Source organism: Gymnodinialimonas sp. JB5-7 (assembly GCF_055693405.1).
The window spans coordinates 729,195-784,663 of record NZ_JBVFUX010000004.1 but is presented as its reverse complement, the minus strand read 5'-3'; the positions used below and the strand labels follow the sequence as shown (position 1 = coordinate 784,663).

The 55,469-nt window shown below is 62.0% G+C and carries 55 protein-coding genes and 6 pseudogenes (2 of these 61 cut by a window edge); 30 read left to right on the top strand and 31 right to left on the bottom strand.

Going from position 1 to position 55,469, the window contains the following annotated elements; translation table 11 throughout:
- The 4 genes and pseudogenes from ACZ1HK_RS04805 to irrA all read right to left on the bottom strand — a co-directional run.
- Nucleotides 1-2,085 carry the 5' portion of a hypothetical protein gene (locus ACZ1HK_RS04805; RefSeq protein ID WP_472627695.1) on the bottom strand. Its footprint begins 213 nt before the window's first position, so only the first 2,085 of its 2,298 coding nucleotides appear in the window; it begins with the start codon at nt 2,083-2,085; its stop codon lies beyond the left edge, outside the window.
- A 178-nt stretch (nt 2,086-2,263) separates the two neighbouring features.
- Nucleotides 2,264-4,081, bottom strand: coding sequence for a translational GTPase TypA (gene typA, locus ACZ1HK_RS04800; RefSeq protein WP_472627694.1), 1,818 nt, complete (start codon nt 4,079-4,081; stop codon nt 2,264-2,266).
- A gap of 116 nt (nt 4,082-4,197) precedes the next feature.
- On the bottom strand, nt 4,198-4,434 hold the full coding sequence (locus tag ACZ1HK_RS04795) for a hypothetical protein (RefSeq protein WP_472627693.1): 237 nt from the start codon (nt 4,432-4,434) through the stop codon (nt 4,198-4,200).
- Nucleotides 4,434-4,854: pseudogene (gene irrA / locus ACZ1HK_RS04790) on the bottom strand (iron response transcriptional regulator IrrA). The gene ACZ1HK_RS04795 and the pseudogene irrA overlap by 1 nt, the downstream one beginning before the upstream one ends.
- 192 nt (nt 4,855-5,046) lie before the next feature.
- On the opposite strand from irrA, the pseudogene fabA reads away from it, so the two are divergent.
- The 10 genes and pseudogenes from fabA (at nt 5,047) to ACZ1HK_RS04740 (ending at nt 11,435) form a co-directional block, all read left to right on the top strand.
- A pseudogene (gene fabA / locus ACZ1HK_RS04785) lies at nt 5,047-5,555 on the top strand (bifunctional 3-hydroxydecanoyl-ACP dehydratase/trans-2-decenoyl-ACP isomerase).
- 87 nt (nt 5,556-5,642) lie between these two features.
- Nucleotides 5,643-5,900, top strand: a complete 258-nt coding sequence (locus ACZ1HK_RS04780; RefSeq protein ID WP_472627692.1) for a hypothetical protein — start codon at nt 5,643-5,645, stop codon at nt 5,898-5,900.
- A gap of 238 nt (nt 5,901-6,138) precedes the next feature.
- Nucleotides 6,139-6,504, top strand: a complete 366-nt coding sequence (locus ACZ1HK_RS04775; RefSeq protein WP_472627691.1) for a M50 family metallopeptidase — start codon at nt 6,139-6,141, stop codon at nt 6,502-6,504.
- Complete coding sequence (locus ACZ1HK_RS04770; RefSeq protein ID WP_472627690.1) at nt 6,492-6,692, top strand: hypothetical protein; 201 nt, start codon at nt 6,492-6,494, stop codon at nt 6,690-6,692. Before ACZ1HK_RS04775 ends, ACZ1HK_RS04770 begins: the two co-directional genes overlap by 13 nt.
- Nucleotides 6,693-6,754: 62 nt before the next feature.
- Nucleotides 6,755-7,984, top strand: coding sequence for a beta-ketoacyl-ACP synthase II (locus ACZ1HK_RS04765; RefSeq protein WP_472627689.1), 1,230 nt, complete (start codon nt 6,755-6,757; stop codon nt 7,982-7,984).
- A gap of 9 nt (nt 7,985-7,993) precedes the next feature.
- Nucleotides 7,994-8,782 carry an enoyl-ACP reductase FabI gene (locus ACZ1HK_RS04760; RefSeq protein WP_472627688.1) on the top strand — a complete coding sequence of 263 codons (789 nt, stop codon included), beginning with the start codon at nt 7,994-7,996 and terminating at the stop codon, nt 8,780-8,782.
- Nucleotides 8,783-8,937: 155 nt separating this feature from the next.
- Nucleotides 8,938-9,628, top strand: a pseudogene (locus ACZ1HK_RS04755) (haloacid dehalogenase type II).
- Complete coding sequence (locus ACZ1HK_RS04750) at nt 9,628-9,903, top strand: alpha/beta fold hydrolase (RefSeq protein ID WP_472627687.1); 276 nt, start codon at nt 9,628-9,630, stop codon at nt 9,901-9,903. Before ACZ1HK_RS04755 ends, ACZ1HK_RS04750 begins: the two are co-directional and overlap by 1 nt.
- Nucleotides 9,855-10,415, top strand: a complete 561-nt coding sequence (locus ACZ1HK_RS04745; RefSeq protein ID WP_472627686.1) for an alpha/beta hydrolase family protein — start codon at nt 9,855-9,857, stop codon at nt 10,413-10,415. The genes ACZ1HK_RS04750 and ACZ1HK_RS04745 overlap by 49 nt, the downstream gene beginning before the upstream one ends.
- Before the next feature lie 45 nt (nt 10,416-10,460).
- Nucleotides 10,461-11,435 (top strand): threonine ammonia-lyase, encoded by a 975-nt coding sequence (locus tag ACZ1HK_RS04740; RefSeq protein ID WP_472627685.1) that lies wholly within the window; start codon nt 10,461-10,463, stop codon nt 11,433-11,435.
- Here the strand turns inward: ACZ1HK_RS04740 and ACZ1HK_RS04735 are convergent.
- The 3 genes from ACZ1HK_RS04735 to pcaD form a co-directional block, all read right to left on the bottom strand.
- Nucleotides 11,432-12,415 carry an MFS transporter gene (locus ACZ1HK_RS04735; protein WP_472627885.1) on the bottom strand — a complete coding sequence of 328 codons (984 nt, stop codon included), beginning with the start codon at nt 12,413-12,415 and terminating at the stop codon, nt 11,432-11,434. The two genes, ACZ1HK_RS04740 and ACZ1HK_RS04735, sit on opposite strands and share 4 nt — an antisense overlap.
- Nucleotides 12,416-12,701: 286 nt before the next feature.
- On the bottom strand, nt 12,702-14,006 hold the full coding sequence (locus ACZ1HK_RS04730) for a lyase family protein (RefSeq protein WP_472627684.1): 1,305 nt from the start codon (nt 14,004-14,006) through the stop codon (nt 12,702-12,704).
- Nucleotides 14,003-14,794, bottom strand: coding sequence for a 3-oxoadipate enol-lactonase (gene pcaD / locus ACZ1HK_RS04725; RefSeq protein WP_472627683.1), 792 nt, complete (start codon nt 14,792-14,794; stop codon nt 14,003-14,005). The genes ACZ1HK_RS04730 and pcaD overlap by 4 nt, the downstream gene beginning before the upstream one ends.
- Nucleotides 14,795-14,939: 145 nt before the next feature.
- On the opposite strand from pcaD, the gene ACZ1HK_RS04720 reads away from it, so the two are divergent.
- Nucleotides 14,940-16,025 (top strand): Zn-dependent alcohol dehydrogenase, encoded by a 1,086-nt coding sequence (locus tag ACZ1HK_RS04720; RefSeq protein WP_472627682.1) that lies wholly within the window; start codon nt 14,940-14,942, stop codon nt 16,023-16,025.
- 85 nt (nt 16,026-16,110) lie between these two features.
- Nucleotides 16,111-17,332, top strand: a pseudogene (locus ACZ1HK_RS04715) (mandelate racemase/muconate lactonizing enzyme family protein).
- A 60-nt stretch (nt 17,333-17,392) separates the two neighbouring features.
- On the opposite strand, the gene ACZ1HK_RS04710 reads toward ACZ1HK_RS04715, so the two are convergent.
- From ACZ1HK_RS04710 to ACZ1HK_RS04695, 4 genes and pseudogenes are all read right to left on the bottom strand, one after another.
- On the bottom strand, nt 17,393-18,160 hold the full coding sequence (locus ACZ1HK_RS04710; protein WP_472627681.1) for a FadR/GntR family transcriptional regulator: 768 nt from the start codon (nt 18,158-18,160) through the stop codon (nt 17,393-17,395).
- Nucleotides 18,161-18,292: 132 nt separating this feature from the next.
- Complete coding sequence (locus ACZ1HK_RS04705; protein WP_472627680.1) at nt 18,293-18,952, bottom strand: YiaD family glycine zipper/OmpA-like lipoprotein; 660 nt, start codon at nt 18,950-18,952, stop codon at nt 18,293-18,295.
- Nucleotides 18,953-19,075: 123 nt separating this feature from the next.
- Nucleotides 19,076-19,938: pseudogene (locus ACZ1HK_RS04700) on the bottom strand (methylated-DNA--[protein]-cysteine S-methyltransferase).
- Nucleotides 19,939-20,115: 177 nt separating this feature from the next.
- Nucleotides 20,116-20,699, bottom strand: a pseudogene (locus ACZ1HK_RS04695) (Hint domain-containing protein).
- 636 nt (nt 20,700-21,335) lie between these two features.
- Between ACZ1HK_RS04695 and nth the strand changes: the two are divergent.
- The 3 genes from nth (at nt 21,336) to ACZ1HK_RS04680 (ending at nt 23,805) form a co-directional block, all read left to right on the top strand.
- Nucleotides 21,336-21,995: an endonuclease III gene (nth, locus tag ACZ1HK_RS04690; RefSeq protein ID WP_472627679.1), complete on the top strand. Its 660-nt coding sequence runs from the start codon at nt 21,336-21,338 to the stop codon at nt 21,993-21,995.
- Nucleotides 21,996-22,088: 93 nt separating this feature from the next.
- Nucleotides 22,089-23,081: an adenosine kinase gene (locus ACZ1HK_RS04685; protein WP_472627678.1), complete on the top strand. Its 993-nt coding sequence runs from the start codon at nt 22,089-22,091 to the stop codon at nt 23,079-23,081.
- Between the two features lie 46 nt (nt 23,082-23,127).
- The gene (locus ACZ1HK_RS04680) at nt 23,128-23,805 is read left to right on the top strand and encodes a cyclic nucleotide-binding domain-containing protein (protein WP_472627677.1); all 678 of its coding nucleotides are present in this window, start codon (nt 23,128-23,130) and stop codon (nt 23,803-23,805) included.
- Here ACZ1HK_RS04680 and ACZ1HK_RS04675 read toward each other — a convergent pair.
- The gene (locus ACZ1HK_RS04675) at nt 23,772-24,482 is read right to left on the bottom strand and encodes a cyclic nucleotide-binding domain-containing protein (protein ID WP_472627676.1); all 711 of its coding nucleotides are present in this window, start codon (nt 24,480-24,482) and stop codon (nt 23,772-23,774) included. The genes ACZ1HK_RS04680 and ACZ1HK_RS04675 overlap by 34 nt on opposite strands.
- A 205-nt stretch (nt 24,483-24,687) precedes the next feature.
- Here ACZ1HK_RS04675 and ACZ1HK_RS04670 point away from each other — a divergent pair, with 205 nt between their 5' ends.
- Both ACZ1HK_RS04670 and ACZ1HK_RS04665 read left to right on the top strand, forming a co-directional pair.
- A complete protein-coding gene (locus ACZ1HK_RS04670; RefSeq protein WP_472627675.1) occupies nt 24,688-25,179 on the top strand; it encodes a CHASE2 domain-containing protein in 492 nt (163 codons plus the stop codon).
- Nucleotides 25,098-26,882 (top strand): CHASE2 domain-containing protein, encoded by a 1,785-nt coding sequence (locus ACZ1HK_RS04665; protein WP_472627884.1) that lies wholly within the window; start codon nt 25,098-25,100, stop codon nt 26,880-26,882. The genes ACZ1HK_RS04670 and ACZ1HK_RS04665 overlap by 82 nt, the downstream gene beginning before the upstream one ends.
- A gap of 10 nt (nt 26,883-26,892) precedes the next feature.
- On the opposite strand, the gene ACZ1HK_RS04660 is transcribed toward ACZ1HK_RS04665, so the two are convergent.
- The 4 genes from ACZ1HK_RS04660 to ACZ1HK_RS04645 all read right to left on the bottom strand — a co-directional run bounded on the left by ACZ1HK_RS04660 (nt 26,893) and on the right by ACZ1HK_RS04645 (nt 29,913).
- Entirely contained in the window at nt 26,893-27,690 is a 798-nt protein-coding gene (locus tag ACZ1HK_RS04660; RefSeq protein ID WP_472627674.1) for a FecR family protein, read from the bottom strand.
- Between the two features lie 3 nt (nt 27,691-27,693).
- Nucleotides 27,694-28,578 (bottom strand): hypothetical protein, encoded by an 885-nt coding sequence (locus ACZ1HK_RS04655; RefSeq protein WP_472627673.1) that lies wholly within the window; start codon nt 28,576-28,578, stop codon nt 27,694-27,696.
- The gene (locus tag ACZ1HK_RS04650; protein WP_472627672.1) at nt 28,541-28,906 is read right to left on the bottom strand and encodes a tetratricopeptide repeat protein; all 366 of its coding nucleotides are present in this window, start codon (nt 28,904-28,906) and stop codon (nt 28,541-28,543) included. The genes ACZ1HK_RS04655 and ACZ1HK_RS04650 overlap by 38 nt, the downstream gene beginning before the upstream one ends.
- Before the next feature lie 188 nt (nt 28,907-29,094).
- On the bottom strand, nt 29,095-29,913 hold the full coding sequence (locus ACZ1HK_RS04645; protein WP_472627671.1) for a sulfotransferase family protein: 819 nt from the start codon (nt 29,911-29,913) through the stop codon (nt 29,095-29,097).
- 140 nt (nt 29,914-30,053) lie between these two features.
- Here ACZ1HK_RS04645 and ACZ1HK_RS04640 point away from each other — a divergent pair, with 140 nt between their 5' ends.
- The 4 genes from ACZ1HK_RS04640 (at nt 30,054) to ACZ1HK_RS04625 (ending at nt 33,113) form a co-directional block, all read left to right on the top strand.
- Nucleotides 30,054-31,631: a DUF5928 domain-containing protein gene (locus tag ACZ1HK_RS04640; protein ID WP_472627670.1), complete on the top strand. Its 1,578-nt coding sequence runs from the start codon at nt 30,054-30,056 to the stop codon at nt 31,629-31,631.
- Between the two features lie 9 nt (nt 31,632-31,640).
- On the top strand, nt 31,641-32,024 hold the full coding sequence (locus ACZ1HK_RS04635; protein ID WP_472627669.1) for a histidine triad nucleotide-binding protein: 384 nt from the start codon (nt 31,641-31,643) through the stop codon (nt 32,022-32,024).
- A 226-nt stretch (nt 32,025-32,250) separates the two neighbouring features.
- On the top strand, nt 32,251-32,433 hold the full coding sequence (locus ACZ1HK_RS04630; RefSeq protein ID WP_472627668.1) for a zinc-finger domain-containing protein: 183 nt from the start codon (nt 32,251-32,253) through the stop codon (nt 32,431-32,433).
- The gene (locus ACZ1HK_RS04625) at nt 32,430-33,113 is read left to right on the top strand and encodes a DUF2459 domain-containing protein (protein ID WP_472627667.1); all 684 of its coding nucleotides are present in this window, start codon (nt 32,430-32,432) and stop codon (nt 33,111-33,113) included. The genes ACZ1HK_RS04630 and ACZ1HK_RS04625 overlap by 4 nt, the downstream gene beginning before the upstream one ends.
- On the opposite strand, the gene ACZ1HK_RS04620 is transcribed toward ACZ1HK_RS04625, so the two are convergent.
- Complete coding sequence (locus ACZ1HK_RS04620) at nt 33,106-33,408, bottom strand: hypothetical protein (protein ID WP_472627666.1); 303 nt, start codon at nt 33,406-33,408, stop codon at nt 33,106-33,108. The two genes, ACZ1HK_RS04625 and ACZ1HK_RS04620, sit on opposite strands and share 8 nt — an antisense overlap.
- Before the next feature lie 177 nt (nt 33,409-33,585).
- Here ACZ1HK_RS04620 and polA point away from each other — a divergent pair, with 177 nt between their 5' ends.
- The 5 genes from polA to ACZ1HK_RS04595 all read left to right on the top strand — a co-directional run bounded on the left by polA (nt 33,586) and on the right by ACZ1HK_RS04595 (nt 38,842).
- Entirely contained in the window at nt 33,586-36,369 is a 2,784-nt protein-coding gene (polA, locus tag ACZ1HK_RS04615) for a DNA polymerase I (protein WP_472627665.1), read from the top strand.
- A gap of 49 nt (nt 36,370-36,418) precedes the next feature.
- Nucleotides 36,419-36,703, top strand: coding sequence for a hypothetical protein (locus ACZ1HK_RS04610; RefSeq protein ID WP_472627664.1), 285 nt, complete (start codon nt 36,419-36,421; stop codon nt 36,701-36,703).
- A gap of 174 nt (nt 36,704-36,877) precedes the next feature.
- Nucleotides 36,878-37,657, top strand: coding sequence for an MmcQ/YjbR family DNA-binding protein (locus ACZ1HK_RS04605; RefSeq protein ID WP_472627663.1), 780 nt, complete (start codon nt 36,878-36,880; stop codon nt 37,655-37,657).
- Nucleotides 37,658-37,742: 85 nt separating this feature from the next.
- Complete coding sequence (locus ACZ1HK_RS04600) at nt 37,743-38,330, top strand: pseudouridine synthase (RefSeq protein ID WP_472627662.1); 588 nt, start codon at nt 37,743-37,745, stop codon at nt 38,328-38,330.
- Nucleotides 38,327-38,842 (top strand): YdeI/OmpD-associated family protein, encoded by a 516-nt coding sequence (locus ACZ1HK_RS04595; RefSeq protein WP_472627661.1) that lies wholly within the window; start codon nt 38,327-38,329, stop codon nt 38,840-38,842. The genes ACZ1HK_RS04600 and ACZ1HK_RS04595 overlap by 4 nt, the downstream gene beginning before the upstream one ends.
- Before the next feature lie 95 nt (nt 38,843-38,937).
- Here ACZ1HK_RS04595 and ACZ1HK_RS04590 read toward each other — a convergent pair whose 3' ends face one another.
- The 5 genes from ACZ1HK_RS04590 to ACZ1HK_RS04570 all read right to left on the bottom strand — a co-directional run bounded on the left by ACZ1HK_RS04590 (nt 38,938) and on the right by ACZ1HK_RS04570 (nt 43,351).
- Complete coding sequence (locus tag ACZ1HK_RS04590; RefSeq protein WP_472627660.1) at nt 38,938-40,245, bottom strand: pyruvate dehydrogenase complex dihydrolipoamide acetyltransferase; 1,308 nt, start codon at nt 40,243-40,245, stop codon at nt 38,938-38,940.
- Nucleotides 40,246-40,271: 26 nt separating this feature from the next.
- Nucleotides 40,272-40,520 (bottom strand): hypothetical protein, encoded by a 249-nt coding sequence (locus ACZ1HK_RS04585; RefSeq protein ID WP_472627659.1) that lies wholly within the window; start codon nt 40,518-40,520, stop codon nt 40,272-40,274.
- Complete coding sequence (locus tag ACZ1HK_RS04580) at nt 40,520-41,881, bottom strand: pyruvate dehydrogenase complex E1 component subunit beta (protein WP_472627658.1); 1,362 nt, start codon at nt 41,879-41,881, stop codon at nt 40,520-40,522. The genes ACZ1HK_RS04585 and ACZ1HK_RS04580 overlap by 1 nt, the downstream gene beginning before the upstream one ends.
- On the bottom strand, nt 41,882-42,910 hold the full coding sequence (gene pdhA, locus ACZ1HK_RS04575) for a pyruvate dehydrogenase (acetyl-transferring) E1 component subunit alpha (RefSeq protein ID WP_472627657.1): 1,029 nt from the start codon (nt 42,908-42,910) through the stop codon (nt 41,882-41,884).
- Nucleotides 42,911-43,057: 147 nt separating this feature from the next.
- Nucleotides 43,058-43,351 (bottom strand): FtsB family cell division protein, encoded by a 294-nt coding sequence (locus tag ACZ1HK_RS04570; protein ID WP_472627656.1) that lies wholly within the window; start codon nt 43,349-43,351, stop codon nt 43,058-43,060.
- Nucleotides 43,352-43,617: 266 nt separating this feature from the next.
- On the opposite strand from ACZ1HK_RS04570, the gene ACZ1HK_RS04565 reads away from it, so the two are divergent.
- Nucleotides 43,618-45,216 (top strand): acyl-CoA dehydrogenase family protein, encoded by a 1,599-nt coding sequence (locus ACZ1HK_RS04565; protein ID WP_472627655.1) that lies wholly within the window; start codon nt 43,618-43,620, stop codon nt 45,214-45,216.
- A 207-nt stretch (nt 45,217-45,423) separates the two neighbouring features.
- On the opposite strand, the gene ACZ1HK_RS04560 is transcribed toward ACZ1HK_RS04565, so the two are convergent.
- The 7 genes from ACZ1HK_RS04560 to ACZ1HK_RS04530 form a co-directional block, all read right to left on the bottom strand.
- Nucleotides 45,424-46,314, bottom strand: a complete 891-nt coding sequence (locus tag ACZ1HK_RS04560) for a fructose bisphosphate aldolase (RefSeq protein WP_472627654.1) — start codon at nt 46,312-46,314, stop codon at nt 45,424-45,426.
- Between the two features lie 92 nt (nt 46,315-46,406).
- Nucleotides 46,407-47,582, bottom strand: a complete 1,176-nt coding sequence (locus tag ACZ1HK_RS04555) for a phosphoglycerate kinase (RefSeq protein ID WP_472627653.1) — start codon at nt 47,580-47,582, stop codon at nt 46,407-46,409.
- A gap of 4 nt (nt 47,583-47,586) precedes the next feature.
- Nucleotides 47,587-48,000, bottom strand: coding sequence for a RidA family protein (locus tag ACZ1HK_RS04550; protein WP_472627652.1), 414 nt, complete (start codon nt 47,998-48,000; stop codon nt 47,587-47,589).
- Nucleotides 48,001-48,008: 8 nt separating this feature from the next.
- Complete coding sequence (gap, locus tag ACZ1HK_RS04545; protein ID WP_472627651.1) at nt 48,009-49,010, bottom strand: type I glyceraldehyde-3-phosphate dehydrogenase; 1,002 nt, start codon at nt 49,008-49,010, stop codon at nt 48,009-48,011.
- 120 nt (nt 49,011-49,130) lie between these two features.
- Nucleotides 49,131-49,721, bottom strand: coding sequence for a hypothetical protein (locus tag ACZ1HK_RS04540; protein WP_472627650.1), 591 nt, complete (start codon nt 49,719-49,721; stop codon nt 49,131-49,133).
- Between the two features lie 34 nt (nt 49,722-49,755).
- Nucleotides 49,756-49,899: a hypothetical protein gene (locus ACZ1HK_RS04535; RefSeq protein WP_472627649.1), complete on the bottom strand. Its 144-nt coding sequence runs from the start codon at nt 49,897-49,899 to the stop codon at nt 49,756-49,758.
- 39 nt (nt 49,900-49,938) lie between these two features.
- Nucleotides 49,939-50,424, bottom strand: a complete 486-nt coding sequence (locus ACZ1HK_RS04530; protein WP_472627648.1) for a cupin domain-containing protein — start codon at nt 50,422-50,424, stop codon at nt 49,939-49,941.
- Nucleotides 50,425-50,571: 147 nt separating this feature from the next.
- On the opposite strand from ACZ1HK_RS04530, the gene ACZ1HK_RS04525 reads away from it, so the two are divergent.
- Together ACZ1HK_RS04525 and ACZ1HK_RS04520 are read left to right on the top strand one after the other, a co-directional pair.
- Nucleotides 50,572-51,351 (top strand): HalD/BesD family halogenase, encoded by a 780-nt coding sequence (locus ACZ1HK_RS04525; RefSeq protein ID WP_472627647.1) that lies wholly within the window; start codon nt 50,572-50,574, stop codon nt 51,349-51,351.
- Nucleotides 51,352-51,429: 78 nt separating this feature from the next.
- The gene (locus ACZ1HK_RS04520) at nt 51,430-51,840 is read left to right on the top strand and encodes a hypothetical protein (RefSeq protein ID WP_472627646.1); all 411 of its coding nucleotides are present in this window, start codon (nt 51,430-51,432) and stop codon (nt 51,838-51,840) included.
- A gap of 6 nt (nt 51,841-51,846) precedes the next feature.
- On the opposite strand, the gene gap (ACZ1HK_RS04515) is transcribed toward ACZ1HK_RS04520, so the two are convergent.
- Nucleotides 51,847-52,851, bottom strand: a complete 1,005-nt coding sequence (gene gap / locus ACZ1HK_RS04515) for a type I glyceraldehyde-3-phosphate dehydrogenase (protein ID WP_472627645.1) — start codon at nt 52,849-52,851, stop codon at nt 51,847-51,849.
- Nucleotides 52,852-53,058: 207 nt separating this feature from the next.
- Between gap (ACZ1HK_RS04515) and ACZ1HK_RS04510 the strand changes: the two genes are divergently transcribed.
- Nucleotides 53,059-54,033: a DUF808 domain-containing protein gene (locus tag ACZ1HK_RS04510; RefSeq protein WP_472627644.1), complete on the top strand. Its 975-nt coding sequence runs from the start codon at nt 53,059-53,061 to the stop codon at nt 54,031-54,033.
- A 313-nt stretch (nt 54,034-54,346) separates the two neighbouring features.
- Here the strand turns inward: ACZ1HK_RS04510 and tkt are convergent, their stop codons facing one another.
- A protein-coding gene (gene tkt, locus ACZ1HK_RS04505; RefSeq protein WP_472627643.1) for a transketolase crosses the window boundary here: on the bottom strand, nt 54,347-55,469 show its 3' portion. Its footprint extends 896 nt past the window's final position; 1,123 of the gene's 2,019 nt are visible here — the last part of the coding sequence; its start codon lies beyond the right edge, outside the window; its stop codon occupies nt 54,347-54,349.

Sequence of the window (55,469 nt, the reverse complement as noted above, 5' to 3'; positions counted from 1 at the left end):
TGTGGTCACAAATGCCTCGTTGAATTCGGCGGTGGACGGGCCAAGCGTTCTGTAGGTGAAGGTTCCGGTCGCTGAATTCTGCCCGACATCCGAGAAGCTCAGCGTGATATTCTCGTTATAGGGATGACCGTAGGTCCCAAAGGCATCCGGCCCCCACGAATTGCCGAAACTGCTGATGAAAGTGTAACCGGCCTGGTTTTGGTATTGATCCCAACCGGTCACGATCGCGCTTGTTTCATCACCAATGACAATCCCTTGGTCGAAGACAATCTCGCGTCCGGTCGCAAGGTCCGCAGGATCAAATTCACCGGGTGGAACATGCACATTGATGGCCGCCCAATTGCCGGTGAAATTCTCCGTCGCCATGTTATGCCAGTAAGTGTTGGATGGATTATGGGCCAATTGAAAGGTCAGGGCAGGCGCGTTCGCGCCGCCATAATCAAGCACGATCAATCGTGCGCAGGCCGGTCCGGTGACCACCCGTTCCCCGAACCGCGCCTCGATCCTGGCTTCTCCATATTCGGGCAAACGGCCCTCCTGGCCTGCGCCGTGCCCAAGCGATGTTTCAGGCGCCGCGATCCTGTTGAGCGCCACGGTCAACGCGTTACAGGGACTTTGCGGGCTTTGCTCGAAGCGCACCGCGAAGCCACGAATGATCAGTTCGTCAGCGGAAACAGCTCGGGTAAGCGGGCTGAAGAAAGCAACGCTGCGCAACACGCGCATTTCTCCCGCAGGAATTGTTACGCTCTCGCCCTCACTCAGAATGGCGTCCCCGGCAATGAGCTGTAGGTGCTGGGACGGATCCAACCCCTCGAAACTGGACGCGAGCGACACCGTTACAGGACCGTTGGTGGCATCAATCTCGTAATCTATGCACGCTGCGCGCATACCATCCAACGCTTGCCGCTGGTCTTCGCGGACCGGACGCGGATGTTCATAAACGATGGCACCGGTTGCATCAGGGGTCAGCGTCACACTATGACGCCCGCAGCCCAAAAGCATCTCCTCACGCGAACCGTCATAGAATGATCCGTCCCGGATCACGTCCCTAAGGAACCTGCGATACGCTTCCGGCAAGGACAGCCCCTGGAAATCGCGCAGCCAATCGTCGATGACATAGCGTGCCCCTTCGTCCGCAGATTCGGCGGCCCTGTACATCTCGTGCACTTCGCCCAAATTGTTGATTTGGGCAATGAACAGGTGTTCCCAGAAAGAGGACGTGTCGTAGACCGCCCGGATATCTGTCGCGAACAGGCCACCATCAAAGGCGGTATAGCGTCGATCTTCGATCGTGCCGCCGGTCAAGCGCGCCTGTCCGGTCAGATCGCCGAAAGTCGCGGACGAGAATGGGATCTCAAAGCCGGTTTGCTCGTAGAGGCGGTCGATCGTATTGGCCAGGGCTTCCGCGACGCCTTCCGTGACCCAGTATTCATCCCATACCGCATCGATGCGGGACTCCAGAAGATAGGCCCATTGGATTGCGTGGACGAGTTCGTGCGACACGGTGTTGAGGCGTTCGGCGTCGGGCCCGGTTTCGCCGGAAAGGGGGCCATTTGCCCCGGGTCTGAACCGCACGGCAAGCGATCCAGGCTCGCTTTCAAGCTGTGATGTGAAGAGGGGGTCATCAGGTCTGGGCGAAAAGAAAACACCCAAGGCCGTTTGATTGGATGGATCTTCCGGAAGGAAGATTTCCGGCACTACGTTCAGGACATAGCCTTCACCTGAACCAAAGCGCATCGGCGTGGCCAACGGTGCCTCTTCGATTGGTAGGGCCGGGGCCGTCAGGCCCCAATCCTCGAAGATGCGCGAGGCATAGCGCGCATAACCCAACGCTTCATCGACATCGGCCTGTCGCACAGAAATCGAGACAAGCGATCCGCCCGCATTGCGATAGGCGTAATTGTCGAACCGGCAGTAAATGCCCGGCTCCGGCGCATAGGTTACGGTCGCTCCGGGCCCATGTCGTTCATCTAACGAACAGACGGCCACCCATTCGGTGGTTGGCCAGGGGTTGATTTGCGCGTGGCCAGAATGGGCAAAGAACAGCGTGACAAAGGCGGAAGTAGCAATGATTTTATCAAACATACCGGTACGTTAGCGGCCTTTCGGGCCGCCTGTCATTAAGCAATATCCTGCATGATGGGCGATTAACCATGAAGGCGGCATTTCTATATTTATAGAATTATAGAAATGCTTCAGGGCCATATTTTATTGGGTTTTCTGCGCAAGCCTCGCCCGTATCACGCGTGATACCGCGTGCACCTCAACCCGCGCGGGCCTGCCGTTTGCGCTCGTGTGGATCAAGATAGCGTTTGCGCAAGCGGACCGCGTTGGGCGTGACCTCGACCAGTTCATCATCATCGATATAGGCAATCGCCTGCTCCAGCGACATCGTCACCGGCGTGGTCAGCTTCACCGCCTCGTCCGTGCCAGACGCGCGCACGTTGGTCAGCTTCTTGCCCTTCAGCGGGTTCACTTCCAGATCATTGTCGCGGCTGTGCTCCCCGATGATCATCCCGGTGTAGACCGGGGCCTGCGCGCCAATAAACATCTTGCCGCGATCCTCAAGGTTCCAAAGGGCAAACGCCACGGACGAGCCGTTTTCCATCGAAATAAGAACGCCCTGACGACGGCCCGGAATGGCACCCTTATGCGGCGCCCATTCGTGGAAAACGCGGTTCAGAACGCCCGTGCCGCGCGTGTCGGTCAGGAATTCTCCGTGATAGCCAATCAGGCCGCGCGACGGGACATGCGCAATGATGCGCGTCTTGCCAGCGCCGGCAGGCTTCATCTCAACCAACTCACCCTTGCGGGAACCCGTCAGCTTTTCGATCACAGCGCCGGAATAGTCGTCGTCCACGTCAATGGTGACTTCTTCAACCGGCTCACACCGTTCGCCGTCGATCTCCCGGAACAGAACCTGCGGGCGGGAGATGGACAGCTCAAAGCCCTCACGCCGCATATTCTCGATCAGAACGCCCATCTGGAGTTCGCCGCGACCGGCGACCTCGAAGGCTTCACCGCCCGGCGTGTCGGAGATCTTGATGGCGACGTTTGATTCCGCCTCTTTCATCAGACGCTCGCGGATCACGCGGCTTTGGACCTTCTTGCCATCGCGGCCCGCCAAAGGGCTGTCGTTGATGCCGAAGGTCACGGTAATCGTCGGTGGATCAATGGGTTGCGCTTCCAGCGGTTCATCGACCGCCAGCGCGCAGATCGTGTCTGCGACCGTGGATTTGGTCATGCCCGCGAGGGACACGATGTCACCGGCCAAAGCCTCTTCAATGTCTTGCTGTCCCAGCCCCCGGAAGGCTTGGATTTTCGTGACGCGGAACTGTTCGACCTTTTCGCCCAAGCGCGAAAGCGTTTGCACAGTCTGCCCGACCTTGAGCCGCCCGGATTCCACACGCCCCGTCAGCAGTCGGCCCACAAACGGGTCCGCGCCGAGGGTCGTGGCGAGCATGCGGAAATCATCGTCCTGCTTGGCGATCTGCTTGGGCGGAGCGACGTGGTTGACGATCAGGTTGAACAGCGCGCTCAGGTCCTTGCGCGGGCCGTCCAGTTCATGATCGGCCCAACCGGAGCGGCCAGAGGCATACATGTGCGGAAAGTCGAGCTGATCTTCGTTGGCATCAAGATTGGCAAACAAATCAAAGACTTCATCAAGCGCGCGGTCAGGCTCTGCATCCGGTTTGTCGACTTTGTTCAAGACCACGATGGGGCGCAGGCCCAAGGCCAGCGCCTTCGACGTCACGAACTTCGTCTGCGGCATGGGCCCTTCAGCCGCATCGACCAAAAGCACAACGCCATCAACCATGCTCAGGATCCGCTCAACCTCACCGCCGAAATCGGCGTGGCCGGGCGTGTCCACGATGTTGATCCGCGTGCCCTTCCATTCGACGGATGTTGGCTTGGCGAAGATGGTGATCCCGCGCTCGCGTTCAAGGTCATTGGAATCCATCGCGCGCTCGGCGACGGCCTGGTTTTCCCGGAACGCGCCGGATTGCTTGAGAAGCTCGTCCACAAGCGTGGTCTTGCCGTGGTCAACGTGCGCGATGATCGCGATATTGCGGAGGTCCATGGGAGGATGGCCTTTGGGTCATGAGAGAAGTTAGCGCGGCGCTTAGGCGGTTTTGGCCGCAATGGCTAGGGTGAAAGGGTAGGGCGCGGCAAAACACTTTAAAGAAGGGCGCATGTTCAGCGCCGGATCGTGTTCACCACCGCTATCGCAAACAGGATCGCAAAGATCACCGCCATCGGGCCCCAGACGAAACCGCTGGTCGTGTAATTGATGCCATCCTCGCTGACCCAACAATTGCCGCGGTCGTTGAAGCAGTCGCGATGTCGCCAGTAGCGGTCGTAGAAGGCGAACGTGAAGATAATCGTGAAAGCGAAGGATATGACCGCCGCAATACCTGCGCCGAGCCGACCCATCAGCCCTTTTTGCGCAACCGGATCACAACGTCGACCTTGGCGATCTCGTAACCGTCCGGGACGGTTGGCAACGCCTTGATTTCAAGCTCAGCCGCTGGCGCATCGGTCAGCGCATTGCTTTCTTCCATGTAGAAGTGCGGGTGGTCATCGACACGCGTGTCGAAATAGCTGCGGTTTCCGTCGACCGTCACTTCCTGCATCAGCCCCGCGTCACAAAACGCGCGCAGTGTGTTGTAGACGGTTGCCAGCGACACCCGGTCGCCCGTTCCCAAAACCGCTTCGTGCAGAGCCTTCCGCCGTGACATGCCGATCCTGCCCGTCGCCGACCAAGAGCGACGCCAATGCAAGGCGCTGCCGCGTCGGGCGCAGTTCAGATTGGCCGAGCCAGGTTTTGGAGCGTTCGAGGGCTTCGGGGGTCATTTTCCCGGGGCTTTCTACTTTGGTCTGGCTATATATATGGCCTTTTGCGACCGCTTTGCAAACACAGCCGTGAATGTTCATGCGACTATGGTGCACGATCCTGTGTCCGGACCGACCCTTGCACCTGAAATGGCACGGGTGCTAGACGGGGTGAGCGCCTGCAAATGGCAGGGACAAACGACCGGGGGGCATATGGCCGACTATCCGACGAGTTTCGACAAGGAAGATCTGCTGCGCTGCGCACGGGGGAGCTGTTTGGCCCCGGAAACGCGCAATTGCCAGAACCACCGATGCTGATGATGGACCGGATCACCGATATTTCCGGCGACGGCGGGGCGCACGGCAAGGGCCATGTGCTCGCCGAATTCGACATCACGCCGGAGCTTTGGTTCTTCGACTGCCACTTCCCCGGCAACCCGATCATGCCTGGCTGTCTGGGTCTCGATGGTTTGTGGCAGCTGACTGGCTTCAACCTGGGCTGGCGCGGCTGGACCGGGCGCGGCTACGCGCTGGGCGTGGGTGAGGTGAAGCTCAAGGGCATGGTGCGCCCCGACCGCAAGATGCTGACCTACAAGATCGATTTCACCAAAGCGATCCAGACGCGGCGCCTGACCATGGGCGTGGCCGATGGCATCGTGGAGGCCGATGGCGAGGTGATCTACGAGGTCAAGGACATGAAGGTCGCGCTGAGCGAGAGTTGATGGTGTGCACAAGCCGTTTCGAACACTTCCTTGGTTGCTTCATGAGTTTGCTCAACCGCCGGCGCGAATGCACAGCAACACCCGAGAGTGAACGTCTTTTTCGGCGCGGACTACATTCTGCATCCGATTGCGATTAAATCCGCGTGCGACGGCGTGATTGATGCTGATCTGTCGCGGCTGCAGACGGTCATGACTGCGTTTCCCGAAGATGCGAATGATGCAGGCATGCAAGAAATGCTCGACGCATTGCTGGCCGTTGACGACATGGCGGATCTTGTCGGGGCTTGGGCTTTCGCCGCAGCAAATCGAAGCGTTGTGCGCGGCGGCTTTGGAGTTAGATCTTGAATGGCTGACCCCGCAAAGTGTTGTTGCAACAGAACCTAACATGTCCGCAGTTCAAGCAGCGGCTTGGGCAAATTTTTGGGAAGTGGTCGGCGCACTTTGAGTAACGCGCTCGAATATCTCCGCGGCCACTGGCAGCTCCTCGCGATCATTGTCATCGTCTTCGCCCTCTGGTCCACGCCCATCGTCCTGCCGCTCAAGTTCCTCGTGGTATATTTTCCACGAGCTTTCCCACGCCCTCATGGCCATCCTGACCGGTGGCTCGGTCGAGAGCCTTTCCGTGAACTTCCAGCAAGGCGGTGAGGTCTGGACGCGGGGCGGGTCGCGGTTTTTGACGCTGACAGCGGGGTATTTGGGCTCGCTTTTGATCGGCGTGGGACTGCTGCTCATCGCGCTCAGGGGCCGGATGGACAAGGTGGTGCTGGCGGGGCTTGGTGTGATTATGCTGATTACGCTGCTGCTCTACGTGCGTGACATCCCGGCGCTTGTGATTTGCGGATTAACGGGTGCGGCCCTGATCGCGGCCTCACGCTATTTCAGCCATCAGATCTGTGATTTGATCCTGCGCGATCATCGGGCTGAGCAGCCTGATCTATGTGCCCTATGACATCTGGGACGATACGATCCGGCGCGCACTACCTGCGCTCGGACGCGCGGATGTTGGCGGAAGAAATCGGCGGCACAACGATGCTTTGGGGCGGGTTGTGGTTCCTCATCAGTCTCGCGGTCATCGGTTGGTGTCTGGTGCGCGGGCTTGGGCGCGAGAGCAATATCCACTTCTCCCGCCGCGGCTAACTGGTTGCGCCGAGGGGGGCGAGGGCCTAGATACCCAACCAAAGGCTCAAGGGGGACCGCGCATGCGTCGTGTCGTTGTGACTGGGTTGGGGATTGTCTCACCCATCGGGAATAATGCCGAAGAAGTTGAAGCGAGCCTCAGGGCCGGACGCTCGGGCATCGAGGCGAGCCCGGAGATGGCCGAACATGGCTTTCGCAGCCAGATCGCGGGCACCCTGAAGATCGACACGTCCGAGCATGTCGACAAACGCGCGCTGCGGTTCATGGGGCCGGGCGCGGCCTATGCCCATATCGCGATGGGGCAGGCCATTGCCGATGCGGGGCTGGATGAGGCTGACGTGGTCAATGAGCGGACGGGCCTTGTTGCAGGCTCCGGCGGCCCGTCGACCAGCGCGATGTTCGCGGCCCATCAGACGGTGCTGAAAACGGGTGCCACAAAGCGGATCGGGCCTTTTGCCGTGCCGAAATGCATGTCGTCCACGATCAGCGCCAATCTTGCGACGGCCTACAAGATCAAAGGCATCAACTACTCCATCACCTCGGCCTGCTCGACCTCGCTGCACTGTATCGGCAATGCGGCCGAGCAGATCATGATGGGCAAGCAGGATGTGATGTTCGCCGGCGGCGCGGAAGAGCTCGACTGGACGCTCTCGTGCCTCTTCGACGCGATGGGGGCGATGTCGTCGAAATATAACGACACGCCGGAACGCGCGTCCCGTGCCTTCGACGCCGATCGTGACGGGTTTGTCATTGGAGGCGGCGGCGCGATCTTGGTGTTGGAAGAACTCGACCGCGCCGTGGCACGCGGCGCGAAGATCTACGCGGAAGTCACTGGTTTTGCAGCAACGTCTGATGGCCACGATATGGTGGCCCCGTCCGGTGAAGGCGGCGAACGCGCGATGCGACTGGCCTTGCAGACCCTGCCCGAAGGACGCTCGGTCAGCTATATCAACGCACACGGAACCTCGACGCCCGTGGGCGATGTGGGTGAGGTTGAGGCCGTGCGCCGGGTGTTCGGCGAAGGCTCCACACCACCGATCTCCTCGACCAAGTCCATGACGGGCCACGCCCAGGGCGCAGCCGGAGCGCTGGAAGCGGCATTCTGCCTGCTGATGCTGGATGGCGATTTCATCACGCCGTCTATCAATGTGGAAACGCTGGACCCGGCGCTGGCTCCGGACGAGATTGCCACGACTTATGTCGAAAACGCAGGCCTCGACAGCGTGATGACGAATTCTTTCGGGTTCGGGGGCACCAACGGCTCCATGATCCTGAGCCGATTTGAGAAGTGAGATTGCAAGATGGCTGATTTGATGAAGGGCAAGCGGGGCCTTGTGATGGGCGTCGCAAATGATCGGTCCATCGCCTGGGGCATCGCCAAGGCGCTGCACGCAGAAGGCGCGGAACTGGCCTTTTCGTATCAGGGCGACGCGTTCGGCAAGCGGGTTGAGCCTTTGGCGGCGTCACTGGGCAGTGACTTCATGGTCGACGTGGATGTGAATGACGACGCCAGCATGGATGCCTGTTTCGGCGCGTTGAAAGACCGTTGGGGAACGCTGGATTTCGTCGTCCACGCGATTGCCTATTCGGACAAGACTGAGCTGACGGGCCGGTTCACCAACACCACGCGGGCGAATTTCCAGAATTCGCTTACGATTTCGTGCTTTTCGTTCATCGACGTGGCCCGGCGCGCAGCGGAGTTGATGCCGGATGGCGGCTCGCTCCTGACGTTGACTTACCAGGGCTCGAACCGCGTGACGCCCTTCTACAATGTGATGGGTGTGGCCAAGGCGGCGCTGGAATCTTCAGTTCGCTACCTGGCGAATGATCTGGGTCCTCAAGGTGTGCGGGTGAATGCAATTTCTCCGGGGCCGATGAAGACGCTGGCCGGTGCCGCGATCGGCGGCGCCCGCAAGACCTTCAAGGCGACGGAGGCCAATGCGCCGCTGCGCTCGAACGCAACGCTTGAAGCGGTGGGGGGGACGGCGGTTTATCTGGCCTCCGACTATGGCGCCTGCACGACCGGCGAGATTGTCGTTGTGGATGGCGGTTTCCACGTGCTGAGCATGCCGCAGCCCGAGAACCTCTGATCAAATTGCGCCGCTTGCGCGGCATTCGATTTTGTAGCGTGTGGGGGCGCTGCCCCCGTCGCGTTCCGCGACTCCCCGAGGTATTTTGAAAACGAGGAAGGGTGGCGTTGCAGGGCCTTTGGGGCCGTGGCAGTGTCGTCTGACAGGGGGATGCGATGTCGGATATCAAGGTCTGTGTGTTTGATGCCTATGGCACGTTGTTTGATGTGTCAGCGGCCGCGCGCGCGCTGTCGGAAGAGCCGGGGCGCGCGGCGTTTTCCAAAGTCTGGCAACAGGTTGCTGCCGATTGGCGGGCCAAGCAGCTGAGCTATTCCTGGCTGCGCGCGGTGGCGCGGGACTATGTGGATTTCTGGCAAGTGACGCAGGACGGGCTCGACTGGGCGCTGGAGCGATCGGGGCTGGCGGAGCCTGAATTGCGCGAGGCGCTGTTGGGGCTCTATTGGCAGTTGGCGGCCTATCCAGAGGTGCCGTCGATGCTGGCCGCACTGAAACGCGGCGGCGTGCAGACGGCGATCTTGTCGAATGGATCACCCGATATGCTGGCCGGTGCGGTCGAGAGTGCCGGCATTGGCGCGTCATCTGGATGCCGTCTTGAGTGTTGCGGATGTGGGCATCTTCAAGCCTGATGCGCGCGTTTACGACATGGTCGGTGCACGATTTGGATGCGCGCCGGACGAGGTCCTGTTTGTCTCGTCCAATGGGTGGGATGCCGCATTCGGCGCGGCCTACGGGTTCGACACATTGTGGGTGAACCGCGCGGGCGAGCCGGTGGATCGCTTGGGCTCCGTGCCGGGCCGCGTGGCCGATGATCTAAGCGGCGTGCCGCAGATTGTAGGGCTGTCGTGATGGATTTTGTTACAGCGGCAGATGGCGTTCGGCTGGCTTATGATGATCAAGGTGAGGGCGTGCCCTTGCTGTGCCTTCCAGGCCTGACGCGCAATATGGATGATTTTGAACCGGTGCTGGACCACTACCGCGACCGCGCGCGGGTGATCCGGATGGATTTCCGCGGGCGGGGGCATCGGATCATGCCGATTATGCCACCTACACGCCGCCGCAGGAGGCGCAGGATGTGGTCGCTCTGCTCGACCATCTCGGGATCGAAAAGGCTTGCATTCTAAGCACGTCGCGGGGCGGATTGGTTGCGTTGATCCTGGCCGCCATGGCGCGCGACCGCCTATCGGGCGTGATTTTCAACGATATCGGGCCGGACATCATGGCCGAGGGCCTTGCCGTGATCATGGACTATATCGGCAAGCCGCCCGCCTTCACTTCCCTCGCAGAAGCGGCCGCGGCCATGCCCGCGCTGTACGAGGGCATCTTTCGCAATGTGCCTGGCCGCCACATGGGTCGATTTCGTGCGCCGCATCTGGCGGGAGGAGGGCGGCGCGCTTGCACTTGCGGTATGACCCCAGGCTGCGCGATGCGGTCGCGCCCGCCTTTGCGCCGGATTTCAAGGCGCCGGATTTGTGGCCGCTTGTTTGAGGCCATGGCAGGTTTGCCCCTAGGGCTGATCCGGGGCGCGCAGTCCAACATCTTGTCGGCTGAGACCGCGTGCCGAGATGCGCAGGCGGCGCCCGGATATGGCGTTTGTCGAGCTTGGGGACCGGGGACATGTGCCATTCCTCGATGAGCCCGGCGCGCGTGCCGTAATTGATACGGTGCTGGAGCGTGTCGCATGATCGGGATCGCAGATATTGAGGCCGCTGCAGACCGGGCAAAGAGCGTCGTCCGGCGCACGCCGCTTTTGTCATCGCCATTTCTGGACGATATCGCCGGGCGGCGGGTCTTCCTGAAGCCCGAGGTCTTGCAGCACACGGGCTCTTTCAAATTTCGGGGCGGCTGGTCGGCCTTGTCGGCGATGGACGCGGACACGCGCGCGCGCGGCGTTGTGGCGTTCTCCTCGGGCAATCACGCGCAGGGCGTGGCGCTTGCAGCCAAGATGCACGGCGTGCCTGCTGTGATCCTGATGCCCGCGGACGCGCCCGTATTGAAGATTGAAAATACACGCGCATTGGGCGCAGAAGTCGTCCTCTATGACCGGGCCGGTGGCGAAAGCCGGGAAGAGATGGGCGAAGCCCTGCGCGTGGAACGCGGCCTGACGCTGGTGAAGCCCTATGATGAGCCGATGGTGATCGCGGGCCAAGGCACGTGCGGGTTAGAGATTGCGGAGCAGGCGGCGGAGCACGGCGTGACCCACGCGACGGTTTTGACCTGTTGCGGTGGTGGCGGGTTGACCGCGGGGATTGCAACCGCGCTGGCCGCACGTGCGCCGGACATGGTTGTCCGGCCCGTTGAGCCGGAGGGGTTCGATGATGTTGCCCGCTCCCTCGCCTCCGGCGGGATCAAGGCCAATAATGGCCCCGAGGTTGGTCTGTGTGATGCGATCCTGACCCGCGCGCCGGGGAAAATCACCTTCCCGATCATGGCCGCTCGATGCGGTCCCGGCCTCGTCGTGACGGAAGAGGAGGCCAAATCTGCCATGCGTCACGCGGCCAACCGCCTCAAGCTGGTGGTCGAGCCCGGCGGCGCTGTTGCGCTAGCGGCGGCCCTGTTCCATGGCGACGCGCTGGTCGATGGCCCGGTAATCGCAACGCTGTCGGGCGGAAATGTCGACCCGGAGCTTTTCGCGCGGATCATGGCAGAGGCTTAAGCGCGCGCGGGCGATCCGCTGCGCCGTGTGGCGGCGAAGATTGCAAAGGCGCCTGCCATCAGAATGGCCGCCAGTAGGAAGGGCGCGCCGGGCAGGAAAGGGTCTGCCCCGTCGCGGGTGAACCAGAAGAACGCTTGCGTCATCATCACAGGGCTCAGGATCATCGACAGCGATGAGATGGAGGAAAGGACCCCCTGTAGTTCACCTTGTTGGTCTGCACCTGCGGCCCGGCTCATCACGCCCTGCATGGCCGGGGCAACCAGCGCGCCGCAGGCTGAGATCGGGATCAGCACCCAGATCATCCAGGGCTGGCCCGCAACACCATAAGCCACAAGGCATGCGGTGTTCAGGATCAGGCCGAAATAGACGGCGCGGGCCTCGCCCAAACGGGCCAGAACGGGCCGGATCAACCCACCTTGAACAACCGCCATCGACACGCCGTAGATGGCGAGCGAAAACCCGACAATCCCGGTGCTCCAGCCAAAGGCGGCTTGCGTGAAATAGGCCCAGATCGCGGGATAAACGAAGTTGGCGGTCTGGTAGGCGAGCATAACGCACAGCAGCGCGAAGATGCCGGGCAGTTTCCCAATGAAGATCAGGCCGCCGATCGGGTTCGCCCGCAAAAGCTGGAACGGGCGGCGCCGTTCTTTCGGCAGGCTCTCGGGCAGGGCGAAATATCCAAAGACGAAGTTGGCAGCGGCCACACAAGCGGCGGCAATGAACGGCGCGCGCGGGTCAAGATCACCCAACAGGCCGCCAATCAGCGGGCCCAGAATGAAGCCAACCCCGAACCCGGCAGAGATCAGACCAAAGTTCTGGGACCGTTTCTCGGGTGGCGAAATATCCGCCATATAGGCCAGCCCCGTGGCGTGGGTGCCCGCCGCGACACCGGCAATGATGCGTCCCAGCAGCAATAGCCAGATGGTAGAGGCGACACTCATCACCACATAGTCGAGGGCGAGAACCGCCATTGATATCAACAAGATAGGCCTGCGCCCGAAACGGTCCGACAGATTGCCGAGCGCCAGGCGCGCACAGGAACTGCATCACGGCATATGTAAAGGAAAGGATCCCGCCCCAGGCCGCGGCCTGTGCAAGACTGCCGCCCCGGACCTCGGATATCAGATCCGGCATGACAGGTAGGATCAAGCCAATGCCCATCGCGTCGATTGTGACGGTGATCAGAATGAAAAGGGTGGGAAGGCGCATTCAGCTCTCGCTTTGGTTGTGTCAACTTAGATTGACACACGCTTTACGGCAAGAGGTCTAGAGCGCGGCGCGGACGGCCTTGGCAAACGCGCGGGCTTCAGTCGGGGCTTGGCCCAGATTGGGCAGGTCCGGCATCTCGATATCGGGATGGGCGTCCGCGACCAGCTTGGACAGGTCTGAACCGGTAGACATGGCCTTTTGCGCAAGCTTCTTCACCAGGGACTGCGCCGCCGGGCGCCCGATTTGCTCGGCCAATGCGAAAGAAAGCGCCTCGGCATGCAAGGTTCCATGCGCAGATGTCAGGCCGGCGACCATGGCGTCCCGGTCGGGTGTCAGCGCGCTCAGGGTTTCGACCATCAAAGCGGCGGATCGCGCCGCCGCCATGACCAGCGCGGGCAGGGTCAGCCACTCCGTGAACCAGCCCGCACCATCGCGTGCCTCGGTATGAGGCTGCATCAGAATGGCGGTCTGCGCCGGTGCAAAGCGCGACAGGGCAACCAGAACCGACGGACCAACCGGGTTTTGCTTTTGCGGCATCGTTGACGATCCGCCGGCGCCGTCCAGACGCAGCTCCGCCACATCAGACCGCGCGCCAATCAGGATGTCCGTGCCAATCTTTCCACTGCATAAACAAAGGCTTTCAAGCCATTGGGAAAGCTCGATGATCCGGCTTCGGTCGCTATGCCAGCTCGCCCCAGGATCAGACAGCGCCAGCGCTTTGGCCAATGCGCCACGCAACGCAACCGGATCATGTCCCAATTGACTTGCCGTGCCCGCGGCCCCGCTAAGCGACACAGCCAAGGCGTGGTCCCGCACGCCATCCAGACGCTCCAGCATCCGCAGGATCGGCCAGCCCCAACTGGCCAGTTGCGCCCCGAAACTCGAGGGCACCGCCGCCTGCCCATAGGTGCGGGCGACTTGACCAGTGTCCGCTTCGTGCTCGGCCATGTCGGCAAGCTGCGACAGGGCGGTCCTTAGACGATCTTCGATCAGCGCCAGAACCTGACGCATCCGCAACATCAGACCTGTGTCCTGAATGTCCTGGCTCGTCGCGCCCCAATGCAGGTACTGCCCGTGCTCCGGTGCGTCGAGCGCTTTGCGAAACGCCTGGACCAGCTCTGGGATAACCACACCATTCGCGCCACCAAGGCCGTCAGGGTCGATCTGAAGTTCCATGGCCGCGCGGTGTAGAAATGCGCCGGATATCTCGGGGATCAGGCCCGCCTCACCCTGGACCTTGGCCAATGTGCCAAGCACAAGCATCAGCGCGCGCACCTCGGCCGTGTCGGTGAAAAGCCGCCCAACCTCCGCATCGCCAAACAGGTGCCGGTGCATGGTGCTATCAAAGGGCGAAACGCTCATACCAAATGCCCGTTATCCTTAAGAAAACCTGCCAGAAGCGCCGCGTAGTCCTGCGGTTTCTCTGCGCACGGCAAGTGTCCAACATTGCGCATCAACTCGAACCGTGCGCCCGGGATCAACTCCGCCAGTTCGCGCACCAGATCGGGCGGCGTGGCGCCATCCCGGTCGCCTGCGATCACCAGGGTGGGCAGGCGCAAGGCGGCCGTAGTGCTGTAGAAATCGCTGCCTGCGATTGCCGCGCAGCAGCCTGCATAGCCCTCTTCTGGGCAGGTTTCGACCATGCGCCGCCACGGATGCACCGCGTTTGAGGTGCGGAAGGCAGGGGCAAACCACCGCTCCATGATCGCGTCAGACATCGCAGCCATCCCGCCTGCGCGCAGGGCCGCGATCCGGTCTTCCCACATCTCGCGCGTGCCAATCTTCGCGCCCGTGTTAGACAGCACAACCGCGCGCACCAGGTCCAAGCGCTTGGCCGCCAGACCTTGGGCAATCATGCCGCCAATCGACAGGCCCACAAAGACCGCATCGCGCACCTCCAACGCATCCATCACGCGTTCCGCATCCCGCACCAAGGCGCCCATGCTGTACGGCGCGGGCGGGCACGTGCTCAGCCCATGGCCGCGCTTGTCATAGCGGATCAGGCGCAAGCCCGCGGGCAGGGCGGCGACAACACCGTCCCATAGCCGCAGGTCGGTTCCCAGCGAATTGGCAAACACCACTGGCGGCCCGTCGGCCGGGCCATCAACCTGCACGTGCAAGGCGACATCATCGAAGCTCAAAACATCCATGGCCCCATCTCCGCCAAACGAGCCGCCGGGCGCAAGCCCCTCCCGCCACGGCAAGGTCGCAAACCCACCGCGCCATGACGCGTTCCGGCCCGCTTGCGCAAGGCCCCCGCGCGATGCTTAGGTACAAAAAATGGGGAGGGGCCCGATGCCCAAACAGATCCGCGCCGCCGTTTGCCATGCCTTCGGCGACCCGCTGAAAATCGAAACGCTGCAGCTGCGCGACCCCGGCCCCGGTGAGATTGAGGTGAGCCTGGACGCCGTGGCGATCTGCCATTCCGACATTTCCTACATGGAAGGCGCATGGGGCGGCGATCTGCCTGCGGTCTATGGGCACGAGGCCGCTGGGCGCGTAACGGCGCTTGGCGACGGGGTCACAAGCGTTGCTCTGGGAGACCGGGTGATTGTGACGCTGGCCAAATCCTGCGGTGGCTGCGCGTCCTGCGCCTCGGCGCAGCCGATGTATTGCTCAGGCAATCAACCTGAAGCGCCCGTATTGACCACGGCTGAGGGCGGCGCCGTGACGAAGGCGATGAACTGCGGGGCCTTCGCCGAGAAGGTCGTGGTCGATCCCAGCCAGACCGCCCCCATCGGCGACAATATCGGCTCCGAGGTCGCGTGCCTTCTTGCCTGCGGTGTGCCCACTGGCGTCGGCGCCGCAATCAACACGGCCAAAGTGCGCCCCGGCGACCGCGTTGTCGTGATCGGCGCAGGCGGTGTGGGGCTGAACGCCATCCAGGGTGCCCGCATCGCCGGTGCCGCGCGCATCGTGGCCATGGACCTTGAAGAAAAGAAGCTGACAGACGCGCTGGAATTCGGCGCGACCGACACGCTGCTGGCGTCTGATCCGAAGCCGCACAAGGCGCTCTTCAAGATCCTTGGCGGCCACCTGGCGGACCATGTTTTTGTCTCCGTCGGGGCCATTCCCGCCTACGAGCAGGCCCTGCGCCTTTTGGCCCCGCGCGGCACCGCCTATGCCGTTGGCATGCCCCATACAGGCGATACCACGCCATACGAGCCGGTGATTTTTGCCGCCACCGGTCAGGGCATCCGCGGCTCATACCTTGGTGAGATTGTCCTCAAACGCGACATTCCGTGGATGGTGGATCTGCACAGCCAAGGCCGCCTGAAACTGGATGAACTGGTCTCGCGGACCTGGTCTTTCGACCAGATCAACGAGGCCATCGCCGATACAAATTCCGGGCAAGCCCGCCGCAATGTGATCGTCTTCTGATCCACCCAAAATCCGGCCGCGCCCCTCTTTGTTCCCCGAAAATGCCGGGGGGCTTGGGGGCTGGCCCCCAAAGGTCTCAGCGCCCATGCAACTTGATCGGCTCGAAATCTTCCCCGTTGCCCCGCCACCACCTGGCTGGGGCGGGCGCTATTGGCTGATCGTCCGTGTCACAACGGCCTGCGGCATCACCGGCTTGGGGGAGGTCTATGCTGCAGGCGTCGGGCCAGAGGCCATGGAAGCGGTCATCGGGGACGCCTTCTCACGTCACATGCATGGGCAAAGCCCCGAAGATATCGAGCTTATGTCCCGCCGGGTGCACTCCTCAGGCTTTACGCAACGGCCAGACCCAACGGTCTTCGGCGCTTTTTCGGGTCTGGAAATGGCATGCTGGGACATCGTGGGAAAAGCCCGCGCGCGCCCTGTCTGGGCGATGCTCGGCGGGCGCATGAATGATCGGCTGCGGGCCTACACCTACCTCTACCCCGAACCGCATCACGATCCGTCAGGCTTCTGGGTTGACCCCGATGCCGCAGCCGAAGCGGCAGCCGCGCGCGTGGCTGAGGGGTGGACCGCCGTCAAATTTGACCCGGCCGGCCCCTACACGATGCGCGGGGGGCATATGCCCGCCCTGTCTCGACATCGAGCTGTCCGCGCGCTTTTGCGCGGCCATCCGCGCCGCCGTCGGGACGCGCGCCGATCTGCTTTTCGGCACCCACGGCCAGTTCATTCCCGGCGGCGCCATCCGTCTGGCCAAAGCCATCGAACCCCATGATCCCCTCTGGTTCGAGGAACCGATCCCACCCGACAATCTGCCCGGTCTGGCCGAGGTTGCCGGACAAACCTCTATTCCCGTGGCCACGGGCGAGCGGCTGACCACCAAAGGCGAATTCGCCCTCGCCCTGCGCTACGGCGCGCGCATTTTGCAGCCCGCCCTTGGGCGGGCGGGCGGCATTTGGGAGGGCAAGAAAATCGCTACGCTCGCGGAGGCCGCTGGCGCGCAACTGGCCCCGCATCTTTACGCGGGCCCCGTGGAATGGGCCGCCAATGTGCATTTGGGCGTATCCTGCGTGAACCTGCTGATGGTTGAGGCGATTGAAACCCCGTTCCACGAGGCGCTGGTGACCGGGCGACCCAAAGTCGAAAACGGGTTCGTCGCCGCGCCCGAAGCACCTGGGCTTGGGATCGAGTTGAACGACGATCTGGCCCGCGCCAATCGCTATACCGGCGATCGCCTGCATCTGGAGATGCAGGATGCCCCCTGTGATTGGCAGAACGGGAATGCCTTTGCGGGTGGCTCTGCCGATTGAGGGCTCGCACGCGGAAAACGCGCGTTTTCCGGTCCGTTTTTCGTACGAAAAACGGAGCGCCTAGCGCTCGCGCTCCTGCGCGTAGCGAAGGCGCGCGACCTGTTCGTTCTTTTCCGAGGATCGCAACGCGGACAGTTCTTCGGTTACATAATCCAGATGGGCCGTGACCGCCGCTTTGGCCTGCGACGGCTCGCGCGCCTGAATGCCTTCGTTGATCGCCCGATGCTGGTCCAGCAACATGTCCCGCGTCGTGCGGTTCTTGAACATCTGCTGGCGGTTGTAGAACACGCCTTGCCGCAACAAATCGAAGCTGGCGCGCATCATGTGCAGCAAGATCACATTATGGCTGGCCTCAATGATGGCCAGATGGAACTCGGCATCCAACTCTGCCTCGTCCGACGGGTTCCGTTTGCGATGCGCCACTTCCATCTTCCGAAAGATCGTGTCGATCACCTTCAAATCCGTATCCGAGCCCTGGATGGCGGCCCGTTCGGCGGCGATCCCTTCAAGATCCTTGCGAAAGTCGATATAGTCGAAGATCGCATCATCATGGGCGCTGAGCAATTCGATCAGCGCTGGCGAAAAGGCCGATCCAAGCACGTCGGCCACGTAGATGCCGGCGCCCGCGCGCGTGGCAAGCAAACCCCGGTTCTGTAGCTCGGCCACCGCCTCTCGCAGGGACGGGCGTGACACGCCAAGCCGCTCGCTAAGCTCGCGCTCGGACGGCAGCCTGTCACCGGGACGCAAGATGCCGCGCAGGACAAGCTGCTCGATCTGCTTGACCACGGATTGCGACAGTTTCTCGGCTTCTATGCGCTGGAACGGCATGGCACCCCTCAGGAATTGGTCAAATGGTATGACCACTTTACCACCAGTGTCTAGGGACGCCCTGCGCGGGGAAGCAATGAAAAAGGGCCCCCAGCAGGCAGAGGGCCCCGCTTTCCGTTTCCTGTCAGCCGTTTAGCGCGGGCGAATGATCACCTCGACCCGGCGGTTCTGTTGCCGGCCATCGGGCGTCAGGTTGGTCGCAACCGGATCATCCTCGCCCCGTCCAATGGACCGCACGCGGAAGGGGGCAACGCCCGCCTCCAGCAGAACACCGGCCACAGCCTGCGCGCGGCGGGTCGATAGATCCTGGTTGTAGGCGGCGGACCCGGTATTGTCGGTATGGCCTTCCACGATCACGTCCGTGTCGGGATACTGGTTCAGGTTCGAGGCAAGTGCGCGCAGATCGCTTTGCAGGCCTGCGCGGATCGCAGCCGAGTCGATGTCGAACAGGATGCCTTCGGGCATGGTGACGATCAGCTCGGAGCCCGTGTTTTCGATCAGGATATTCTGGTTGTTGAGCGAGCCGCGCAAATCCTGCGCCTGCCGGTCGAGCGCGTTGCCAATCGCCCCACCTGCGGCCGCGCCAATCGCCGCGCCAAGTACGGCGTTCCGGCCCTGATTGTCATCGTCCGCGGTGGCCCCAAGGAAGCCGCCCAGAATGCCGCCGATCACGGCACCGTCGCGGGTGCGGTTGGCGTTGGGATCACCGGGGCTGAGCGTGTTGCCCACACAGCCCGAAAGCGCCAGCGCGCCCGCGCTTGCCAGAAGGAGGGGTTTGAAAAGATATGCCATGGCCTTGCCTTTGCTGTCGCCTGTGCCCCGTTTCCAGAGGGGTCATTGCAGGCCAGTATAGCGAAGGCACGCATGTGGGATAGGGGGAAACGCGCGGGCGGCGCGCCAGAGGCGGAGGCGCGCCTAGGCGGCGCCCTCCTGATCGCGCTCGGTTGTTGCTGCCTCCCAGGCCAGCATGGCGCGTTTGACCGGCAGACCCCAGTGATAGCCGCCAAGCCCCCCGATTTGCGCAAGGCGCGGTGGCAGGGGATCAACCAGCTGATCGGGTTGCGCCCCACGGCGGTGCCGACGGCGCGCACCGCGCGGGGCTTGCCTATGGCGCCAGCGATTTCGCTGTAGGTCGTGACATGGCCCGTGGGGATGTTGAGCAGCGCCTCCCACACCTTGATCTGAAAGGGCGCGCCGATCAGCGCAAGACGTACGTCACCGCCTGCACCGAACGCGGCATCCGCCAGCGGGCGGATGGCCTGCACATCTTCAACATAGGTCGCATTCGGCCAGCGATTGCGCAGGTCTGCCATGGTCGGCTCTGCCCCGGTTTCCGCCGCAAATCCGATGCCGCAAATACCCTTGTCCGTGGCCATGACAAGGGCTGGTCCGAACGGGCTGTCGCACCACCCCCAGCGGATCGTCAGCCCCTGACCGCCCGAAGCATAGGCCCCAGGGCTCATCGCTTCCCACCGGATGAACAGGTCATGCAGCCGTCCGCCGGACGTCAGCCCGGTCTCATTGACGGTGTCCAGCACCGTGAACCGCTCGGTCAACAGGTGGCGGGCATGATCAAGGGTCAGGTATTGCTGATACCGTTTGGGACTGACGCCGACCCAACCCGAAAAGGTCCTTTGGAAGTGCGCAGGGCTCATGTTCAAAGCCGCCGCCAGATCATCAAGCGATTGGTGCGGATCCGCGTCAATCAGATCGAGGGCACGGCGCATCACCTGAAAGTGGTAGCTGCCAGATGGGTCAAGTTGGGCGTGATCGTTCATGGGCAAAGCTCTCCTTGCCCGACAATCTAGGGAAGCCTGCGGCGCGACGCGACCCGGAAGCTGCGGTAATACATCACGACCTTGCAGTGCCGCGTCCGTCGGGCGATGGCGGCAATCGAATTCCGCAACGGGGCTTTAGGCCAGTCGCCCCTTTTCGGGCCACCGGACTGAGGTGGATCAAGCAACGGCCAGGTGAGCGGAAGCCTCAACCGTGTCCGCGACGTCTCCTGGCCACACCAGGACCGCTGGAAAACCTCCGGGTTTGAGTGCGCGGGCTTCCCGCCCTGTCAGGCACAGACGGGTTGTTTGCGCATGGCCCGCCGCCAACGAGCGCGCGAGCTGCCAGGGTGGGGATGGGCTCAGTATGCTGGTCTGTTCGCCCAGTAACAGGCTTTCCAGCGCGATATTGCTCGCGGTCAGAACCTCATGCCGGTCAAACAAAAGGTGGTGGTAGGCAAAATCTGCATCCAGCGCGACTTCCGCCACGCCGGGCCAATGCAACAGATGTTTGGCGGCGACGAAAACCTCGTCCACGCCAAACAATAGGGCGCAGGCAGGGCCAGCGAGTAAAACGCGATGTTGGGGTGAAATGCGTGTGACCTCAGCCGGGGTGTCGGGCCCAAGGGCACCGGGCTGAATCTCGATCGGCCGCGGGACGTAAGGGTCCCCCCAACCTGGCGCAGGCCCCGCCAGCGCACGACCTGCCACCCATTGTCTTGTGTCCAAAGGTCGTCGCCCACGCTGATCCAGTCGATCGGCATCATGCCGTCACGCGTCAAAAGCATCGTACCGGAAACGAAACAGGGCACCGATTGCGCCTCGTACTGCGAATAGGTCAACCGGTTATCGTTGTCGAAATTCCCGCCCGGTGCGTTGTCGATATCAGTCTCGGACAGAAACGTATACGCGACCCCGGGTTCAAGCTCTTGCGACGGAGAATAGCCTATGAGTTGGCCTTCAATTTCGATGCGGTCGATCCATATCTGGGTGCCGTCGGGCGCTTGAATAACTGCGAAGGATTCCGCGTAGATATTGCCTGAGGTGATTGGCGTCCCATCAGGTTTGACCGCCGACCCGGTCTGATTGGCGTCTTCGCCAAATTCATCCGCTTTTTCGTCACCGTCCATGAATTGGTCATCGTCGTTGACGGTGACCAGGACACGGTCTTGGGTGAAATCGTAATCCGACGCGAAGGTGAAGGTTCCGCTGCCGGGATCATACGGCAGAGCGTCGGGTGAATAGATGTAGAATTGCGAAGTGGCCATGCCGATACCTGCGGTTTGCGAACTGTCTCGCGGAGCGCAGTGAACAAAGCTTGAACGGCTCGCCCCGATTTACGAACAATTCGATCCATCACTCCCCCTTGTCGCGCTGCGCCGCACAGGTCAAAAAGCCCCATGGCAAAAGTGCAAAAACCCCTCGACTACCAGACGATCTACGAAATCTTCTCGCGCTTCCGCGATGCCGAGGATCATCCCAAAGGGGAGCTTCACCACGTCAACGCCTATACGCTGGTGGTGGCGGTTGCCCTTTCGGCGCAGGCAACGGATGCGGGCGTGAACAAGGCCACGGCCGCGCTCTTCAAGGTGGCCGACACTCCACAAAAGATGCTCGACCTGGGGGAAGAAAAGCTGATCGAGCATATCAAGACGATTGGCCTGTTCCGCAACAAAGCGAATAACGTGATGAAGCTAAGCCGTATCCTGGTGGAGGATTACGGGGGTGAGGTGCCCTCTAGCCGCGCGGCGCTGCAATCCCTGCCGGGCGTAGGGCGCAAAACGGCCAACGTGGTGCTGAACATGTGGTGGAAGCACCCCGCCCAAGCGGTCGACACCCACATTTTCCGCGTAGGCAATCGCACACGGATCGCACCGGGCAAGGATGTCGATGCGGTGGAGCGTCAGATCGAGGATAATATCCCGGCCGAATTCCAGCTCCACGCGCATCACTGGCTGATCCTGCATGGCCGCTATATCTGCGTGGCCCGCAAACCCAAATGCGGCGCCTGCCTGATCCGCGATTTGTGCGTGTTCGAGGATAAGACGGACGCGCCGTAACACGCCCACCCGAACGCGGAGGCTTTGGGTGCTTGAGGCGCGAGGGACGAGCCTCTAAACAGCTTGGAAACTTGCATTTCAGGACCCCATGACATGACCCAAACCTACGACCTTGTCGGCATCGGCAATGCAATCGTCGATGTGATCAGCCACGGCGATGACAGTTTTCTCGACAATATGGGCATCGAGAAAGGCATCATGCAGCTGATCGAGCGGGAACGGGCGGAAATCCTCTACGGTGCCATGCAGGATCGGGTCCAGACACCGGGCGGCTCGGTCGCCAACACGGTCGCCGGTGCGGGCACGCTGGGGCTGAAGACGGCCTTTCTGGGCAAGGTGAAGGACGACGCGCTGGGGCGGTTTTACGCCAAGGAAATGGTGGACGAAGGGATCGCCTTTCCCAACCCGCCAACCGATGGCGACGTGCCGCCAACGTCGCGCTCGATGATCTTCGTCTCGCCTGATGGTGAGCGGTCGATGAACACCTATCTCGGCGCTGGTGCGGATTTTGACGAAGGCGATGTCGATGCGAGCGTCGCCGGCAACACGCGCTTCCTGTTTCTCGAAGGCTATCTCTACGACAAGGATGAGGGCAAACGTGCCTTCACCGCGGCGGCCCAAGCCTGCCACAATGGCGGCGGCAAGGCTGGTATTTCGCTGTCAGACCCGTTTTGCGTGGACCGCCACCGCGACGATTTCCGTCGCCTGATCACGGAAGAGATGGAGATCACACTCGGCAACGAGGAAGAATGGCTGTCGCTCTATCAGACCGATGACCTCGACGCCGCCCTTGGGCAGGCCTCTGCCGTGTGTGAGACGGTGGTCTGCACCCGCTCGGGCAACCCGGTCGTTGCGATCCACAAGGGCACACGGGTCGAAGTTCCTGTCACGCGCGTCACGCCCGTTGACGCGACAGGCGCCGGTGATCAGTTCGCCGCCGGGTTCCTTTACGGGCTTGCGACGGGCCAGACGCTCGAGACGTCCACGCGCATGGGGGTCGCCGCCGCGGCCGAAGTCATTGCCCATGTCGGCCCGCGTCCCAAACGCTCCCTTCGGACCGTATTCTCGGAGGCTGGCCTGATTTGAAAACGGCACCGACGCATAAGCGATTGGCGGGGCAATGCCCGGTCTGATGGACAGCCTCACCGTTGGTGGGGGATCCTTGTGGATCCTCGCCATCGGGCTGGTGTTCAAGCTGACGGGCTTCGCTGTCCGGGACGAGTTGGCGCTGCGTGTGCTGGTGGTCTGCGGCTTTATCTGTGACGCGGGGTACTACTTTTTCCGCGCCGATCCGATTGTCCCCTCTGTCCTGTCAAACATCGCGCTCTTGATGGTCAACGTGATCCTCATCGCCGCGATCCTGATCGAGCGCACGACCTGGCGTATGACCCCCGATGATCGGGAGGTCTTTGTCCTGTTCCCAACCCTCACCCCCGGTCAGTTCCGCCGTCTTCGCAAGATGATGCAAACGGAACAGGCCGCTCCGGGGACGCAATTGACAGCGGAAGGGGCCGGCGTGGACGAGTTGATGCTGGTCTTCACCTCCGAGCTTACGGTCGAGAAGGGCGGGCAGAGTTTTCCTATCGCGGGTCCCGCCTTTGTGGGCGAGATCGCGTTTTTGACAGGCGAGGCGTCCAGCGCCACGGTCACGCTGCCCCATGGCGGCACGGTTTTGCGGGTCGAAAGCGTCGCGTTGAAGAAACGCATGGCGCGCTCGCCCGCCTTCAACAACGCCATGGTTGCGCTGTTCGGGCACGAATTGGCGCGAAAGGTTGCCTATTCCGCCCCGATGGATCGGGCCGCGCCCTGACTGGCCGTGGCGCGGTTGGCCAGATCGATCTTGCGCTGTGCCTCAATCTGCAACGCGCCCGAGACGGCCAGCGAAAAGTCGTGATCCGCCTCCAACTCGCGGATCAAGGCCGCACGGGGCAGGGTGAAAACCCGCGCCTCTTCCGTGATCTCGACATCCGCGGTGGCATCTGCGCCGTGCATGATGGTCAGTTCGCCAATCAGTGCCCCGGGTCCCAGGGTCGCGATATCACCCCCATGGGCGCTGACGCGGGCCTGACCGGTCGCGACATAAACCAACTCATGCACCGCCTGGCCCTGCCGGGTCAGCACGGTTCCGGGGCTGATGGTCTGCCAGCGCCCAAGCCGTAGGAACTTTCGGGCCAAGTGCGGCGGCAGGCTGGCGAAATGGGCGCTCAGAAACACGCGCTCTTCCTCTGAGAACCGCGTATTGCTGCGTTCCCAGGCCATGCGGGTCAGACCAATGATCGACAGAACGATCCAGGACAGACTGATCAGCATCTGTGACAGGTTGAAGGCGTCCACCAAGCTCAGCATGATGAACACCGCGCCAAGCATGTTCAGAACAGTGTAGGTCACGGAAGACCCGCGCAGCAGGCCGAATTGCAGGGCGGCGTAGGCCACGAGATACAGGGCAACGCCCAGAAGGCCCGCGGCCGTCCAGATCGAGAAATCCATACTGCACATCCTTTGCAGCGGTGAAGGGGCGCCCGTGCCAAGCGGAACTGTGGCGCGCATTCCGGCCTTGTGTCAAATGCGGAAACGACAGGCGAAGGGTTTGCTACGACACGAAAATTCGGCCAATGTCCCGCGATAGCCCCGCCAGGAACCGGAGACCGGGACCCGTGATCATCGATCTGCTCTGCCAAGTCAGGACCGCGTCATGAGGCGGCTGACCTTTGCACTTGGCCTGATCGTCACGCTTGTCATGGTGTTGCTGACGGCCTTTCCCCCTCCGATCCTCGATCGAGCGCGCGATGCGGTCTTTGACGGCTATCAACGGACAGAACCGCGCGTGTACGACCCCGACGCCCCGGTTCACATCATCGATATTGATGAGGCCGCGCTGGACGCCTACGGGCAATGGCCCTGGCCGCGATCCTATCTGGCGGAATTGACGGATCGGCTCTTTGACCATGGGGCGGCAGCCGTCGGTTTTGACGTCCTGTTTCCCGAACCTGACAGAACCTCCCCCGATCTGATCGCCGATTCCTGGGTTCGGTTTTCCGATCAGGTCCCCCCGCCTTGCCCGATCTGGGGTTGGAGCCGCACGATGCCCGCTTTGCCGCGTCCATGCAGGGGCGCGCCGTGGTTCTGGCCATGGCCGGCGGGTTGGAGGGGGCGCCCGCTGAACCGCTGGCAGGCTTCGCCGTGACCGGTGAAGTCCCCAACACGCTGACCCGCTATCCGGCGGCAATCGGCAACCTGCCGGAACTCACCTCTGCCGCGTCAGGCTTGGGCACAATCAGCCTCGGGCGCAATGCCGACGGGATCACGCGCACGGTTCCCATGGTGTCGGACTTTGGCGGCGTTCTCGTGCCGTCACTGTCGGCGGAACTGCTCCGCGTCGCCCAAGGGGCAGGGGGGCATGTGCTGAAGACCTCCCAGGCCTCGGGTGAGGTTTCCGGCGGCACGGTCGCCGCAACCGCCATGCAGACCGGCGTGCTCAGCTTCCCGCTGGAAGCCGATGGGCGCTTTCGCATCTATTTCGCCGGCTATCAGCCGGACCGTGTCACACCGGTTGGCGACGTGCTGGAGGCCGACGGCCTCGACCCCACGCTTCAGGCCCGGCTGTCTGGCCGGATCGTTCTTGTCGGCTCTTCCGCGCAAGGGCTGTTCGACATCCGCACCACGCCGCTTGATGGGCAGATCGCGGGCGTCACGCTTCATGCGGAGATCATCGAACAGGTCATCGCGCAGGAGTTTCTGACCCGCCCCGACTGGATGCGCGGGTTGGAGATCTTGATCGTCGCGCTTGCGGGTCTGATCCTGACGATATTCAACCGGTTGGAGCGACCGGTGATCGGCTTGGCGGCGGCACTCTCGTTCGGGGGCGGCTCGGTCGCGGGCGGTCTGCTGGCGTTCATGCAATGGGGTTTGCTCTTCAACCCGCTCATGGCTGTGCTGACCACGGTGCTTGTCTACCTTCCCGGCACCACGTTGGGCTATCTCGCCAAGGAACGCGCGCGTCGCTCGATCCGCGAACGCTTCGCACGCTTCCTGCCCCCGCCGCTTATCGCCGAGATTGAGAAGAACCCCGCCGCCGCGCTGACGCCTGAAGGGGCTGAGCGGGACCTGACCGTGATCTTTGTGGACATGCGCGGGTTCTCGACCGTGACGGAAGGTATGCCGCCCGACCGCGTCGTGACGCTTGTGAACACGTTCCTGAGTTCCGTGGCCGAGGCCCTGGTGGACCACGGGGCCACCATCGACAAGTTCATGGGCGACGCCGTGATGGCCTTCTGGAACGCACCGATCATGCGCGATGATCACGCCGCCGCTGCCCTTGGCGCCCTGAACGCGGTGAATGAGGCGGCGGAGCAGGCCAATTTCTACCTGACCTCGCAGAACCTGCCGCGCATCAACCTTGGCGTGGGTGTGAATACGGGGCCGGCATCTGTCGGGCTGATGGGCTCCCGCGACCGGCTGTCCTACACCTGTATCGGGGACAGCGTGACGCTCGCCGCGCGGCTGGAGGGGCTGACCCGCATCTACGGCACGCGCAATTGCGTGGGCCCCGCAACCGTCGCGGCCTGCCCGGATCATCTGATTGCCGTGGGCCTCGATCTGATTGCCGTGAAGGGCTTTGCAAATGCGGTTGAAGTCTCGACCGTTCTGCCCCGCATGAGCGATGGGGCAAAGGAATTTGCCTCCGCCATGGAGGAGGCCCGCGCGGCCTATGTGGCGCGCGATTGGGCGGGGGCGGAGGCCGGATTTGGCCGGGTCGCCCGGCTGAACGCGCCGTTCTGCAACACGGCCCTTCTGGCGCAACTGTATCTGGATCGGATCAGTGAATACAGAAAAACGCCCCCGCCCGAGGATTGGGCAGGGGCGTTTGTTGCAACGTCAAAGCGTTAGCCGTTCGAAGTCAGAAGCAGGCGCTCGGGTTGGTCGCGCAGGGGTCAGGATCAACCGGCGTCAGCCACTCAATCAGATCATCAAAGGTGAAATCATCATCGAAGATGTCGGGATCGAACTCCTCGCCCGTGGTCGAAACAGGGCCGCGATCCGACGGGTTCGGATTGCCCACGCCAGTGCCCAGACCATTGCCGCCGCCGCCGCGCGGGACGCCGTCGATCAGTTCCAGCACGCGGGCCAGGAAGGTCGGGTTGATCCGGCCCACATAGCCGTCCTCCGTTAGCACGCCGCCCCGGCGGCTGGTGCAAAACTGCTGTCCGCCCTGATTGGTCAGGCACAGACGCTCGCCCGCCAGGAAGATCGTGATCGTCTCCCCCCGCGCCCGGATGATCAGGGCTGAGGAGCCCCGGATACCAATGGTCGCGGTGGGCGTGGCAACCGTCGCTTCCTGCTGCCGGCTCAGACTGCCACCGATGAAACGCAACGCGCCTTCGGTCATTTGCAGACCCATCTGGCCCGATCCGTTCGGGTTAAAGACGAACTGATCCAGCACAATCGTTGTGTTGGGCGCCAGCGACAGGGTTGTCTGGTCGATGAACAGGATCTGTCCCCGGCCCGACGCGGAGGAGGCGATGCGTTCATCCTGCACAACGCCAGTGCCAAGGCTCAGCGCGCGGGTGCCGCCACCGGGTGGCGTACCGCGCAGTGTCGGCTCGGAACTGGCGACGGTGCCGATATTCTGTGCCGCTACGGGCAATGCAAGGGCGAGGGTCGTAACAGTGGAAATCAGGAAATTTCTGAAAGACATGGTTTAAAACTCCCAACCGATTTGCACGGAGAAGACGTTTTCTTCGGTAGTGGTGTTGGTCGTAAAAAAGGTCGTCGTCATGTTGTCCTGCATGACGTGCTCCCATGCGGTTTCAACGTAAATATCGTCATAAACAAAGGCTCGGACAAAGGCGCCGACGCTCTGCTCTTCAATCTCGGTCATTGTGAACGAGTTCTCGCGGTCGATCTGCTCAAGCTCGACAAAGCCGCCTGCAACCCACCGGTTTGGCAGGACATTGAAATTCGGGTTGAAGGCATGTTGTGCGCTCAGCCGAACTCCTGCGATCTCGGTCGTGAAGGGGTTCAAGACGTCGATCTCATTCTGCTCCTCGACCCAGGCCGACAGGCGGAACCGTGTGTCGCGCGACGGTCTATAGGTCAGCCCGAGGGAGGCTTCGTGGAATTCGAAGTCGATCCCCATCGTGTCCGTTGCTGTGGCGCGCCCGTATTGCAGATCGCCATAGGCGGTGAACCGTTCGTTGATCGGGTTCTGGTAGGCCGCACCGACGGCGACCGATGTGTAGCTCACCATCAGGGTCGGATCACGGTCGAACCATTCCAACTCGATATATGGCTGCAGGCGCGGGCCATAGGCATCACCCGAGATGCGGAATTCGGGCCCCGTGCGCAGCCGCGCGCTTTGGCGCGCATTCAGGCTGCCATCGTCGGGCTGGTAATTGGTGTAGGCAAATTCCGTGACCCACATCGTCACGTTCGCACCACCCAGATCGAAGCGATAATCGAGGTTGGCGTTAAAGAAGGTGCCGGTGTCGCCGCTTTCCTGCGGGAAGGCGAGGCCGGCCTCGATGCGGCCGTCCAACTCGGTCCCATCACCGCGTTCGGTGCTTTCTTCCTGGTAGCGGGCCACGCGTGCCGACCTGATCGGGGCTCAGCGCCCCCGAGGCCTGCGCCGCCGCCAAATGATAATCCGCAACCGCATAAGAGCCGAGCGCGAAATACGCGATGGCAAGCTCCACCCGGGCGGCGGTGTTGTTCGGTTCAAGATCGATCAACCGCTCCAGCGTCGCAGCAGCCCCTTCAAAATCGCGCATTTGCACGGAAAGCTGCGCATATTGCTGCATCAGGCTGCGGTTCGACGGATCGGCCAGCATCTGCTGGAAAACCGCGTCACGTTGCGCGCCCAATTCGGCGTTTTGCGCAACAAGGGGCGTCGTGAAAAGGGTAAGTGCGGCCACAGATGCCAGAAGGGGGCCGTAAAGGGGCGCGAAACATTTGCAAAGCCTCGGCTAAAATTAGGTTTTTGAACGCCGTCAGGCTAAACTGCGGTTGGCGCCCGTTCAACAAAGGCGGCACCCATGGGCGCCGCACTCACAAAATAATGCGTCTTTGTAGCAACGGTTAAGCGGTGCGGCAACGGGCGGGTTCAGTCGCCCAGCTTTGCGTGCACCTCGTCCAGGTCAATCTCACCGATGGGCATCTTGTTGCCCGGATTTTCAAAGTCGTATTTGAACAGCTCGAAATCGCGCTTGTAGATCTCATAGACCAGATGCATCGACAGATCGTCGAAATAGTCTTCGACCGGGTGTGCGCGCTTGGGCCCGTGCCCCTCAGACTCGTTGAACCGCGGCACATCCTTCAGCTTGATCGGATTGGCATTTTCTGTTGCATCCAAAACGCCTTGCATGCCGTCGTTAAAGCTCTCCGTCCAGAAAATCCGGTCGTACTTTCCGCCGTTCACAATGAACGTCGAGACATGGCCGGACATCGCTGACCAGTGAATGTCGGGGTCCATCGGGCGCCGCCACCGAATGGTGTCGCGTGCAAATAACAGGAACCGGCGGAAGCTGGCGATCTGGTCAAACTCCCCCTTGCCGTCTTCGCCACCAACCTCGATTCCGTATTTCTGGATCAAAAGCGGCACCAGATTGCCGCGATACCGGCGCCCGTTGCGCTGGATCCCGCAGATTTTATCAAAAAAGGACGACAGGATGCGCGTATAGGGGTTGCGCACGCAGGTGAACGCGAAACTCTTGTTCGCTTTCACATTCTCGCTGATCAACGGCTGGCTCTCATCAAAGGCCCATTTGTGCATCCCGCCCTTGGCATCGTGGATGTCACCGTCGAAAAATTCACCGTTATCAGTGTAATACATGATCTGGCCGATCGTCGAGCAGGCGCATTTGGGCACCACGCGGTACACCATGCTTTCGCTCGTCGTCATCCAGGTGCCTGGGAAACCCATCTGCTCGTCACCTTTACCTGTGCCCGGTTCACCTGCCGGGTCTTAACATGGGTAATTTACAAAGAATTGGTGTCGCATCAACGCACATTATTTATTAAGAGTGGGATAATAAGCCTCAGAAAAGGGCAAATGTTTCGAGCATGGCAAAAATCGCCTTCATTCTCCTGTGCCACAAGGATGCCCCGAGCATCATTCAACAGGCTGAGCGTCTGACGGCGACAGGCGATTATGTGTCGATCCATTTTGATGCACGCGCAAAGGCGACGGACTTCGCGGCCATCACCGACGCCCTCAAGGATAATGCAGGCGTGACCTTCGCCACCAAGCGCATCAAGTGCGGCTGGGGGGAATGGTCTCTCTGTCAGGCCACGCTCCATGCGGTTGAGGCGGCGGTTGAGGCGTTCCCGAAAGCCACACACTTCTACATGCTCTCGGGCGATTGTGCCTCTGTCAAATCGGCGGCCTATGCGCACAAGTTCCTGGATGCGCGCGACATCGACTATGTCGAAAGCTTCGATTTCTTCAATTCCGACTGGATCAAGACCGGCTTCAAGGGCGAACGGCTGTTCTATCGCCACTGGTTCAACGAACGCCAAAACAAGAAGCTGTTCTATGCCTCGTTCAACCTGCAACGCCGCCTTCGAATGGAACGCAAGATCCCCGAAGACATCCAGGTGATGATCGGCAGCCAATGGTGGTGCCTGCGCCGCCAAACGATCGAGGCGATCCTCGAGTTCTGCAAACAACGCCTCGACGTTGTCCGCTTCTTCAAGACAACCTGGATCCCGGACGAGACATTCTTTCAGACCCTCGTGCGCCACCTTGTCCCCGCGCGCGAGATTGAAAGCCGCACGCTGACCTTCAAGATGTTCAGCGATTACGGCATGCCTGTGACCTTCTACAATGACCAGTATGACCTGCTGATCAGTCAGGATTACCTGTTCGCCCGAAAGATCTCACCCGAGGCGACCTTGCTGAAAGAACGGCTCGGCGCGCTGTGGAATTCCGACCGCAAGGACTTCGCGACCTCACAAGAAGGGCCAAAGCTGCACGCCTTCCTGACTGGGCGAGGGCGTGTCGGCAAACGCTTTGGAACGCGGTTCTGGGAACGGGAAAGCACCTTGGGGGCGGACCGCGACCTCTACATGCTGGTGTGCAAGAAATGGCATGTCGCCAAGCGGTTGCTCAAAGCCTCGGCCGAAAAGCTGGACGTGAAGGGGATCGAGTATCTCTTTGATGAGGCCGGATGCCGGGTTCCCCATTTGGGCGGCATCGAACGCACGCTCGAAAAGCGCAACCGCCACCGCCGCGCCCTGATGCGGATGCTGTTCGACTATTACGGCACCGAACAACTCATCATCTGCCTCGATCCCGCGAACCTCGACCTGATGCGCGATTTCATGTCCGATCGTGCCAATGCCCGCATTCTTGAGCTTCAGTGCCATTTCGACGACCAATACCTCGTCGGCCACGCCCACCGCGTGGGCCTTGCGACAGAGGATACGCCGGGCGAGGTGATCCAGCGCATGCTGCCGACCTTGCGCCACGAATTCCTCGATGAGCAGACCGCGATCCGGGAAGAGGAGTTCAAGCAGCACTGGCGCTTGAAAGAAGGCAAAACCCCTGAGGAAAACGGCACCGTTCTTGCGGAATTCTTCGGGATCGACCACGACAGGGGCCGAGAGCTGGCCGAAACCCAGCACCTGTTTGCCGACTAAGAGGACGCGATGGCTTACCAATACGACGATCAGAACATCTTTGCGAAAATCCTGCGCGGCGAAATCCCCAATCAGACCGTGGCCGAAACGGACCATACGCTGGCCTTCTCGGACATCTACCCTCAAGCGCCTGTGCATGTGCTGGTGATCCCGAAAGGGCCATATGTCTGCTTCGATCATTTCGCAGCTGAGGCCTCGGACGCCGAGATTGCCGATTTTCACCGGGTCGCGGCGCAGATCTGCGCCGATCTGGGGGTCGCGCCGGGCGCAGGTGGCATGGGCTATCGCACGATCTCAAATGCCGGAGAGCATCCGGTGCAAGAGGTGCCGCACTACCACATGCATATCCTGGGCGGCCGCCCCCTTGGCCGCATGCTGCAAAAGGCCAATTGAGCGCACCGTCTTCTGGCAAAAGGCGCGCCTGCGGCGCAAGACGTTCCCCTCGCGTCGGCGCTTGCGCGCCTTTGGCTCAGCAAGGGGGCGCTGCCCCCCGTCCTGCGGACTCCCCGGCATGTTCAAGGAACAAAGAGGGGCGCGGCAACCGGCCCCCCTTGGACCCTTGCCCGGATTTCGGCAAGGTGCGATAGACCGGTCAGCGCAGATGTAAGGACGATCCGAGATGAGCATTGACGCCCCCGAAACCGAAGTTGTGGATCAATGGCGCGTCGCCTGTGATGGCGGCGAAGGCGCCTTGGGCCATCCCCGCGTCTGGCTGTCGCTGAGCCGCGTCACCGGAGAGGTGGAGTGTGGCTATTGTGACAAGAAATACGTGCACCGGGATTTCGCCGCGACATCCGAGTGATTGGTCGCAGCTTACGCCTGTTTGGCCGCCTCCTTGGGGCGGCTTTTCTGTGTCTGGTCCTGTATCTCGGAGCCGCTGCAATCGGCGGGCTGGTTCCGGGCCGCACCGCCGATCTACCCCTCGATCTGCCCCCGGGCGATGAGGTTGAAATCGGCCTTCTTTTCGGGCCGATCCACGTGGATTTCCTGCTGCCTGCCACGCCGCGCACCCGCACGGCGCTTGAATTTGCAGGCGATGCCGGTGTGCCGGTGTCCGATCCGGGCGTGGCGCACTTTATCGTCGGCTGGGGCGCGCGGGATTTCTACACCACCGCCGGCACCTACGCCGACATCACGCCCCGCGCCACGCTGCGCGCTGTCACCGGTGACGCCTCGGTTCTGCGGGTTGATGTTGTCGGGCCAATCGACCCGTCCGCCGACTATCCGCGCCTGCGCCTGTCGCAAGCGCAGTACGACGCGCTGCTGAATGCCATCATGGCGAGCGTCGATGGCGAACCGATCCTTGATGCAGGCTTCACTCCCACAGACGGGTTTCATGAGGCAAAGGACCGGTTCCACATTCTGCGCACCTGCAACACATGGGTTGGCCGGGTGCTGCGTCGCGCGGGCGTCCCGGTCGGCGCATGGACGCCCACACCCTACAGCCTGCGCCTGTCGCTTTGGCGCGGGGGCCTCAGTTGAGCGTGACGCTATGTGCGCCGCATGTCAGCTCCGCCGCGCCGGTTGTCTGCGCGAAGTAGGCGGCGAGGTCTGCGCCCGACCAGGCGTTGATCGGCAGGCCAGCGATCGTCTGGCCCGCGCCGACCGCGACATTGGTCTCCGAGTCCTTGAACGTGTAGGTCACGATCCCCGTCATCCCATCCTCGCAGGTAAAATTCGCGAGGTTTTCGATATTGCTCCAGACCCCGGTGCATGTCGTGCCGGACGACAATTCGCCCTGCAAGACGCCCTGATCCCAACCAATCACCTGGCCCACCAGCAACAAATCGTCTCCGATACAGGCGACAGCATGGACTCAAGAAGTGTTTGACCCCTCGACGACGACGCAGGACTCATCAAGTTGCATCTGTGCCGCAGCGCCGTGGGCAAAAATCGCGGTCGCAGCCGCAAGCAGGGCAGGGTAGAACGGTCGACAAACAGGGAGGGTGCGCAAATGGCATTCGGAAAAGGGCATCATCTTCACCTCGTGGATGGATCGGCGTTCATCTTCCGCGCCTACCATGCGCTTCCGCCACTCACCCGTAAATCCGATGGCCTCCCAATCGGCGCGGTGAGCGGATTTTGCAACCTGCTGTGGAAGATGATCAACGACACCCGCGATGCGCCGACCCACGTGGCGGTGGTGTTCGACAAGGGGTCCCACACGTTCCGCAACGACCTCTATGACCAATACAAAGCCAACCGCGAGGCGATGCCCGAAGATCTGCGCCCGCAGATTCCGCTGACCCGCGAAGCGACCCGCGCCTTCAACCTCGCCTGTATCGAGTTGGAGGGGTTCGAAGCCGACGATATCATCGCCACCTTTGCCCGGCAGGCGCGTGAGGCCGGGGGCAGTTGCACCATCATCTCCTCCGACAAGGACCTGATGCAGTTGGTGGGCGACGGCGTGGATATGCTGGACCCGATGAAGAACACCGTGATCGACCGCGAGGGGGTGGAGGCCAAGTTTGGCGTCGGGCCCGAGCGTGTGGTGGATGTGCAGGCGCTCGCCGGCGACAGCGTCGATAACGTGCCGGGGGCGCCGGGCATCGGCGTGAAGACCGCCGCGCTCCTGATCAACGAATATGGCGACCTGGACACGCTGCTGGAGCGTGCGGAAGAGATCAAGCAACCCAAACGCCGCCAGACCCTCATCGACAATGCCGACCAGATCCGCCTCAGCCGCCAGCTTGTACTGCTAGACGATCAGGTCAGCCTTGAGGAGACGCTGGACGATCTCGACGTCCGCGCGCCGGAGGCTGATAAGCTGCTGGCATTCCTTGCAGAAATGGAATTCCGCACGCTTACGACGCGCGTCGCCACGCAATTGGGCGCCGAGGCCCCCGTCATTGCGGAGCCTGAGCCCGAGGCCGCGCCTGACGCCCCCGAAATGCCGGACATCAAGGACGCCACCTACGACACCGTGCGCGACTTGGCCACGTTACAGCAATGGATCGACCGCGCCACCGCGCGGGGCGAGGTGGCCTTCGACACGGAAACCACCTCCCTCAACGAAATGGCCGCCGAACTGGTCGGCGTGTCTCTCTGCATCGAGCCCGGCCATGCCTGCTACATCCCGCTGCAACATCGCGGCGGCGGTGATGACCTCTTTGCTGATACCTCGCTGGCCGAAGGCCAGATCCCCCTCGACGACGCGCTCAACATCCTCAAACCGCTGCTCGAAGACCCCGCCGTCCTCAAGATCGCCCAGAACGCGAAATACGATGTGAAGGTCCTCGCCCGCTACGGCATCGAGGTGAACCCAATCGACGACACCATGCTGCTCAGCTACGCGCTCCACGGCGGCCTCCACGGCCACGGCATGGATGCGCTCAGCGAACGCTACCTCTCCCATAAACCCATTCCGATCAAGGAGTTAATCGGCTCCGGAAAGTCGGCAATCACCTTCGATCAGGTGGAAATCGACAAGGCTTCGCCCTACGCCGCCGAAGATGCCGACCTCACGCTCCGCTTCCACAAACTCTTCAAACCGCGCCTGCATCGGGCGCAGGTCACGAAGGTCTACGAATGCCTCGAACGCCCCATGGTCCCCGTCCTCACCCGCATGGAACGCTCCGGCATCAAGGTCGACCGCGATGTGCTGTCCCGTATGTCCAACGCCTTTGCGCAGAAAATGGCGGGGCTGGAGGCCGAGATTCACGAACTGGCGGGCGAGGCTTTCAACGTCGGCTCCCCCGCCCAACTCGGTGAAATCCTCTTTGATAAGATGGGCTTAGAAGGCGGCAAAAAGGGCAAGACCGGCAAATACTCCACGGGTGCGGATATCCTCGAAGATCTCGCCACTGAACACGAACTCCCCGCCCGCGTCCTCGACTGGCGGCAGCTGTCGAAACTCAAATCCACCTACACCGACGCGCTTCAGGAACACATTAACCCCGAAACGGGCCGCGTCCACACGTCCTACTCCATCGCGGGCGCCAACACTGGCCGTCTCGCCTCCACCGATCCGAACCTGCAAAACATCCCCGTGCGCACCGAAGAAGGCCGCCGCATCCGCGAGGCCTTCGTCGCTGAACCCGGCAAGGTGCTGGTTTCGCTCGACTATTCCCAGATCGAATTGCGCATACTCGCCCATATTGCGGGCATCGATGCCCTCAAGGAGGCCTTCCGCGACGGCCAGGACATCCACGCCGCCACCGCGTCCGAGATGTTCAACGTCCCCCTCGATGAGATGACTCCAGACGTCCGCCGACAGGCCAAGGCGATCAACTTCGGCGTGATCTACGGCATCTCCGGCTTCGGCCTCGCCCGCAATCTGCGCATCCCCCGGGCCGAAGCGCAGGGCTTCATCGACCGCTACTTTGAGCGTTTCCCCGGCATCCGCACCTACATGGACGACACCAAGAAATTCGCCAAGGATCACCTCTACGTCCAAACCCTGTTTGGCCGCAAAATCCATACGCCTGAGATCAATGCCAAAGGCCCCGGCGCGGGTTTCGCAGGCCGCGCCGCGATCAACGCGCCGATCCAGGGCACCGCCGCCGACGTGATCCGCCGCGCCATGATCCGCATGGACGACGCCATCGCCGACCTGCCCGCAAGGATGCTGCTCCAGGTCCACGACGAGTTGATCTTCGAGGTCGAGGAAGACGCCGCCGACCGCCTGATCGACCGCGCCCGCGACATCATGCAGGGGGCCTGCGACCCGGCGGTGCGGCTCGACGTGCCGCTTGTTGTGGATGCAGGGCAGGGCGCGAACTGGGCCGAGGCGCATTGACAGGTCGTCCCGCACCGCTCACCGTGGAGTTCAAACTCGGGAGGCGTGCATGAAAATTCCGTCCAAGATTCTGGCGGCACTCGGTTTTTTCACTATTGGCTTTCTCGCGCTGTCGCCGCTTGGCGCAGGGTTGGGTGAAGGGCGCTGGCGTTGCCGTGACCTTGGGCGGCGCAGGGCTTATCGCGTGGGTCGCTGTGATCGCACCGACCGGGCGGCGCGCGTGGGGCAGGGGTTTTCTGTTGAACGGCCTCGTCTTTCCTCCGCTTTGCCGCTGCTCGTCCTGCCACTCATTGGTTCGGCTTATCACGGAAACAGTTGCTTCCGCCGAAGTTGAAGGCCTCGCAAGTTCTGGCGGCCGCAGAATTTCGGGGCTGGACTTGGCGCAGCTGCGTTTTTCGGTGCCGCATCCTTCAGTTGGCCTTATCTTGGGAGTGATCTTCGTCATTGTCGGTTTGGTCATGGTCTTGCGGTGGTCGGCGTGAAGTGATCGTTGTTGAACGCTGAAGAATTGACTACCCCCATCCACACCTGGCCCGACCTCCGCGCCTTCGCCCTCTCCCTCGACCTGCCCAAGGTCGAAGACGCCGTCTCCTGGGGCAATCCCACCCTCAAGGCCCACGGCAAACTCTGGTGCTGGTGGTCGCCTTATGTCGACGCCGCGATCTTCAAAGGCTCCGTTGAGGAACGTGAGATGCTGCGCGAGGCCGACCCCGAGACCTTCCTCCACCACGACCACTACGCCAAGCACGGGTTGATCCTTGTGGCTGCGGGCCGGATCGAGCGTGACTGGGCCGAGGCCCGCCTGCGCCGAACGTGGCGGGATATGGCGCCCAAACGCTGGCTCGCCAAGATACGACGCGGGGCAGTCCTGATGCCGCAATGGCTCTACATCCTGCGCGGGTGCGTCTTCACCTACCTCATCGCCTCGCTCGGCTTCGGCGTGATCGCGTTGTTCGATGGCCCGGTTCAAGGGGCCGAGGTCTTTGGCCTCGCCCTCATCTTCGGCGGTATAATCGCCCTTCCATTCGCCATCGTCGCGCTGATCATCTGGGCCGTGCTGGCCGGCCTGCGTAAGCGTGTCTCCGTTCTGCAAGCTGCAGCGATCAGCGCCGGCGTCTTCTTCTTGCCCGGCGTGTTTCTGGCGCTGGCCGAAGGCGGCCTTTACGCGGTGCTCTCGGCTGTGATCCTGATGCCTTTGCTCGGCGCCGCATTCGGCGCGCTCTTCTGGGTCGGGGCGTTCGGCCTGCAACGAGAGGTCCAATTCGCTTTTCGGGAGCCCGCCCCATGAAACCCGTTCAAATGAACGCAATTTCCGCAAAAACTCCGTTCATCTGGACGCATACCCGCTCACCTGAACGCATTTCGGCGCCGCTATGCTGATCGCCTTCAACAAACCGATGAACGTGCTGAGCCAATTCACGTCCGAGGGCGGCTGGCCCGCCTTGGATGGCTTCGGTCTGCCCAAAGGCGTCTACGCAGCAGGGCGGCTGGACCGCGATAGCGAAGGGCTCTTGCTGCTGACCGATGATGGCGGGTTACAGGCGCGCATCTCTTCACCCAAGTTCAAGAAACCCAAGGTTTACTATGCGCTCGTCGAAGGCGTACCTGACACGCAAGCCCTTGATAAGCTTGCCAAAGGTGTACGCCTGAAAGACGGCCAGACCGCGCCTTGCGCGGTCGAGGCTGTGCCCACGCCTGACTGGATCTGGGACCGCGATCCACCGGTCCGCGTGCGGAAATCCATCACCGATACATGGGTGAAACTGACGCTAAGCGAGGGCAAGAACCGCCAGGTCCGCCGCATGTGCGCGGCCGTCGGTTTCCCCGTTATCCGCCTCGTGCGCTGGTCCATCGGGCCCCACGATCTGCGCGATCTCCCCCGGAAAATGGCGGGAGGTCGTCGGTGTCTGAGGATGAAATCGTCACCGTCCGCTCCCGCGCTGATCTGCGTAAGTGGTTGACAAATAATCACGAAAGCAAGGCGGGCAATGTCTGGCTGGCGACCTACAAAAAGCACCACCCTGATTATCTGCCTTGGCTGGAAGCTGTTGAAGAACTGCTCTGCTGGGGCTGGGTTGATGCCCAAGTTGCGGCTCTTGACGCGGACCGGATGAAGCACCGGATCGCGCCCCGGAAAGAAACCTCCGCCTGGTCCGCCGTGAACAAAGAGATCGTTTTGCGGATGCGCGCCACAGGTCAGATGACCCCCGCCGGCGAGGCCAAGATCGCCGCAGCTGAGGCCAATGGGATGTGGGGTTTTCTGGATGATGTCGAACGTCTGGAAGTGCCAGACGATCTTGCGCAAGCCCTTGGAAAGGCGCGTGAAACCTGGGACGCCTATCCGAGGTCGGTCAAACGGGGCACGCTGGAATGGATCAAGATGGCAAAGACCGCACCAACACGCGCGCGCCGCATCGACGATGTCTCGCAAAGCGCAGGTGCGGGTCTGCGACCGTCGATCTTCAGACGCTGATCGCTCTTAGAGCGTGACCGCTCTCCTCGCCTTTGTCTTCCATTGGTCAAAAATACCTCGGGGAGCGCGAGGGGCTGGCCCTCGCATTCCGACGTTCACGCAAGCATAACCATCGGATTTTCAAGGTTCTCCTTGATCGCTTGCAGGAACTGCGCGCCCAACGCACCGTCGATCACGCGGTGGTCGACCGAGAGTGTGGTCGACATCACCGTCGCGACGGTCAGCTCGCCATCCTCACCCACAACCGGCTTTTTCACGCCGGCGCCAACCGCAAGGATCGAGCCGTGGGGCGGGTTGATGACGGCGTCGAAATTCTCGATCCCGAACATGCCGAGGTTCGAGATTGCGAAGGACCCGCCGACATATTCGTGCGGCATCAATTTGCCGTCGCGTGCGCGGCCTGCGAGGTCTTTCATCTCTGCCGAAAGGGCCGACAAGCTCTTGGTATCGCTGTCTTTCAGAACCGGTGTGAAGAGGCCACCATCGACCGCCACGGCAACCGCCACGTCCGATGGCTTCAGCTTGATCATGCGGTCCCCGGCCCAAACGGCGTTGGCGTCCGGCACCGATTGCAGCGCCAAAGCGCAGGCCTTGATCACGAAGTCGTTGACCGACAGCTTCACGCCGCGCGGCTCAAGCTGTTTGTTGAGCTGGCTGCGGAATTTCAGCAGCGCGTCCAACTGAATGTCGCGGCGCAGGTAGAAATGCGGGATGGTCTGCTTGGCCTCGGTCAGGCGGGCAGCGACCGTTTTGCGCATGCCATTGAGTTTGACCTCTTCAAACTCCCGACCCTCATACATCTTGAGGACCTGTTCAGCGCTCGGGCCAGTGGGCATGGCGCCAGCGGCCGGCGCAGCGGCTGCCGGAGCGGCGGCTGCGGCATGGGCCGCTTCGGCAGCAGGTGCAGCGGTTGCACCTTCCACATCCGCTTTCACGATGCGACCATGGGGGCCGGAGCCTTTGATCTGGCTGAGATCGAGGCCCTTGTCCTTGGCGATCCGCCGCGCCAAGGGCGAGGCGAAAACGCGTGTTCCGTCCGCGGCCGCGGGGGCCGCCGGGGCAGGGGACGCCGCAGCCGGCGCAGGCGCTTCTGCCTCAGCCGGAGCGGCGGCCTCAGCCGCCGGTGCCGCAGTGGGCGCGGGCGCGGCAGAGAAATCTTCGCCCTCTTCGCCGATCAGAGCGATGGGCGTGTTCACCTTCACATTCTCGGTGCCTTCGGCCACCAGGATCTTGCCGATCACGCCTTCATCGACGGCCTCAAACTCCATCGTGGCCTTGTCGGTTTCGATCTCGGCCAGAAGATCACCGGAAGCGACAATATCGCCTTCTTTCACGAGCCATTTGGCGAGTGTGCCTTCCTCCATCGTTGGGGAGAGGGCGGGCATGAGCAGTTCGATGGGCATTGGGGTCGGTCTCCCTAAGCGCGTGCTTATTCGAGGGTCAGGTGAGTGAAGGGCGCGCGCGGCGCGGCGCCCTTTTTCAAAGCCGTGATGGCGTCTTTCAGGTCATGTTGTTGGGCGGCAATCCACTCATAGGCCTGATCGTGGCTTACGGTCGCGTCTGTTCCGTATTGCTGGGACAGGAGCGCGTCCGGCACCAGGGCCACAACCTCGCCCCCGCCCAGATCGACGGAGACGCGGTAGGCGTCAGCGGATGGATTTTTACCCAGGATGCGCATTAGCGATACGTGACCTGTTTGACGGCGGCGATCACCTCATCGGTGGTGATCAGCGCGTGGCGTTCCAGGTTGGCCGCATAGGGCATCGGTACGTCCTTCCCGGTGCAGTTGATGACCGGCGCGTCGAGGTAATCGAACGCGTTCTGCATCAGGTAGGCCGACAGGTGGTTGCCGATGGAGCAGACCGGGAAGCCTTCTTCGATCGTCACGCAGCGGTTGGTCTTCATGACCGAGGCCAGCAGCGTGTCGTAGTCGAGAGGACGCAGGGTGCGCAGGTCGATGACCTCGGCGCTGATACCCTCTTCGGCCAGCTTGTCGGCGGCCTCCAGCGCGTATTGCATCCCGATCCCGAAGGACACGAGCGTCACATCCGTGCCTTCGCGCCAGATCTTGGCTTTGCCGAAGGGTACGGTGAAATCGTCCATATCCGGCACCTCGAACGAGCGGCCATAAAGGATCTCATTCTCAAGGAAAATCACCGGGTTGGGATCGCGGATCGCGGTCTTGAGCAGACCCTTCGCGTCGGCAGCAGCGTAAGGCATAACAACCTTCAGGCCTGGGATTTGGCTATACCAGGCAGCGTAATCCTGGGAGTGCTGCGCGCCCACGCGGGCGGCCGCACCATTGGGGCCTCGGAAGACCATGGGCGCACCCATCTGTCCGCCGGACATGTAGAGCGTCTTGGCCGCCGAATTGATAATATGGTCAATGGCTTGCATGGCGAAGTTGAACGTCATGAATTCAACGATTGGCTTCAGCCCGCCAAACGCCGCGCCAACCCCGATCCCGGCAAAGCCGTGTTCGGTGATGGGCGTGTCGATCACGCGACGGTCGCCGAACTCGTCCAGCAGGCCTTGGGTCACTTTATACGCGCCCTGATACTCGGCCACTTCCTCGCCCATGACGAAGACACCGTCATCGCTGCGCATCTCTTCAGCCATTGCATCGCGCAGGGCTTCGCGGACCGTCTGCGTTTTCATCGCTGTGCCTTCGGGCCAATCGGGGGACTGGTCAACCTTGGGCGCGGCAGGCGCCGCGGCGACGGGCGCTGGCGCCTCGGCTGCGGCAGGGGCCGGCGCGGCTTCAGCCGCCGGTGCAGGGGCGGCAGACATATCCTCACCCTCTTCGCCGATCAGCGCGATGGGTGTGTTCACCTTCACGTTCTCGGTGCCTTCCGCGATCAGGATCTTGCCGATCACGCCTTCATCGACGGCCTCGAATTCCATCGTCGCCTTGTCGGTCTCGATCTCGGCCAGAATGTCGCCGGAATTCACGGTATCGCCTTCTTTCACCAGCCATTTGGCTAGCGTGCCTTCCTCCATCGTGGGGGAGAGGGCGGGCATCAGAATTTCTACAGCCATTTACACAGCCTCCCCTTGCGGAATTTCTTCGGCGTAGATGTCGGTCCAGAGTTCTTCGAGCGCGGGCTCGGGGCTTTCTTTGGCGAATTCAGCGCTCTCGTTCACGATCTCCTTGATCTCCTTGTCGATCGCCTTGAGGTCTTCTTCGGAGGCATGGCCACCGGTCAGGAGCATCTGGCGCACATGTTCGATGGCGTCGCGCTTTTCGCGCATTTCCTGCACCTCTTCGCGGGTGCGGTACTTCGCCGGGTCGGACATGGAGTGGCCGCGATAGCGGTAGGTCTTGATCTCAAGAATGTACGGGCCTTTGCCCGCGCGGCAGTGCGCGACGGCCTTTTCGCCCGCGGCCTTCACGGCCAGCACGTCCATGCCGTCCACTTCTTCGCCTTCGATCCCGTAGGCGGCGCCCCGTTCCCAATAGGAAGGGGAGTGGGTCGAGCGTGCGGTCGACGTGCCCATGGCGTATTGGTTGTTTTCGATCACAAAGATGCAAGGCAGGCCCCAAATTTCGGCCATGTTGTAGGCCTCGTAGACCTGGCCCTGGTTGGCCGCGCCGTCGCCGAAATAGGTGAAGGTGACGCGGTCATTGCCCTTGTACTTGTCGGAGAAAGCGAGGCCCGCACCAATTGGCACTTGTGCTGCAACGATGCCGTGGCCGCCGTAGAAATGCTTCTCTTTCGAGAACATGTGCATCGAGCCGCCTTTGCCTTTGGAATAGCCGCCTTCGCGGCCCGTCAGCTCGGCCATCACGCCTTTTGGATCCATGCCACAGGCCAGCATATGCCCGTGATCGCGGTAGGAGGTGATGCGTTTGTCACCTTCTTCCGCCGCGGCCTCGAGCCCCACCACAACGGCTTCCTGCCCGATATACAGGTGGCAGAAGCCCCCGATCAGGCCCATTCCATAAAGCTGACCGGCCTTTTCCTCGAACCGGCGGATCAGCAGCATGTCGCGGTAATATTCCTTCAGCTCGTCGGCTGAAACATTCGGCTTGGCAGGTGCCTTTGCCGTGGCTTTGCGTGCGGCCATTCTTCGCCTCTCCTCCCCCAAAACGGGAATAGTTTAACGTTGAACTATTCCTTAGCAGCAAAGTTCCAAAGAGTCTTCCCGTCAACCTGACGCAGGGGAACAGTCCCGTTATGCAACGGGCGCAGAGCTTGACCTAGGGGCAGAGAGTTAAGGGAGGATCAGTTCATCCGGGCGCGCATAACCCAGGACGTTGCGCACACGCTCATCAAGCAGATCGATATCAAGGTAGTCATCCGACAAACGACGGGTGAGGATTTCCATGCGATCCACCTGCGCCTCAAGACGCGCCAGTTCTTCCTCAAGCCGGTCACGCTCGGCCTCCACCTGGATGCGCTGGAACAGGCCGTTGTTCCCCTGCACCGCAGTGAAGGTGAAATAGAAACCGATCAGGAACAGCATCCCCGGAACAATAGCCCGGGTCAGCGATAGGGTACGCCACATGGTTCTGCCTCAAACGGGCCGGTTGGCCCACAAGTCCGTGTCGCCCCAATGGGGCGGATAGATCACAACGCCTCTGACGGGCGCATTGGGGGAGATTCGCACATTCCAGCGGCTTTGGGAATCCCCCGTGACGGATTGCGATTCGCAGGCCTGAAGCACTTTGCGTTTTATCCGAGGCACTCTTATCGCGTTCCGCGTTCGCGCCATCGGCGCGAGGCAGCGGGTTGCGATTCAAATCAAACGCAAAGTGATCTAATCTTGCGCCCATGGAGCCGCGCTCAGATCTGCCGACGCATGACGTGTCAAACCAACCGCCGCCGAAGGGGGATCGGGATTTGTGGGCGCGCGATCCGGTTCTGCGCGATCATGCGCACGGCGCTGATGTTCAGGCCCTGCAACTCCAGGCCGCGGCCCTCGGCACCACTGAGATGGCGGAGGCCGCCCGTGCCGCAAACCGCAACGGGCCTGACCTTCGGCTGTTCGATGCGGGCGGACGGCGTCTGGACGAGGTGCACTTTCATCCAGCCTATCATGGGTTTCTCGACCTCGGTTTGAGTGCTGGTTACGCGTCCTGCCCCTGGACCGGCGGACACCACCTGACCCACGCAGGCATGGTCTACCTGCATTCTCAGGTAGAGCCCGGCACCTGCTGCCCGATGACCATGAGTTACGCCGCCGTGCCCGCTTTGCGCGGCAGCGGGGACGTGGGTGATCTGTGGGCGTCAAAGCTGGCAGTCCCCGTCTACGATCCAACGATCGCGCCGATCTCTGCAAAGGCGGGTGTCACGCTTGGCATGGCCATGACCGAAAAGCAGGGCGGCTCAGACGTGCGCGCCAATACGACCCGCGCTGAGTGCGCAGCGGAGGGTTGGCGGCTTACTGGGCACAAATGGTTTTGCTCCGCGCCGATGTCCGATGGTTTTCTGACGCTCGCGCAAGCGCCCGGCGGGCTGACCTGCTTTCTGGTGCCCCGGTGGCTGGAGGATCAGCGCAACGCCATACACATATTGCGGCTGAAGGACAAATTGGGGAACCGCTCCAATGCCTCCGCCGAGATCGAATACCACGGGGCATTTGCCCATATGATCGGCGAGGAGGGGGACGGTGTCCGGACCATTCTGGCCATGGTCCATCACACGCGCCTCGACACGGCCATGGCACCGGCCGGGCTTATGCGGGCCGCGCTGGACCATGCCCATCACTGGGTCAGTCACCGCGCCGCCTTCCAGCGCCGTCTGGTCGATCAACCGCTCATGCGGCAGGTGCTGGCCGATCTGGTGCTGGATTGGGAAGGTGCGACCGCCTTGGCCTTGCGCGTGGCCCGCGCCTTTGATGATCCCACCCAGGCGCCGTTTGCCCGCGTTGCGGTGGCACTTGCGAAGTTCCTCAACAACAAACTGGCCCTGCACGTAATCGGAGAAGCGATGGAGGTGTTGGGCGGCATGGGATATGTCGAGGATACACCCTTGCCGATGCTCTACCGCGAAGCGCCGCTGAACGGGATCTGGGAAGGCTCCGGCAACATCATCTGCCTCGATATCTTGCGCAGCCTCGCGCGCGACCCGGGTTGTGCCGAGGCGCTCCACGCGGCACTCATGGCCCCCAAAGGCGCGTCAAAGCCCTATGATGCCGCCTTGGCGCAGCATCAAGCCACATGGTCCGAGCCGCCGGATGACGCCCAGGCCCGCCGCTTCGCCTATGAGACCGCCACGCTTTTGACCGCCGCGACCCTGATCGGGGCCGCCCCGTCCGCGATCGCTGACGCGTTTTGCGCCACGCGTCTCGGCATGAACGGAGCGCCTGTGGCCGGCGCCGTGCCTCTATGCGACCCGAGCTCCATTCTCGCCCGTCTCGCCGCGGGCTGACGCTACCAGTCTAATGGCTTCGCGCTTTTGTCTTCCACTGGTTCAAAATACCTCGGGGGAGGCGCAGCCGGGGGCAGCGCCCCCAATTTCCAACAAAATCCCCGATTGCCAAAGCCACAGGACCAGAGCATATGCCGCGCGCGTCAGCGCGCGGCCCCGGGCGACCGCGAAGCGGGCGCAATCCCTGTCTCAGAAACGCACCAAGGCTCAGGTGATCGAAGCTGCGTGGATCTCGTCAATTGTCCGCTCGATGGCCCCGTTGAACGCGGCATCATCTTGCTCGGCCGAAAGCCCTTCGGTCAGCGCGCGGCTGAAGCTTGCGATAACTCCGTGGTTCGCGGCCAGGCGTCGATTGGCTTCCTCCCGCGCATAGCCCCCCGACAGGGCGACCACCCGCATCACGCGCGGATGGGACACAAGCGGAGCATAGTGATCGGGTGCCTCCGGCAGGGTCAGCTTCAGCATGATCTGACGGTCGGCAGGAACGTTCTCCAACTCCGCCAGAATGGCGTCCAAAAGCATCGCCTCGGACTCGGCCTTGTCCGGGGCGTTGATCGAAACCTCCGGCTCGATGATTGGCACCATGTCCGCGTCCAGTACTTCGTCGCCGATGCGAAACTGCTGCGCCACATTAGCCTTGATGCCTGACCCATCGGCCCCGCCGATGACCGAGCGCGCCTTTGAGCCAAAAATGCCATTGGCCTTGGCCCGCGCCAGCTTGTCGGACAGGGTCTTGATCGGTTTGAGCAATTGCACCCCGTCCTTTGCTTCGTCCAGACCGTCATCGATCTTCAGAAACGGCACCACGTTGCGGTCTTCCCACAGATACTGGGCCGAGGGGCGACCTGCGATCTCACGGTCCATGGTCTTCTCGAACAGGATCGCGCCGATCACCTTCTTGCCGGTGAACGCAGGCGCGGAAGCGATGCGGGTCCGCATCTGGTGGATCAGATCGAACATCTCGTCGTCCGAGCGGTAGGCGTCTTCCGCCACCCCGTAAAGCTTCAAAGCCTTCGGCGTAGAGCCACCGGACTGATCCAGCGCAGCGATAAAGCCCGCGCCGTTTTGCATTTGTGCGATCTGCTCTGGGGTCGGCATGCCCGTCTCCTGCAATCAATGAATGCAGGCGGTCTATGACGTCGGGCAGGGCGCCACAATCATGGTACCGCTATCAGTGCGCCATATCCGGGCTAGGCCCGCATCAGCGCGGCGACACCGGGCAAGGTCTTGCCCTCCATCCATTCAAGGAATGCGCCGCCTGCGGTCGAGATATAGGTGAACTGATCGGCCACGCCTGCGTGGTTGAGCGCGGCAACTGTGTCACCGCCACCGGCGACCGAAACGATGTCTTCGGCAATCGTGGCGATCCCGGCCAGTTTTGCCGCGCGCACGGTCGCTGCATCAAACGGCGCCATCTCGAAGGCGCCAAGCGGGCCGTTCCATACCAGCGTCGTGCATTCCTGCAAAAGCGTGTCGAACGCCGCCACGGTTGCAGGCCCCGCATCCAGGATCATCGCATCGTCGGGGCAGGCGTCAGCCGCGAGCGTCTCGGACGGGGCATGGGCCTTGAACTCACGCGCGACGACGATGTCGACGGGCAAATGGATGGTGCAGCCCGTTGTCTCTGCCTTCGCCATGATCGCCCGCGCTGTGTCAGCCAGATCATGCTCGCAGAGCGATGTGCCCACGGGTTTCCCCTGCGCGGCAAGGAAGGTGTTCGCCATGCCGCCGCCGATCACGAGGTGGTCGACCTTTTCGATCAGGTTGCTCAACAGATCCAGTTTTGAGGATACCTTTGCGCCGCCGACCACAGCCATCACAGGCCGCAGTGGCTTGCCAAGCGCCTTTTCCAAGGCACCCAATTCTTCCGCCATCAATCGACCCGCGCAGTTTGGCAACAGCTTCGCCACGCCTTCAGTCGAGGCATGGGCGCGGTGCGCTGCCGAAAATGCATCGTTGCAGTAGATGTCACCAAGGGACGCAAGGAAGGCCGCCATTTTCGGGTCATTCGCCTCTTCCATCGCGGAAAAGCGCGTGTTTTCGATCAGGACCGGGCCGGTTGCGGCCTCTAGCGTGGCGCGGTCCGGGCGCTCGATGAAGGTCACGGTTTGTCCCAGCGCGGTCTCAAGCGCGGGTAGAGTCACGCGCAGGCTCATCTCGGGCACGAATTGACCCTTGGGCCGTCCGAAATGCGCCAGCATCACCGGGCTGCCGCCCGCTGCCAGAATATCTTTTATCGTCGGCACGATCCGTTCGATGCGGGTCGTGTCCGTGACCTTGCCGTCCTCCACCGGCACGTTGATGTCCACGCGGGTCAGGACGATCTTGCACGCAAGATCCATGTCGTCGAGGGTGTTCCAGGTCATTTGGTTAGTCCGTCGATTTGAAGCGGTCCGCGGGGATCACGGCGATGCATTGCAGTTCCACCAATAACTCAGGATCGGCGAGGCCTGCCACCATGATTGCTGTGGAAACCGGCCCGTGCTCAGGCAAGAACCGCTCGGCTCTTGCGGCGCTTATCTTTGGCCAGTCGTCGCGGTCAATAAGATAGGTGGTCATCGACACGAGATCGTCGAGCTTTCCACCAACCTCCGCGAGTATCGTCGCAATGTGATCCAGTGCGGCATGGGTCTGCGCCTTGGCATCACCCATGTGCAGGATTTGCCCATCCGCATCCCAGGCGACTTGGCCGGTGATGTGGATCGTGTGGCCATCCGGGGCGGCCACGCCGTGTTGCATCGGGAACCCGCGCGATGGCCAAAGCCCGCGCGGGTTGATGTTCACCCGTCGCTTCAAATGAGCTTGCCCATGGCCACAGCCGTGTCGCTCATCCGGTTGGAGAAGCCCCATTCGTTGTCATACCAGCTGAGGATACGGACCATGTTGCCGTCCAGCACCTTGGTCTGATCGAGATGGAAGACCGACGAATGCGGATCGTGGTTGAAGTCCATGCTCACCAGCGGCTCGTCCGTGTAGCCAAGCACACCTTTCAGCGGGCCGTCGGCGGCGGCGATGATCGCGTTGTTGACCTCTTCGACCGTGGTGGCCTTGGAGGCCTCGAACGTCAGGTCTACGACTGAAACGTTGGGTGTGGGCACGCGGATCGCGACACCGTCGAGCTTGCCGTTGAGTTCCGGCAGAACCAGTCCGACGGCCTTTGCGGCTCCGGTCGAGGTCGGGATCATCGACATGGCAGCGGCGCGGGCGCGGTAGAGATCCTTGTGCATCGTATCCAGCGTGGGCTGATCGCCGGTATAGCTGTGGATCGTCGTCATGAAGCCTTTGGTGATGCCCACGGCGTCGTTGAGGACCTTGGCGACCGGCGACAGGCAGTTCGTGGTGCACGATGCGTTCGAGACGACGATGTCGTCAGAGGTCAGGCTGTCATGGTTCACGCCGTAGACGATCGTCTTGTCTGCATCCTTGCCCGGCGCCGAGATCAGCACGCGGCTGGAGCCGTTTTCCAGATGCGCCTGGCACGCCTCTTTCGAGGTGAAGATACCGGTGCATTCCAGAACGATATCAACATGGCCCCAGGGCAGGTCGGCGGGGTTGCGGATCGCCGTCACTTCCATCGGGCCCCGGCCCACGTCGATGGTGGTCTCGGTTGTGGTCACGGTGGCGGGGAAGCGGCCATGGACGCTGTCATAGCGCAGCAGGTGCGCATTGGTTTCCACCGGGCCCAGATCGTTGATGGCGACGACTTCGATATCGGTGCGGCCGGATTCGATGATGGCGCGCAGCACGTTGCGCCCGATACGACCAAATCCGTTGATGGCGACTTTTACGGCCATGTGTGAGCCTCCTGACTTCCCATGTCGGCGCGGGGCTGCGTGCATCGCAAGGCCACCCGCGCATGTGTTAGCGGTAACACCGGCTCCTTACCGCGCATCGCACGGGTTGGGAAGGGCCGATCATTGCACATCCGCGCTGCATTCGGTCGGGGGTGGGGGCGGCGCGTCTGCCGCAAGAACGCGGTCCACGTCGATACCGATATTGCGGGCGCGTGCATCGGACAGCTCCGCAAATAGGGGCGCATCTTCTGCGAGCGGCGTGCCGCAGATGCGGCCAATCAGCTCATAATCGTCGTGCGCCGCGGGGCGCCCAAGGCCGCCCTCGCGCAAAGCCGCATTCGGGCGATAGACCGAAAACTGGCCGTCCGCCTCGAAATACAGGGTGATTTGCGCGTGCAATTCCTCTCGATGGTCGATTGCGACCTCCGCGGTCCAGGCCTCACCGGTCGTCCATTCCATCCAAACCACCTGCAAGCTGACCTCTGAGCGATTGAAAAGACTCTGACGTGGAACGTGGCCTGATACGCTGCCCCCACCTCCGTAGCTGGTATCTGCCGTCCAATCGGCGACTTCAAAACCCCACGGGATGATCTCGGCCCCATTGAAATGCACGTCATATAGGACGGGCCAATTGCGCGGGGCGCCTGCGTCATAGCTGATCGGACGGGAGGTGTTGAAAAGCCACCCCCACCGAACCAAATCAAAAGCCACAGCAATAGACCTGCCACAAGGCTTAGCGACAGCTTCAGCGCCAAAAGGCCATCCAGCGCAAAAGCTCTGCGAATTTACGAGCGAGAAACAGGGAATTCGACCAACCGAACAACACCGCATCCACCGCAAGGCAGGCGGCGAGCACGATCCCGATCCATATGGCAAGCGCATTTGTCATCGCGGCGGACCCTGCCATGGGCAGCAGGCAGGCGGAAGGCTATTTCTTCGCGCCAAGCGTCGGGTTGCTGATCGCGTCAATGTCGACAAGTCCGTAGTCCAGCCCCTTGTTGCGGAAGATGCGTTTGCCCTGCCGCAGGTAGTCGCCGACATCGTGATCCAGCCGCTGCCCCATGACGAGGATGCGCAGGGTTTGGGTGCCCGTATTGACGATCGTATGTCCCAGCCCGCCCGCACGATAGCCGATGAAGTCCCCCGGCCCGATGGCGTGCTCATCTTCGCCGATCGTCGCGGTTCCCGTGCCCGACAGGATAAAGACGGCCTCATCCTCGTGGTAATGGACGTGGTATTCGGTTGTCTCATCACCCGGCGCCACCTCGATCACATGGATGCCGAGGCCCGTCAGCCCGGTGGCATCGCCCAGTGATTTGTTGATCCGCTTGGCATTGGGGTTGCGGAAGTGAACCTTCGCCAAACCCTCCATCGCTTCGATTTCGGCGGCTGTAATCAGATAGGTGTCCGTCATCGTCCGTCCCTCCGGCAAAGGTGATGGCCCAAGGATGGGCGGAGGGGCAGCGCGCGTAAAGCGCGTTTCAATCGCAATATGTCATTTCAGCTTTCAACCGGGCCTTGGGATTGGCAGGGTCAGGTACAGCGCAGAGGGAGAGCCAAGATGAAGATCGACGATATCGTCAACACCGGGCAATACCCGCTGACCGATATGGCCTTCGGTGCGGCCTGCGCGGATACGCTGACCCGTGACGGCGTTCTCGTCCTGCCGGATTTCATCCAGCCAAAGGCCTTGGCCGCGATGCAGGCGGAAGCGCGTGCGGGGGAGGGTGACGCTTATTTCTGTGCCCAGACGCACTCCGTCTACCTTTCGCCAGCCAATCCCGACTTTCCTGAAAGCCACCCGGCCAACCGTCAGGTCACCTCCTCCAAAGGCTGCATCTGCGACGACATCATCGCCGACACCTCCCCTTTGCGCCGTCTCTACGACGATGCCGGGTTTCGCGCCTTTGTCATGGCAGCAACGGGCGAGACACAGCTGCACGCCTATGCCGACCCTCTGTCGTCCATCAACATTCACTACGCAAAGAGGGGCCAGGAATTGGGGTGGCATTTCGACAACTCCTCCTTTGCGATCACGCTGCTGATCGAAAAGCCCGATGCCGGCAGCCGTTTTGAATACATCAAGGACCTGCGCGATGCCGATGCGGGCGAGATGAACTATGACGGCGTTGCGGCCCTGCTGGATGGCGCAACCACCCCCGACGTTCTGCAGATGGAGCCTGGAACCCTGGTCCTGTTCCGGGGCCGCAACTCCATCCACCGGGTCAGCCCCAATGAAAGCGACAAGACGCGGATGCTGGCCGTTCTGGCCTATAATGCGGAACCCGGCGTGGAATTGTCGGAAAGCGCGCGGATGACCTTTTACGGGCGTCTTGCCTGACCGTTCCCACTGAAAACGTTGACGGAATGCCTGTGCTGTGGAACGCTAACCGGTAACACCAACAAACCGGTCATTCCCATGACCCTCGAAGAATTCTTCCGCGAAAATGCGCGCCTGTTTTCCGTGGGCGATGTTGCCGCATCCGCCGCCTGCGTGGACGTGCCGATGACGGCACGCGTGGCCGGATCAAACTTCGCGGCCAACACGCTTGACGATATTGTCGTGGCACTGGCCGTGTTTCGCCAGAACCTGTTGGTCGAGAGTTTCCAAAGCCTCGAAATCACGGAATTCTACGCGACGGAGCCCGTGGACCGAAAAGCTCAGGCGTTCGTGCGCTATCTGATCACAAACGACACCGGCGGTGAGATTGACACGTTCGACGCTTCGTTCATCTGTCGTCAGACGGATGCAGGCGGTTGGATGATCTTCGACGCCGAAAGCCTGCCGCCCGCCAAAGACCGGTTCCTGCAAGGCATTCCGCTGACCTGATTGGCTTTAGTGCATCAAGCGACCCATGGCGCCTGCCACATCGGCCATCCGCACTGAAAAGCCCCATTCATTGTCGTACCAGGCCAGAACACGCACCGTCCGCCCGCCGACGACCTTGGTCTGGTCCGGAGCAAAGATGCTCGAATGCGGCGTGTGGTTGAAATCGATGGAAACCTTGGGTTCCGGGTCGTAGGCCAAAACCGCGCCCATATGACCTGCAGCGGCCTCGGCCACCACTTCGTTCACGTCTGCCACACTCACATCGCGCGCGGCCTCAAACGTCAGGTCCACTGCTGAGACGTTGGGGGTGGGAACCCGCAGGGCGGTGCCGTCAAGCTTGCCCTCCATCTCAGGCAGAACCTCAGACAGCGCCTTTGCCGCGCCGGTGGAGGTCGGGATCATCGCCATCGCAGCGGCGCGTGCGCGGTATAGGTCCTTGTGGCGACGGTCCAATGTTGGCTGGTCGCCGGTATAGCTGTGGATCGTCGTCATGATCCCGCGTTCGATCCCAATCGCCTCGTTCAAAACTTTCACCAGCGGCGCGAGGCAATTGGTCGTGCACGACCCGTTCGAGATCATCCGATCTTCCGCCAAAAGATCGCGGTGGTTCACACCGTAGACAATCGTGCGGTCGACGTTGGTGGCAGGGGCCGAGATCAGGACCTTCTTGGCCCCACGCTCAAGATGCACGGCGCTTTTGCGACCATCATTGAACTTGCCGGTGCATTCCAGGACCACATCGCAGCCCTCCCAATCCAGCTCCTCCAGCTCATAGGTCGAGAAGACCTTCATTGGCCCGCGCCCCAGGTCCATGGTATCGCCGTCGACCCGGACTTCACCGGGGAAGCGGCCATGCACGCTGTCGTAGCGCAGCAAGTGGGCGTTGGTCTCAATCGGGCCAGTCGCATTGATTTTGACCACCTGCACATCATTGCGCGCCGATTCAGCGATGTGGGCCAGCGTGGCGCGCCCGATCCGGCCGAAGCCGTTGATGCCGAGGGTGATGGTCATGTGCTCGCCTCCTCAAATCCGTGCCTTTTCGATAGGGGGTGCGGCGGCGTGTGAAAACCCAAAAGCCCGGCCTTTTCCGTATGTTAGCGGAAACGGTTGCGCAAACATGCGCTGGTGGCGCTAACGGGGACGGGAACCCGGTACGGGTGGACGTGGTTGGCCATCATTGTATATGGCGACACAAAGCAAGCGCGTGGAGACAGGCAGATGAGCGGACTTCTGGCCCTTTTGGACGATGTGGCAGCCATTGCGAAAGTGGCCGCGGCCTCCGTCGATGATGTGATTGCACAGGCCGGCAAGGCTGGTGCCAAGGCCGCGGGTGCCGTGATCGACGATGCTGCCGTCACGCCGAAATATGTGCACGGGTTCGAGGCCAGGCGCGAATTGCCCATCGTGTGGAAGATCGCGCGCGCCTCCATCTTCAACAAACTGGTGATCCTTCTGCCTGCGGCGCTCATCCTGTCGGTGTTCGCGCCCTGGCTGATCCCGGTTTTCCTGATCTTTGGCGGCGCTTACCTGTGTTTTGAAGGGGCCGAAAAGGTCCACCATTGGCTGTCCCCCAAACACCATGACGTAGAAGAGCTGGTGGCCAAGAAGATGTCCGCTGAAGACAGCGCGCATCTGGAAGAGCAGAAGGTGAAAGGCGCCATCAAGACCGACTTCATCCTGTCGGCCGAGATCATGACAATTGCACTCGCCGCGCTTGAGACGGACTCGCTCTGGTTCCGTGGCGCGGCTTTGGCCGTTGTGGCCGTGGGCATCACCGTTCTGGTCTACGGCGCGGTCGCCCTGATCGTGAAGGCCGATGATGTGGGCCTGCACATGGCGTCGAACGGGCGCCTTGGCGCGACCCAGAAAATTGGGGAGGCCATCGTGCGTGGCATGCCGACCTTCTTGAAGGTGCTGACCTTTGTGGGCACTTTGGCGATGCTCTGGGTCGGCGGCTCCATCATCCTGCATGCGGTGGCCGAGATCGGCTGGCACGCCCCCGAGGATTGGGTGAAGGATGTGGCCGAACGCCTCGCGGGCGAGCAAGGCTTTGGCAATTGGCTGGTGAAGGCTGTGATCGACGGCATCGGCGGGCTGATCCTTGGCCTCTTGTTGATCCCCGTCGTGACCAAGGTCCTCGCGCCGCTGATGCGCGCCATTGGTCTTGGGGGCAAGGCGGAAGAGGCGCACTGAATTCGCATCGCGCAGGGCCGTCGAAAAAGGTTAACGAAGGCGCTGTTTCATTGCAACTTCAATACCTTGACCCCCGGTTGCAACCTTGCAACCGGCACATCCCGCTCTTCTTTGTTCCACGAAAATGCCCGCCGGAGGCGTTCGCAATACCTGCCCCGCATGGCCCGTCGCAACTGAAATGCCATGGTCACACCCCGCGCCGCGGCGACGCGGGCGTCAGCCCGCCCGCCGCGCTACGCCCAACGGGAGGGGGGCCGCGTAAGCGGCGCCGCCGACGGGCGGGAGCGCCTGGGCCCAATCCCTGGTGCGACGTTTATTTGAGAAGCGAATTCACCTTGTCGGCCACAGCCTCTGCGGTGATCCCGAAATGCTCGTAAAGCTCGCCTGCTGGCGCAGACGCGCCAAAATCGTGCATGCCGACAAAGCCCGACTTCTCACGCTTGCCGCGCTCGCCGTAGAGCCAGCGGTCCCAGCCAAAGCGGATCGCGGCCTCAACGGCCACCCGCACGGGACCGCCCGGCAAAACGCGCTTGCGGTAGCGCTCGTCTTGCTCCTCGAACAGCTCCCAGCAGGGCATGGACACAACGCGCGTGCCGATCCCATCAGCCTGCAACAGGTCCCGCGCGGCCATGGCAATCGCAACCTCGCTGCCCGTTGCCATCAGGATCGCCTGACGCTTGCCTTCGGCATCGGCCAGTATGTACGCGCCTTGCTCGGTCAGGTTCTTTGTCTTGTGCTCGGTCCGCAACGTCGGCAGCCCCTGCCGCGACAGGGCGAGGGTCGACGGCGTCTCGCGGCTGGAAATCGCAATCTCCCACGCCTCCGCCGTCTCGACCGCGTCGGCGGGGCGGAAGACGTTCATGTTTGGCGTTGCGCGCAGCATGGCGAGATGCTCCACCGGTTGGTGCGTGGGGCCATCTTCGCCGACACCGATCGAGTCGTGGGTCATCACATAGACGGGCGCGATCTTCATCAGCGCCGACAGACGCATCGACGGGCGGGCGTAGTCGGTGAAGGTGAAGAATGTCCCGCCATAGGGCTTCACACCGCCGTGCAAATACATGCCGTTCATCGCGGCAGCCATCGCATGTTCGCGGATGCCATAGTGGATGTGGCGGCCCTTGCGGTCGTCCGGGCCGAAGATACCCAGATCGGGCGTGTTCGTCAGGTTCGACCCCGTCAGGTCCGCGGATCCCCCCAGCGTCTCAGGCACAACCGCGTTGATGACCTCCAGCGCCATCTGGCTGGCCTTGCGCGTGGCAACCTTTGGCTGCTCTTCCGACAGGGCCTTCTTATGCGCCTTGATCGCCGCGCTCAACTTCTTGGGCATCTCACCGGCAAAGGCGCGTTCAAATTCGGCTTTCTTACCTGCGGAAAGGGCGGCAAAGCGATCTTCCCAATCCTTGCGCGTGCCAACGCCGCGCTGGCCCACGCTT

Coding starts and splice junctions, on each gene's coding strand:
- ACZ1HK_RS04555 (WP_472627653.1), bottom strand. CDS start 47,582: ATGACCTGGAACACCCTCGACGACATGGATCTTGCGTGCAAGATCGTC.
- ACZ1HK_RS04670 (WP_472627675.1), top strand. CDS start 24,688: ATGAGGCGGCTGACCTTTGCACTTGGCCTGATCGTCACGCTTGTCATG.
- gap (WP_472627645.1), bottom strand. CDS start 52,851: ATGACCATCACCCTCGGCATCAACGGCTTCGGCCGGATCGGGCGCGCC.
- typA (WP_472627694.1), bottom strand. CDS start 4,081: ATGGACCTCCGCAATATCGCGATCATCGCGCACGTTGACCACGGCAAG.
- ACZ1HK_RS04560 (WP_472627654.1), bottom strand. CDS start 46,314: ATGCCGACCCCAGAGCAGATCGCACAAATGCAAAACGGCGCGGGCTTT.
- ACZ1HK_RS04520 (WP_472627646.1), top strand. CDS start 51,430: ATGACCCTCGAAGAATTCTTCCGCGAAAATGCGCGCCTGTTTTCCGTG.
- ACZ1HK_RS04740 (WP_472627685.1), top strand. CDS start 10,461: ATGATCGGGATCGCAGATATTGAGGCCGCTGCAGACCGGGCAAAGAGC.
- ACZ1HK_RS04610 (WP_472627664.1), top strand. CDS start 36,419: ATGAAAATTCCGTCCAAGATTCTGGCGGCACTCGGTTTTTTCACTATT.
- polA (WP_472627665.1), top strand. CDS start 33,586: ATGGCATTCGGAAAAGGGCATCATCTTCACCTCGTGGATGGATCGGCG.
- ACZ1HK_RS04770 (WP_472627690.1), top strand. CDS start 6,492: ATGTGCCCTATGACATCTGGGACGATACGATCCGGCGCGCACTACCTG.
- ACZ1HK_RS04640 (WP_472627670.1), top strand. CDS start 30,054: ATGGCAAAAATCGCCTTCATTCTCCTGTGCCACAAGGATGCCCCGAGC.
- ACZ1HK_RS04720 (WP_472627682.1), top strand. CDS start 14,940: ATGCCCAAACAGATCCGCGCCGCCGTTTGCCATGCCTTCGGCGACCCG.
- ACZ1HK_RS04530 (WP_472627648.1), bottom strand. CDS start 50,424: ATGACGGACACCTATCTGATTACAGCCGCCGAAATCGAAGCGATGGAG.
- ACZ1HK_RS04525 (WP_472627647.1), top strand. CDS start 50,572: ATGAAGATCGACGATATCGTCAACACCGGGCAATACCCGCTGACCGAT.
- ACZ1HK_RS04635 (WP_472627669.1), top strand. CDS start 31,641: ATGGCTTACCAATACGACGATCAGAACATCTTTGCGAAAATCCTGCGC.
- ACZ1HK_RS04680 (WP_472627677.1), top strand. CDS start 23,128: ATGGACAGCCTCACCGTTGGTGGGGGATCCTTGTGGATCCTCGCCATC.
- ACZ1HK_RS04645 (WP_472627671.1), bottom strand. CDS start 29,913: ATGGGTTTCCCAGGCACCTGGATGACGACGAGCGAAAGCATGGTGTAC.
- ACZ1HK_RS04580 (WP_472627658.1), bottom strand. CDS start 41,881: ATGGCTGTAGAAATTCTGATGCCCGCCCTCTCCCCCACGATGGAGGAA.
- ACZ1HK_RS04795 (WP_472627693.1), bottom strand. CDS start 4,434: ATGGGTCGGCTCGGCGCAGGTATTGCGGCGGTCATATCCTTCGCTTTC.
- ACZ1HK_RS04675 (WP_472627676.1), bottom strand. CDS start 24,482: ATGGATTTCTCGATCTGGACGGCCGCGGGCCTTCTGGGCGTTGCCCTG.
- pcaD (WP_472627683.1), bottom strand. CDS start 14,794: ATGGATGTTTTGAGCTTCGATGATGTCGCCTTGCACGTGCAGGTTGAT.
- ACZ1HK_RS04750 (WP_472627687.1), top strand. CDS start 9,628: ATGGATTTTGTTACAGCGGCAGATGGCGTTCGGCTGGCTTATGATGAT.
- ACZ1HK_RS04510 (WP_472627644.1), top strand. CDS start 53,059: ATGAGCGGACTTCTGGCCCTTTTGGACGATGTGGCAGCCATTGCGAAA.
- ACZ1HK_RS04535 (WP_472627649.1), bottom strand. CDS start 49,899: ATGACAAATGCGCTTGCCATATGGATCGGGATCGTGCTCGCCGCCTGC.
- ACZ1HK_RS04705 (WP_472627680.1), bottom strand. CDS start 18,952: ATGGCATATCTTTTCAAACCCCTCCTTCTGGCAAGCGCGGGCGCGCTG.
- ACZ1HK_RS04665 (WP_472627884.1), top strand. CDS start 25,098: ATGCAGGGGCGCGCCGTGGTTCTGGCCATGGCCGGCGGGTTGGAGGGG.
- ACZ1HK_RS04585 (WP_472627659.1), bottom strand. CDS start 40,520: ATGCGCATCCTGGGTAAAAATCCATCCGCTGACGCCTACCGCGTCTCC.
- ACZ1HK_RS04730 (WP_472627684.1), bottom strand. CDS start 14,006: ATGAGCGTTTCGCCCTTTGATAGCACCATGCACCGGCACCTGTTTGGC.
- ACZ1HK_RS04760 (WP_472627688.1), top strand. CDS start 7,994: ATGGCTGATTTGATGAAGGGCAAGCGGGGCCTTGTGATGGGCGTCGCA.
- ACZ1HK_RS04660 (WP_472627674.1), bottom strand. CDS start 27,690: ATGTCTTTCAGAAATTTCCTGATTTCCACTGTTACGACCCTCGCCCTT.
- nth (WP_472627679.1), top strand. CDS start 21,336: ATGGCAAAAGTGCAAAAACCCCTCGACTACCAGACGATCTACGAAATC.
- ACZ1HK_RS04570 (WP_472627656.1), bottom strand. CDS start 43,351: ATGTGGCGTACCCTATCGCTGACCCGGGCTATTGTTCCGGGGATGCTG.
- ACZ1HK_RS04565 (WP_472627655.1), top strand. CDS start 43,618: ATGGAGCCGCGCTCAGATCTGCCGACGCATGACGTGTCAAACCAACCG.
- gap (WP_472627651.1), bottom strand. CDS start 49,010: ATGGCCGTAAAAGTCGCCATCAACGGATTTGGTCGTATCGGGCGCAAC.
- ACZ1HK_RS04590 (WP_472627660.1), bottom strand. CDS start 40,245: ATGCCCATCGAACTGCTCATGCCCGCCCTCTCCCCAACGATGGAGGAA.
- ACZ1HK_RS04685 (WP_472627678.1), top strand. CDS start 22,089: ATGACCCAAACCTACGACCTTGTCGGCATCGGCAATGCAATCGTCGAT.
- ACZ1HK_RS04600 (WP_472627662.1), top strand. CDS start 37,743: ATGCTGATCGCCTTCAACAAACCGATGAACGTGCTGAGCCAATTCACG.
- ACZ1HK_RS04710 (WP_472627681.1), bottom strand. CDS start 18,160: ATGCCGTTCCAGCGCATAGAAGCCGAGAAACTGTCGCAATCCGTGGTC.
- ACZ1HK_RS04630 (WP_472627668.1), top strand. CDS start 32,251: ATGAGCATTGACGCCCCCGAAACCGAAGTTGTGGATCAATGGCGCGTC.
- ACZ1HK_RS04765 (WP_472627689.1), top strand. CDS start 6,755: ATGCGTCGTGTCGTTGTGACTGGGTTGGGGATTGTCTCACCCATCGGG.
- ACZ1HK_RS04775 (WP_472627691.1), top strand. CDS start 6,139: ATGGCCATCCTGACCGGTGGCTCGGTCGAGAGCCTTTCCGTGAACTTC.
- pdhA (WP_472627657.1), bottom strand. CDS start 42,910: ATGGCCGCACGCAAAGCCACGGCAAAGGCACCTGCCAAGCCGAATGTT.